Raw genomic sequence first — 57,671 nt, 5'->3', positions numbered from 1 at the left:
GATGTTGCAATTCTGTTTGTAACTTAAAATTATCAGCCTCTTTTCGTTCTGCTTCGGTCTTTACCCATCTTTTAGTTGATTTTATAGCTATCGATAATAAAACAGGTGCCGCATATGATAACATTTGCACATATATGAACAATTTAAACGGTGGTCCTTCCCTATTTGCATTTGGGGGTCTATTATTAATTAGTTCGCTAAAATAATTGTCTTCAATAAACTCTTTCAATAAAATAAAGAAACCGATTAAGACTAAATTGACGATGATAAAAATCAGTGTTTTCTTAGAGAAAAGAAACCTGTCTATGAGTACAAAAAAGTTTAAATAAAATATTACGGCATAGAACAACATTGGTATTAAGAAATGTGCAATCAACCTATTTGTATCCAAATCTTGCCCGTAAGATAGAACGAAGGGCATGCTAAACAACACCAGCCAAATTATAAGATGCTGTGTAATTACTATTTTTTTATTCTTGTACATAATTATTTATTCATAACGTAAAGCTGTAATCGGGTCTAAAGCAGAAGCTTTTCTTGCAGGATACCATCCAAAGAAAATACCTGTAACCGCACAAACAGCAAACGAAATTATTATAGAATACATCGCCACGCTTGTAGGCCAATGTAAGAACTTTTCAATAAAAACAGTAGCACCAAGCCCCAATAATACACCAAGTACACCGCCAGTAATACTTATTAAAATTGCCTCGATTAAAAATTGTAACAATATATCTGATCCTTTACCACCTACCGCCATACGAAGCCCTATTTCTTTAGTACGCTCCTTTACTGATACGTACATGATATTCATAATGCCAATACCACCAATAAGCAATGAAATACTGGCAACAGCAACTAAAAGTACAGTTAGCATTTCACTAGTAGAACTAAACGTCGATATTAATTCTTCCATAGACCGTACGGTAAAATCATCTTCTTCATTATCCATGAGCTTATGTTCTTCACGTAGAATATCGGTGACCTCTAAAACAGCATCGGGAGCGTCATCTTCGCTAACGGCCGAGGCCATTATTTGATTCAAATAATCAATAGCTAAAATTCGTTTTTGAACCGTAGTGTATGGTGCAATTACAACATCATCTTGATCTTGACCAAAGGTGTTTTCTCCTTTTTCTTCTAAAACACCGATTACCTTGAACGGAATATTGTCAAAGCGTATCATTTGTCCAACAGGTTCTTGCCCGTCAGGAAATACATTATCAACTACCGTTTGCCCAAGAATGACCACTTTAGAAGCAGATTTTACTTCAGCATCGGTGAACATGCTACCGCTTTGAAGACCAACAACTTTAATTTCTAGATAATCAGGATTTACACCATAAATCGTACTAGGCCAATTATTTGCTCCGCTAATTACTTGACCACCGCCATTTACAACTGGTGTAACATAACTTAACAAAGTAGCTTTCTCTTTAATGACCTCAAAACTTTTAAGTGTCAACGTTTGCACATCACCACCACTACCTCTAGCCGGTCCTCTATCATCGGTACCAGGTCTAATTGTAATCATATTAGATCCCATACTAGAAATGGTATTCCTTATGCTTTCTTTAGAACCTTCACCAATGGCAAGCATTGCAATTACAGATGCTACACCTATAATAATACCAAGCATGGTCAGTAATGTTCTCATTTTGTTGAGAACAATAGCCTTGAATGCAATTTTAAGTAGATTTAATATTCTCATAATCAATGATTTTCTTGTGGCAATTTTGCTAATTCTTCTGCTGCAGATTGTACTTTATGATTCTTATAATCTTGCATAATACTACCATCTTTTAATACGATTGTTCTACTACTAAATGTTGCTATATCTGGCTCATGAGTAACGAATGTGATGGTAATTCCCTTTTTGTTCAAATCTTGAAATAGTGACATAATTTCATAAGATGTTCTCGTGTCAAGATTTCCTGTCGCTTCATCAGCCAATATCATTACTGGGTTGTTTACTAAAGATCTGGCAATGGCCACACGCTGTTGCTGACCACCAGAAAGTTGAGAAGGAGTATGATGTAATCTATCTCCTAAACCAACCATTTCAAGAGCTTTTATCGCACGTTCTCTGCGTTCGTCTGTAGACACCTTGCTATTATATAATAGCGGTAACTCGACATTCTCAATGGCTGAAGTTCTAGCTAAAAGATTATATGATTGAAATATGAATCCGATTTTTTCATTTCTGATTGTCGCCAATTCATTTCTACTTAAATCTTTCATACTAACACCATCAATTTCATAGGTACCCGATGTGGGTTGGTCCAAACATCCTAAAATATTAAGCATCGTACTTTTACCAGATCCACTAGAACCCATGATGGTTACAAATTCACCTTCTTTGATAGTAAATGATATTCCACGTAAAGCATGAACCGTTTCGGTACCCATCGTAAACTCACGCTTTAAGTCTTCAATTTTTATGATTTCTTTACTCATGGTTATTTCTTTTTACCTCCTGGGCGTTGTGGCATAAACGGACTCTCTTCCGTACCGCCTGCAGGTGCACCAGATTGAGTAGTTTCTGATTTTAAACTATAAACCAGTTTGTCCCCTTCATTAATACCGCTTAAAATTTGAACGTTTACTCCATCACTAGCTCCTAAAGTCACCTTTTTTGGAGAAATGGCACCATTAGATTCGAGAACCCAAACCCTTGTACTATCATCATTTTCATCAGGTTTTGGTCCGCCGCCTTTTGGAGGTTCAACAGTCAATTGTTCTTGTTCATTATATGCCATCATTTCAGGGGGAGTCGGTTTAAAATTTATAGCCTTCGCTTCTACAGATAGCACATCTTTTAATTCTAAGGTGTAGATTGAAATGGTAGCCGTAAGTCCTGGTTTTAATCTTAAATCAGGGTTGTCAGCTTTAATTACCACTGTATAGGTAACTACGTTCGATGTAATCGTTGGGTCCAATCTAACTTGTGTTACCTCACCTTCAAATTCTTGACCTTGGTAAGCATCAACGGTAAAGCTTACACGTTGCCCCTCTTTTACTACACCTATATCTGCCTCATCAACGTCAGCTTCCACTTGCATTTCTTTTAAATCTTGGGCAATGGTAAATAGTGTTGGTGTACTGTAACTAGCCGCAACGGTTTGTCCTTCATCAATATCTCTTGAAAGAACCACCCCGTCTATAGGAGAGTAGATATTGGCATAGCCTAAGTTTGTTCTTGCCTGCTGTAAATCAGATAAACGTTGTGTAACCGTACCTTTTGCAGTCTCATAATTAAAAAAGGCATCGTCAAAATCAGATTTGCTAATGACTTGATTGTCATATAAGGACTTTTGTCTGTCGTAAATAGTTTGTAAATAATTACGATTGCTTACCGCGTTATCATATGAGGCTTGTGCCTGCGTCATAGCCGCTCTAAGATTGGTTTTATCTAATTCAGCAATCAATTGTCCTTCTGTAACTACACTGTTATAATCCACATAAATCTTCTCTACAACACCTGAAACTTGCGTACCTACATCAACTTGATTTATAGGTTCAATAGTTCCTGTTGCTGTTACCATTGTAGTTACATCACCTTTTTTGGCAGCTACTGTTTTGGCTTCAATAGCAACAGTATCATCACCCTTAAAAAAGCTATATGCAACAAAAGCCAAGATGACCAAAATGACACCGCCTATTATGATATTTTTTTTATTTTTCATTTTGATTAAAGTTTAATTTCGTTTCCTTGATAGAATTGTAATAATTGATGGTATAAAATATTTAGGTATTTAGATTGTAAATAATTCTGTTGGGCATTTGTAAACGTATTTTGACTTACTACAAGGTCTGTAGTACTTAAATCACCCAACTCATATTTCTTTTGAGCTAGATTATACGACTGTTCTGCGGCATCTTGGGATGCTTCTGCAGCAACTAGCTGCTCTTGCGATGATAATGCGTTTTGGTACGCTGTTTCTACTTTTTTAATCACCTCTTTTTCTACTGTTTGTTTTTGTATTTCGGCTTTTTCTATATTAAAAGATGCAATTTGTACCGCGGACTTGGTTTGGTTTCTATTGAAGATTGGTATACTAAGACTTAAGCCCAATCTTTGATTGAAATTGACATCTAATTGATCGGTGAAATTGTTGTCGCTAATACTTGTATAACCAGACCCAACACTACCGGTCATTGACAACGTTGGTAAATAACCGCCTTTTGCTATATCTAATTCTTTTTCATTAATTAGTATAGTGGTGGCACTAGCTTCTACTTCCGGTAAGTATGAAAGGGCATTGGTATAAATAGCCTCTCTATTTAGCTCAAGGTGTATTAAATCTTCATTTTCATCCACGGTTTCAATCTGTAAATCTTCTAATGGAGATAATTCTAATAACTGCTTTAGCGTGATGATGTTTAGTTCATAGTCGTTTTTAGCTGCAATGACATTGTATTTATTAGTTGCGGCTTGACTTTGCGCCTCTGTATAATCGCTCAAAGCAATAGTACCGGCTTCTAATCTAGATTTTGCCCGAATTACCTCTTTTTCAGAGGCATTAAGATTGTTTTCGGCAATTGTAATTCCTTCTTTACTGTATAATGTTTGTAGATACGATTCTAATATGCTGATAACAATATTGTTTTTGGTCTCTTGTGCCAATAAACTATTTTGTTCAATTAAAAGTTTGTTCTGCTTAACCTGATTAGTTAACTGATTTCCCTGAAAGAGTGTAACAGAATTATTAATTCCAAGATTGGTACTAAGTATTTGGTCGGAAACATAATCACTGGTTATGGGATCAATAGAAGTACCGCTTGAAAAATTTTGAGAAGCACTACCAAAAAGATTCGGTAGTTTGGCAGATTTGGACTGATTGTAATCTACTTCAGAAATACTAGTATTTAAATCGGCATCTTTTAAAGTGATGTTATGCTCAATGGCATAAGAAATACAATCTTCTAGCGACCATATTTTTAAAGTCGTATTGGTTTCTACATCTTGACCAAATGTAAATTGGGTAAGTAGAATGACAGCTATGAATATATAATGTTTCATTTAAGCGTGTTTATAATTAACACTCCAAATGTGAAACTTTATACTTCCTTATTAAAAGGGAATAGAAGTCTAGCCTATATTTTTATACAGAAAGTGGAATTTTATCGATGAGAATTTTTGGGCAATTGTTATATCAACTGCAATTGCCCATTTTTAGTTTAGTTCAATTCCACTTGATTTTTTATGGTATTAAACTGTAATTGAAGCTCTTTTAAACGCTCTACTTCTTCATTGCCAGGTATTTTATCGGCACCACCAACAATGTAAGACAAATAAGCAATTTGAGGCACTAGCATTTGCTGCGGATAAGCCCCTTCATCATTCTTGATTTCTTTTAATGTTTTCTCTAAAGAAGCTTTTTTGTCTCCTGTTGTTTTCTTGATTTCTTTCTCTAATTGCGATTGAAATTTTCTAGCCTCGGTCAGTAGCGCTAACACTTTGTTTTCAAATACTAGATGATCTTTTATAATTGTTTCATCAATGCCTTCTTCAGCTAATCTTGGATCAACTAGAATTTCAAATGGTTGATCAAATATTTCTTTACCTACTGTAAGTTTTGCCGTGTAAGTTCCTGGTAATACTATTGGTCCATTTTTGTAGCTTCTAGATTCTTTGTCGCTCCATGCTCCTTTTTGGCGCATATCCCATTGAAATCTATTAATACCTTTTTTAGTTTCCAATTTATTATCAAAGTAACTAAAAGCCATACTAAGCCCCATATTCTCTACTTCTTCTTTACTGGATTTCACTTTTGTAGAGTCACTTATGATAGTTGCTATAGATTGATTGTTAGCATCTAAAATTTCTAATTGCACTTCGCTTTTAAGTTCCTTTGGTAGGTAGTAATCAATTAGAACTCCCGTTGAAGGATAGTCAGGAAATCCTTTTGCTCTTCTTGGCGTACGATATCTAAAGGTATTATCTGGTTTAAACAATACAGGAGTATCATCTAAAGCAGCAATAGCAGAATCTCTTAAAGAGGTAATGTTATCCAATACCCAAAAACCACGCCCCATAGTACTTAAAACTAAATCGCCTCTTTTGATAATGATATCGGTAATTGGTGTTACTGGTAAATTTTGCTGAAAAGATTTCCAATCTTGTCCATCGTTTAACGAAACGAACATGCCGTATTCAGTACCTGCATATAAGATTCCCGCTGTTTCAGGGTCTTCACGCAATACTTTAGCGGTATAGTCAGACGGAATTCCGTTTGTAGCAGTACTCAATAACTCCCAAGTTTTACCATAATCTGCCGTTTTATAGAGATATGGAGTAGTATCACCTAATAAATGTCTATCTACAGATATATATGCAGTGGCAGGATTAAATTGCGAAGGTTCAATAGACTCAACTCTACCACCTTTAGGCATTTTCTTAGGCGTTACGGCCGTCCAAGTTTGTCCGCCATCTTGAGTCAAAGAAACCACACCATCATTAGATCCTGTCCAGATCAAGTCTTTTTTGATTTTTGATTCTCTTATGGAATATATAGTACTGTAGTATTCCTCACCGGTAATGTCTCTGGTAATCGGACTACCGGAAATCACTTGCTTATCTGCTTCAAAAGCTGTTAAATCCGGAGAAATCGTTTCCCAAATAACACCGTCGTTCCTTGTTTTATGTACAAACTGTGAGCCCATGTAAACTACATCTGGATCATGTGGCGAAACATGAACAGGAGCTACACGTTGAAAACGATATTTTAAATCTTTAGGATTATGACCATAAATATTAGAAGCACCAATAGAATATTCCCTACCTACTCCGGTAATTTTGTTATAAACGCTAAAACGACCTTTACAGTTGTTATAAACGATATTATGATTGCCCGGTTTTGGTATTGACGGACCAGTTTCACAACCACCTACCTCAATCATAACTTGAGTACCCTGAGTAGAAGTACCACTAGGTGCTGAGCTTGGTATCGCTATAGTGGTATTATCTTGTTGAGCTCCATAGATCCAATAAGGATATTGGTCATCTACTGCTACTTGATATATTTCTGCTGTTGGTTGATTGAATTGCGATGACCATGTTTTACCACCATTATGAGAAACATTGGCACCACCATCGTTACATTGAATTAATAAATCTGGATTATTAGGGTTTAACCATATATCATGATTATCGCCGTGTGGTACCGACATCATTGTCCAATTTTTTCCGCCATCGGTAGATTTTAATAATGGATTAGCATTTGAATACACTATGTCAGGATTGGTAGGGTCTAATTCTATATTAATATAATAGAAAGGTCTATTGACCAACCCTTTATGATTAGATGTCTGTACAAAGGTCTTACCTTGATCTACAGATTTGTATACACCGCCTTCATCACCTGGTGCTTCAATTACAGCATAAAGAATACTTGAATCTACTGCTGAAACTGCTAAATCTATTTTACCGATTAGTCCTTTTGGTAATCCTGTTTCTAGTTTGACCCAATCTTTACCTCCGTTCACAGATTTATAGATTCCGCCTTCTTTGTTTTCTCCTCCAGAAATGATAGTCCAAGGTGTACGTTGTGCTTTCCAAGCAGCAGCATAAACAATATTTGGGTTTCCAGGTAATAGCTCTAAATCTGCAAATCCGGTTGTGTTAGATATGTGAAGCATCTTTTCCCAAGTTGCGCCACCATCAATCGTTTTATAGATCCCACGTTCTTCATTCGCTTTAAATGCATCGCCAATTGCTGCAACCCAAACTATATTACTATTGGTAGGGTCAATTTCTACAGCTCCAATTTGTCCTGCTTTTGCTAGTCCGATATGATCCCAAGTTTCTCCGGCATCAATAGATTTATAAATTCCTTTACCACTAATGATGTTACTACGAAGTCCATCAGAACCAGTACCAACATAAACTATATTAGGATCATTGACAGCAACTTCAATAGCTCCAATAGAGGGCGTATCAAAAAATCCGTCAGAAATATTATTCCAAGATGTACCATAATCATCGGTTTTCCATACTCCAGCACCAGAAGCACCTAGGTAAAAAGTACCAGGTAAAACAGGTGTGCCGGTAACCGTGGTAACACGACCACCTCTTGACGGACCAATAGTACGATACTCCAATGCTGAAAAATCTTGAGAAAAAAGGGATGAAGAAATGCATACAAACGATGCAACGGCTAGGTAACGAAAGAACGATTTCATTTAGGTTTGAATAATAGTTTGGTTAAGACCTAAAGTTACTTAAACCATTACGCAAAACATACGTTCAAGATGATTTTTGCGATTTTCTTAATATGACAATTACATATTGAGATTTGACGTAATCTCGTTGCAGAAATTTATGTAATATACTGTTATGATAGTGTATTATCTACTTGTCAGTATCTTTAAGCTTATCATTTTCCCAAATACCACTTATAACAGAGCCTTCTTTCTTGTGAAAAATACCTTTGCCATTTCGTTTGTCGTTTTTCCACTGTCCTTTATACTTTTCACCGTTAGGCCAAAAATATGTTCCCTCACCATTTCGCATATCATCTTTGTAGCTGCCAATGTAATATTCACCATCAGGCCAATAAAAAGTACCGTTGCCTTCTCGTAGATTGTCTTTCCATTCACCTTCATATCTGCTACCGGTTTCAAGAACAGCAATACCTACACCATTAGCCTTATTGTTTTTCACTTGACCTACATAATGTAGACCAGTTCCTTTTTTACTAGTAAAACTCAGATATTCACCGAATGATTTATTGTTCAGTTGCTTACGCATATTGTTTAACTGAACTCGTGCTTTTTCTAGGGCGAAATTAAGAGAATCAATACTTCTTATTTCACTTTGAGATACCGGAGCTATAGCAATTGAATCCACAGAGATTTTTTCAGTTCCCTTTTCAGAAGTATTTACCGTATTATTTTGCATTAATTTTTGAGCAAGGGCAATCCGTAAAGGAATAACACTGTTCAGCTCTTCATGATTTTGAAGTGTGGTATTATAAGATTCGATTGCTTTATTATAATCACCTTCCATTAATACAGAATCAATTGCCACTAATTCTTTGTTACCGGTTACAAGTACATCCAATTCCTCTTTTGCCTTGCTACTCTCCCCTATCTCATTTTCTAGAGTACTGGATTTGATGCCAAAATATATAGCTAATGCAGATATAATGGCTAACAGACCGTACAATGTTACATCTCTTTTTTTCATAGTGTTTGTTTGCTCTATGTTATTAATCTGTTAAGTGAATTTCTGGAAGTTTATTTTTTACTTTTCTGAAATCTGGAGAATAGTAAACATGAAATCTCATTGCCCAACTTTGCTTATAATATCCTCCGTTAGCTAAATCTTGCCCTTGGGAATACATTGCTCCTGCCGCAACGGTTAATCTTGGTGTTAGAATATAACCTAGCGTAGTGGTTAATCGTAAATCTTCCATTGGGCTTGCAACAACCGCTTTTCCACTTTGCATAATTAATTCTGCTTCTGGTGCAACGTAAAAGGTTTTCGGTTTTAACTTGTGGTTGTTTAAAGGTATTTTCATTCTAAACATATACCTCCAACGGTTTCTAAATATGTAATCGCTATTCTCTACGAAACTCTGTGTCCAACGGTGCTCAATACGAATACGATGATAAATCATCATACTGGCAAGTGATTGTGCAAACTGATATTGATGCCAAATACGCCATTCTGGTACTAAATTACGATCTGTAGAAGCTTCATCAGTATTGAAATTTAAACGTAAAACTCCACCTAATCGAACATTAAAATATTTAGAGTGAATGTACCCAATGGCATGTCTATTATATACCTGGGCTACCTGACCAAAAAATGGTGTAGCTTCTGTTTCCTCTAATCTTAGGTGGGTTTGCGCATCCCAAAATAAGCGCTTGCCAATTCTAATATTACCATAAGTATTGATCCAGGTCTTTGTACCTAAATCTTTATATTTTGAATACTCAGGCAATTCTACAGCCTCTTTCTCTTGTGAAAATCCTTGAAATACTAGAAAGAATAAGAATATAAGCTTTATGCTATATGTACGAAACGTTTTCATAGGCTATTGCTTTGCAGTGTTTTGTACATTCAACATTTCTAATATAGTAATAGGGTCTTTTTGCCTCTTTAACTTGCGTTCAAGCTTTTTGGTGTCTTGGTCTTTTAATTCTAGAATCTTGGTATATGTAGCATTGATAGTGCTGTTTAATTCTTTAGTAGTATCGCAAGACAAGTGTTGGTCTATCTCATTTAAGAAATAAGGTTCTAGCGTTTTTGAATAAGCTGATGTTATTCGTTTTTTAATATCCTCATCCATCAAAGTTGCCATAAACGGATTCCAAATTCTATCGGTATAGCTTTCTTTAATTGTAGTTTGATATATTGGCATTTCTGAAACCGTCTTAGATAACTCGTTTAAATTATTTAGACATTCAACAGTTGTTCTAGCAGCAGATAATCTGTTTTCTGCAGATTTCACTTTAGAATAGTCATTTATAGTTTTGCTAGTAAAAGACTTCAGTTGTTTTAAGGCTGTCGCGTATTTTAAAGGAATATTTGAACTGGTAGAATCAATAAAAACCATCATTGAATCATTTCTAATAATGATCTCTTCTTCTAAGCTAGCCAATTCGTTTTGACGTTTTTCTTGAGCAAGTGTTTCTTTTACTTCATTTGCAATAGATAATATACCGTCATAGCCCATTTCAGCAACAGTTTCAATTTTTTCTATGTTAGGAGTATCAGCAGTTATTGAAACGCTTGAAGGAATTGTATAAGATTTAGAAGATACAACACTATCTATTTGTATCTCAATATCCATTTGAGGTTTTGGAAGTCCGTTAGCAAACACGTGATTGATTAACTGTTCTTGAGAAGTGTATTCCAATATGCCCAATGAATCATAACTTACAATTTCTTGAATAGGATTTAAGAAAATCTCCTTCAATTGAAGTACCGTATTATATTGATAAGCAGTATTGTTATCGGATAATTTTAAGATGTTCAATTGTGAATTATGCAAGATAGATTCACTTAACTCATATGCTTTTTTATAATAAGATACAATACTATCAACTTTAGTAACCTCTAATGAATCAAGCGGGTAATAAGGGACCTTAACTTTTAACTCTGGTAGAAATTTTGATTTACCCAATTCAGATAATATTTCATCAACTTCTTGATAACGTGCTGCATTTTGCTTTAAAAGTTCTGGTAGACTATTATGATGAAGAATATCAACATCTACTTGCGAAAGCTGAATTTCTAAAGCTTTAATATAACCCGCATTTAGATTGATGATTTTAGTTTTACCGTTATACCCTTGGTAAGCCTTTATAGTTTTATGATCACTTTCGTCATCTACTCTAATAGACTGTAATAGACCATCTTTAAAATACCAACTTTCAGATTGGTCCATGCCATTTGAAGGAAACAACGACCACTCATCATGCGCCAAACCATCACGCAGAAATCTACCTACAAGTGTATAGTTTTCATTATTGATACTAAAGTTTTGCTGTGGTACACCGTTATCGAAAGAAATAACACTTTTAAACAAGGTCTTAGATATTTCGGAATTTTCAATTTCTTCTTCTACGATCGTCCATTTACCATTAGGCTTGCCCATTTTAATTTTACCGATAGCAGATTTTTGAATTCCACTAACTAGAACACGGTATTGATAATCAATAACTTCAGACTGGCTTTTTGAATTGAATTCTCCGAATTGAAATTTCCAAGGACCATCCGCAGTACCGTCCACGAAAGCTCCCTTAAATTGAAATGAGTAATCTTGTTTCTCTAAGAGTTCTTGAAGATTGGAACGTAGTACTGTAAAATCGCCATCAAGAACGGTGTCGTTCTCAACAAGTTTATAAGAATACGTTGCTTTACCGTTATACTTACCTATTTGTAAAGGTCCGTTATACGTTTGCGTTTCTTGAGCACTCATAGGAATTGATATTCCGATGATGATGAATACAAGAAATTGTAGTAATACTTTGATAGTTAGCCTAATCATGCCGCAAAAAAACGAAAATAGATTCAGACTAGTAAATTAGAACGGTAAGAGTTTTAACTTTTTATTAAATGTTTCTAAACAATTTAGAATGCAGCAATAAAAACAACATTTTTTAAGAATAATGCAACTACCAATCTATTGGAAAATAGTCTTTTAGGAATTTACCACACCAATGTTTTCCGGTATTAATACCATCAAATAATGGGTCCATAACCCTAGCTGCACCATCAACGATATCCAAAGGCGGTTGAAAATCGTGTACTTCTTGTTTCTTCTTAGCCAATTCTGCAGGATCTTCATCAGTTACCCAACCCGTATCAACAGCATTCATGAAGATTCCGTCTTTTGCCAGTTCACCAGCAGCAGTATGCGTTAACATGTTCAATGCAGCCTTCGCCATATTGGTATGTGGATGACGAGATTCCTTGAAGAAACGGTGGAATTTACCCTCCATCGCCGTTACATTAATAATATGTTTCTGACCAGTGTTCTCTTTCTTCATCAACTCTGCCAAGCGATTACATAACACAAAAGGTGCTACAGAATTCACCAACTGAACCTCAATCATTTCAGTGGTTTCTATTTCGCCTAACTTTAAACGCCAGCTGTTCGTTTTTCGTAAATCTACCTGTTGTAAATCGGCATCTAATTCCCCCGTAGGGAATACTTCTTGCGCAACTAAAGCATTATCAAAACTATACGGAATTTGAGATAGTTTCGCAGAAGCTCGTAAACCAATACCAGGTTCTGGTCCGTGCCAAGTAACCGGCATGTTTTGATTTGGAGAAGCTTTAGAACTGAATGATTTTAATTCATCTAAACAACTTTCATGGTCGCTTAAAACCATTTGAGCAAACTTAGGTAATGAAGAGAATTCTTTTTCTTCATTTTCCATTAAATGATGGTAGAAACCTGCAGGTCTACGTACCGTTTGTGCAGCGTTATTAATAAGAATATCTAGTTTATCATATTCCTGCTCAATGAAATTGCAGAATATTTCAACACTTGGTATATGACGTAAATCTAGACCGTGAATTTTAAGTCTATGCCCCCACTCCATAAAATCTTCCTCTTTAGAAAAACGAAGTGCAGAATCTACAGGAAAACGTGTGGTAGCTATAACGGTAGCTCCGCCACGAAGTAACATTAACGTAATATGATAACCAATTTTTAAACGAGATCCGGTAATAACCGCAACTTGACCTTTTACATTGGCATTTTGGAATCTTTTCGCATAATTAAAATCACCGCAATCGCTACACATGGTGTCGTAAAAATGATGCAGTTTAGTAAACTCAGCCTTACAAACGTAACAATTACGAGGTGTTGTTAGTTCTGGTAAATCTTTACTGGCTAATTCTGCAGCAGGTAGTAATTTTGGAGCAACAAATACATGAGCTTCACGTGCACTTCTTATACCTGTTTCTTTACGAGCATGCTTATCGCGAACTGCTTGTTTTCTTTTTTCGTTACGTTTGGCATCTTTTACCCTTTTAGCAAACTCTTGCTTGTTTGGTCGAGATAATTGACCAGCAACTTTAATTAAGGCAATTCTTCTATCTTCAGGAATTTCAAATATCTGATTGGTATCTGTTACCAAACGATTTAAAATTTCAATACAACTTTCAATCTCGGTTAAATCGATTTCAGTTTCGTTCTCGTGTTGTTTATCCTTCATCATACTACCTTAAAAAGGGCAAAAATACTAACTATGATTAAAGTACGGTAATACGCACTTTTTTCTTTTTTAATCTGGAGTTGTTTAACTCGTTTACAAGTTTATCTGATTTGCTTTTAGGTACTGCTACAAAAGCGCAATCTTGCTTAAGTTCAATGTCTCCTAATTCTTCTCTGTTCAAACCACCTTGTTTGAAGAAAAGTCCCGCAATATCACCTTTAGATATTTTATCTTTTCTGCCACCAGAAATAAATAACGTTTCCCAAAATGGGTCCCCTAACCTATTGGTTTTACCGATGCTAATTGGCTTTGAATTTGAGATGAACCCAGGTAACGATTCTTGATCCCATTTTATAACATAGGCAGTCCCTGTTGCATTTACACGAGCAGTTCTACCATTACGATGCGTAAACTCTTCTATACGTTGTGGTAATTCGTAATGAATGATAAAATTTAATTCGGGAATATCAATACCTCTACCAGCTAAATCAGTTGCAACTAAAATACGACTGCTACCATTTCTAAATTTAATTAAAGCACGTTCGCGGTCTTTCTGTTCCATACCACCAGAAAAGCACTCATGTAGAATGTGTTTCTGACTTAGAAACGAACTAACAGTTTCAATACTATCCTTTAAATTACAAAAGATAATACCTGGTTCTTCTCCAATATATTTTAAAAGTTGAACTAATGTTTTCAACTTATCTTTTTCTTCAGAGATAACTGTACTAATGGTAAGTTTTGAAGGTGTATCTTTCTTAAGATAATTGATTCTTCTAGGGTTTTCCATTCCCACAAACTTGGGAATTTTAACGGCCTCCGTTGCAGAAGTAAGAATACGTTTTTTAAGATTTGGTAATTCGGCAAGAATTTCAGTCATATCCTCTTCAAATCCGACTTCTAAAGACTTATCGAATTCGTCAAGAATTAAAGTTTTAATATGCTCTTTAGTAAAACGATCTGCCATAAAATGGTCAAGAATTCTACCAGGCGTTCCAACTAAAATTGCAGGAGTATGTTTTAGCTCTATCTTATCTTTAGACATAGCTCTACCACCATAAATGGCATTCACTTTAAAACCAGTACCCATATTACGAATAACCTGTTCTATCTGAATAGCCAATTCGCGAGAAGGAACTAAAATCAATACCTGAACTTCAGGATCGTTATGGTCCATAAAATCTAAAACCGGTAAAAGAAAAGCCAAAGTTTTTCCTGTACCGGTCGGAGAAAGTAAAATGGTATTATTCGATGATGAAATAGTATCTAACGCACTCTCTTGCATGCGATTTAACGCATCAATATTCAATTTTGATAAAATCTCTTTTTGATTTTTCATGCGTTTTTGATAACCATTAATTTATATACGATTATGCCTCTTGAAGGTCACGTTTCGATTTTCTGTATAAATAATTCGGGAAAATTGTTCTTTTCGCGAATCTGTTCAACTTGTTAGAATTGATCATTTTCTGAAAAATAGGCTTCGTTACACCGAAGTACTCATACGTAGCACCATCAACGAAAGTAACTTCTAAAACTAAACCATTATGCTGAAAATCAGCAACACCAGAGTTAATAGACTCGTTGTATACTTCTTTATTAGCTTCTTTGGTTTCAGGAGCGATACTTACTAAAAAGTGGTATCCGTCAATAATACGACGACTTTGAACTTCAGCTTCTTCTCTTTTTTCATCACCTTCTTGAAACTTGTCTGGGTGCCATTCTTTAACTAAACCTCTATAAGTGGACTTAAGTGCTTTAAGTTCAATCTCTTTTTCAACCCCGAAGAGTTTCTTGTATTCATTAATGCGCTTCATAATACAGCTTTTTTGCGGCTGCAAAACTACATCTTTATTTTGACGTGAAAGCTTGAAATTCAGTAATAAAAGAAAAAAATAACCTCTCGTTGATAGCTACTCGTTATTCAGACCTTTTTCAAGAACCGATTTGATACCCGCTAAATTTTCTGAAAATTCCATCATTTGAGAAAGTACTTGCGCCATTTCATTAGCATTACCAAATCCTTTTAGCTTATTATTTTTTACAAATTGTTCTTTAATAACACTCCAGCGTGTATCTTCTTCTGTTGAAAGATTTCCTATTAACTCATTGTATTTTAGTAAATTAGCTTCAGCAGATCCGGTCAAAGTTTGTGCTTCGTTTTCATAATGAGAACGTAACATGGTGTTTAGTTCTTTTTCGTTCATGATTGGCACTATTTGAGCCACCAATTTATTCATGTCTCTATAAGAACCTTGAAGTTTAAAAGAGGGCTCTGTACGATATTCGTCTTGCATGGCTGCACTTTTAATGTATGTTGCATTTACTTTCAACAATACATCTCTCACTCTTAACACCTTCTCCAATACTTTTTTATATTCTTCAACTTCTTGGCTAGAATGGTTTCCTATAAGCTGACCTTCGTCAGATTTAGACTCAATTTGTTCTACCAATGTATACACATCGTCAAATTCCTTACTTGCCAATTGCTGTAAAATAGGATTTGCTGTAAGTGAATTTTCAATTAAACTTAGTCTGAACAAGTGTTCTGTTTCGCCAATAATATCACCAAGGTTATAAATATCGGCACGGTTGGCTAACATATCTGGAATCTGAAATTTCTCTCCGCTTTCCGTATATGGATTACCTGCCATTATTACGCAGAATTTTTTCCCACGTAAATCGTATGTTTTAGGCTGTCCTTCGTATACACCTTCTATTTTACGAGTACCATCTGATAAGGAAATGAACTTTTGTAAAAATTCCGGATTACAATGCTGAATATCATCAATATATAGCATTACATTGTTTCCCATTTCAAAAGCAAGATTCAACTTTTTAAGTTCTTCACGAGCAGCACTGTTCTTTGCAGAAGCAGGGTCTACATTGGTAACCTCATGACCAATTGCCGGTCCATTTATTTTAACGAAAATTAAACCAAGTCGGTTTGCTATATATTCCATCAAGGTGGTTTTACCATAACCTGGTGGCGATATCAAAAGCAACATACCCATTCTATCGGTACGTTTGTTTGCACCTACCGTACCTAGTTGTTTCGCTAAATTGTTACCGAAAATTGGAAGATATACTTCATCAATTAATTTATTACGTACGAAAGACGTAAGCACTCTTGGCTTAAATTCCTCTAACTTTAAATCAATTTTTAGTTTTTCGGTTATTTCGTGTTTTGTCTTTTTAAACTTTAGAAATGCCGGAACTTCATCTGACACAAATAAATTCATTCTAGAAATAAAATCATGATAATTGAATGAATAAACTCCTTCAACAATAGTTTCATGAGAACCTCTCAACTCTTTTAAACTTTCATTTGGCGAAACAGCCTTGATTTTAGAAGCAGATTCATCTCTAAATAAAATGGCACCAACAATCTCATTTTCATATCTGTTTAAATTAAGATTAGTATCGACATCTTTTTTAGATTTTAAAAATGCACCTACCCATTGTTTCACCAAACGAACTTTCGATGAAAATTTTGGAGCTTCTTCAACACTTTTCTTAAACTTTAAATCTGCATTTTGAGATTTAAGTAATTTTAAAAATTCATCTTTTAATTGAATAGCAAAGCCACTATATACAAATTCAGAATCTGATTTTAGTTCTTCAAACAGATAATCAGCAATATCTTCGCTTAATAGGGCGTCAAATAGCTTAGTTTCTTCAGAAAAGACTTCTATTTTCTTTTTCAATCCCTCAATGATAGAAGCGTATTCTTTAGATTTAGGAAAATATTGTAAAACCTCTCCTGCAGCTTTTAAGCCTTTATCCAATTCAGCCATAACATCTTTGTCTAAATCGTTCCAGAAAAATTGTGCATAACCACGAATTTCTGGTCGGTAAGTAAGCAAATCTAATTCATGGTGTTTATGTACTAAAAGCTTTAGGATTCTTGATGCATCTACATCATGAACACCTTTAATATAACCTTCGGAATAATCGTTTCTACTTTGTTCTTGCACCACTTTTAAAAGTTCTTCTTCACTTAGAGGAAGCAACTCAATTTCAGTAAACTTAGAAAATATTTTGTAGGCTAAATATGCAGCACGATAAATATCATCGGTTTCCGATACATATTCTTGATCCCATAAATGTCGATTTTTAACGAACGCTTCATTGTTCAGTTCTTTATAAAAATCGGTTCCTGTCAAATGATAGTTCAGTTCATTATTATGAAAAACAATGGTAAGGTCTAACTGTTGTTTGTTGACTCCGAATTTGTGTTTACCCAATCTTATAACACTATCGCCATCTTCATAAAGATCTAGCTTATCCTTTAACTTTCTAAGGGCATCTTCCCTAGCCGTTTTCAATTGGGTTTCAATCTCTTCAGCTTTACCACTATCATCAAGCTCTTGCAACTGAGAAATAATATCACGCAGCTTATTGATCATTAAATCTGATGCAAAGTATCCATTAATCTCTACGGCAGATTTAAAACTCTGTGCCTTTTTCTGTACCCCTTTTAATATTCTAGCAGATGCATTGGCTAATGCGCTAGATTTCTTGTTTCGCTTTTCAATTAAGGAGTTCTTTCTCGCATCAAAAGCAGCATAAACCTCTTCTCTTTTTTCAATGATAGTTTCGATAAACTCTTCAAAATCGGTGAATTTACCTTCTAGTTCTTCTAATTGAATAGATGTTTTGGTTTGATATTCATCACACTTTTCTGGTGTAGATGCCATATCTAGGTAATTGATGATACTCTGATCGATCAATTTTAATTGTGCGGCAAATTCTGCCTTGGCTTCAGATATACCAAGAGAATTCCTCTTGTTTTTTAAAGCAGCTTTAAGCTCATTTATAGTAGAGAAAATCAATGAAATATCATCGATTATCTTAGTGGAATGGGCTGTATCTTCAATTTCTAGGTTAGAAACAATATCAATCAGCATTTCTAGCTGGGTACTGATCTCATTAATTTCTTCTTCCTTCTCTTTAGCTACAATTACCTTTTCAACAGTAGCTATAAATTCTTTTTTATCTTTTAAAGCGTCATGGTATGGTTGTAATGCATTCGGGTTTAAAAGAAACTGAACACAACGTTCTGATATCTTTTTGGTCTGCTCCCCTATTTGTTCTTCTAGAACCTCTATATATTCTAAATCAATATATCGTACTTCTTTAAGCGAAATAGCTTCACCTCTTAAAGATCGCAACCTGGTAAGTAACGCAACAAACTCATCAATACTTTTAAATGAGGTACTTTTGATTTTATTAAATAACTCCTCAGAATTCTGTTGAATTAGTTTAGATTGATTTTGAGCATTTTTACGCAGTTGTACTACCTTTTCAAACTCATCAATAGCAGCGTTAGATGCTTTGTTGATTTCTTCAATGGGCTCGTTTAATTGATGTGTTTCTGGTTCTGGTAACCAATAATACGCATCTAATATATCTTTCGAGAACTTTGCAATATCACTATATAGTCCGGCGTAGTTGTCGTTTTTATTCAACAATGTAATTAAGCCATTGACTTCTGCCATAGCCTTTACAATATCTTTGTTTCCTATTTTATAAAGAAGAGTATCTTCATGCTGAGAAGGCACGTAATCACCTTTTAAATAAGGTGTTTGCCATATTTGAACTACATGATGTTTGGTTTGTTCTTGTTCAGTTTTGAAATAACAAAGTTCACCATTTTCTAAAATTGTAAATCCATTACAGATGATAGGCGTTTTAATAACCTGGCTTATGATATTATAAGACATAAGGTTATATAACCCTTCGGCAGCAGAATAGAAAACATACAGAAAATCTTCTCCGTTAGGAGAAACAATACGTTCTTGAAACTTTACATTAGGGATAGCATTATCAAAAATATGATACTCTCCTGTTTGTAAATAATAACCCGTTGGAAAGATGATACCTTGATCATCTGGCAATAAAATACAGGCATTTTTAACCGATTCAATTTTTTGAACCTCTTTCATTTTGTCGTTGTAAACAAAGTAGCGAGGCGATTCTTGAAACGGTTTTATTTCTAGTATTAAAAGATTACCCAAATCGCCAAAGCGATATTGCCCATCATCAAGAGTTTGGTCAACGTATTCTACAGGTTCATCTAAAATACCTTTGCCTTCAGCAGTGTTATCTTCTATTTTTATGGTAAGATCGCCATCAATAGTTTCTACAAACACACGGTCTTTAATAGACACGTGAGGATGCACACCATAACGTTGCATGTCTCTTGTAGCCTCTTGCCATTTAAACTCTTGTTGAACAGGAAATTTATATTCATGTTCGCTACGGTTATCAATATACTTTAAAGCATTATCAACCAAAAGCCATTTAAATGTTTTAATATCAGTAGGACTATCGCTCAACTGAAAAACCATATGAAGATAATTTCCTATTACCGCAAAATTGGAAAATATTGTATTTCTATAGTATTTATATAAATTGGTAAAGTCAGATCTAAAAGTTTCGTCATCTAAAATATCAAGAGTAGAAGCTTTAAAACTATTTTCTTTAAACTTATAAGCGCTAAAAACGTCTTTAATAGTTATCTCGGTTCTAAGACCAAAATGAACATTATACCCGAACAGACAAGTGTCGCCAAAAGAAACAATATCTCTTGCTATACAATTATTCTCTGTATTGATTCTGTCATTAGCAATAAGCTTTGTTTCTAATGATCCAAAAACGGTTTTTCGATTATCATTTAGATTAATTAGCTTACTCTGTAACAATTCCTTCTGCTTTTGCAGTCGGTTTTTAATTACATCATAAGTACCGCCATCTAAAATATGTTCTTCCGTTTTGTCTGTTCGGGATTCTTCTGCCATAAAAGTAACTAGGCTTTAGTATTACATTAATAATTCACTTAAAAACTCTTAGCGCACTTGGTTATTTCAGCTTTTTATCTCCCATACCTAATCCCTTTGCAAGGTTAAATAGGTTGCTAAATAACGTTTGTTCGTCGCTATCGTTTGATTTTGACTTTAAGTCCATCAGTAAATTAGCAATAGTCACATTCTTAAGGTCTTCAGATGAAATTCCATATTTATCAGCGAATTCTTTTACCTTTTCTAAAAGATTTCCCTTGACATCATCGCTGCCTAAAATAGCATCTTTTACATCTTGTATATTGGTACTGTTTTCAACCAATCTATCATACCCTTTGGCTCTAGTAATTTGTCCGATAATTTGATCAAAGAACATCGTTTCACCACCAACAATATCAATTTTGGCAGCTTTTAAAGCATCACCAATAACCTGTGCCTGAGCATCTGCTATATCTTTTTGAATATTTATGTGAGCAAGATCAACTTGTAATTCTTTATCTAAACGCAATTTAAATTCTTCATGCTCTTTACCAACACCATCTAGTTTCTTCATTGCATTAGCTTTCTCTTCAATACCAGCGGCATCTGCTAGCGCCTTTTCTTTGATAACATCAGCCTCAGCTAACCCGTCTTTACGTTTCGCTTCTGCCTTAGCTTCAATACCAGTTGCTTCAGCTTTCGCTTTTTTCTCAATGATAATTGCTTGAACAATTCCCTCACGCTCGTAAGCATCGGCTTTAGCATGCATCACTTGGGCTTCAGACATACCAACAGTTGCTTCTTCTTTAGCTGTTGCTTCAGCTAAAATTTTACGTGCTTCAGCCTCTTTCTCACTCGCTTCTTTATGAGCTAAAGCTTCAATATTAATTTCTTCGGCTTTTTGCTTTGCAGCTTCTTTTTGTGCTTCTGCAGCCTTAATTGTTTTAATTAAGTCTTCTTGAGCATTCGCTTCGGCAATAGTAATTTTTACTTGCTTATCTCTATCGGCAGTTTTAAAAGCTTGAATATCTTTCATGTTTTCTTGCTCTTCCACTACTCCCTTTTCAAGGGTAACACGATCACGAATAACATCTTGAATGTTCTTCTTCTCAACTTCAACTACTTTCTCTTTTTCAATCTGGGCGAGGGTAACTACTCTCTCTCTTTCTGTAGCCTCTAAAAGTCTGTCTTTTTCAACTCTCTCAGTTTCTACGGCATCTGTACGTTGCTTATTCTTTAAAGCCACAATGATTTGACGCTCCATGTTTTCTTCGGCAACCTTCACTTTTTCACGAGTAGCAATACGGGCGGTTTCTGACTTTAATAACTCTTCTTCAGACACCTTTAAAATTTCAGCCTCTTCGCGAGATTTTATATTTGCAATTTCTCTTTTTTGCTGTTCTTCTTTTTCAGCCAATTGCTTATCAAGCTCTAGAATAGCTTCTCTTGCTTCAACATCTTGTTTACGGATTGTTTTCTCCTCATCACGCTTAATAAGATTTGACTTCACATTTTGGGCAGCAGTTAAATCGTTGATTTTCTTAATACCTTCTGCATCAAGAATGTTATCAGCCTTTAAATGTGCAACAGCCGTTTGTTCTAGGTAGTCAATAGCACAATCTTCTAAAGTATATCCATTAAGGTCTGTACCAATAATATCTACAATTTCATCTCTGAACTCTCTACGTGCTTCGTATAATTGAATAAAATCGAACTTTTTACCAACTGTTTTTAGTGCTTCAGAAAACTTAGCTTCAAATAACTCTTCTAAGGTTTCTTGGCGAGATGCTCTTTGTACACCAATAGTTTGGGCTACTTTTTTAATGAAATTAACTTCATTATTTACTCTAACGAAGAATGCCACTTTAATATCGGCACGCATGTTATCCTTACAAATTAAACCTTCAGTAGCTAGTCTTTCAATTTGAATTTTCTTTACTGAAATGTCCATTACTTCTACCCTGTGAAATACTGGTACCACATACAGACCTTTGTCTGTTGCTACTTTAGTTCCTCCAAATCCAGTTCTAACCAAGGCTTGACCTTGATGAACTTTTTTGTAGAACATTGCAATGATTGCAAAATAAACAATGATAAGGAAGAGGATGACCCCCAGACCTATACCGATAATTGAAAAGATGGATTCCATAAATGATTTAAGTTTTATTGGTTATAAGATTGAACTAAAAAATATGTGTGATCCGCAGACCTTTTGATAATTAAGACCGAACTACCGTAGGTTAACGGTTTACGGTCCAGAGATTTTACATAGATAGAATGACTATTACCATCTGCTTTTACTACTGCGTTACCCATTTTGTCTTCAGTAATGTTTGATAATAATGTTGCTTGCCTGCCTAAAAAATCTACAGGTGCATCACCATCTTTATTCAATTGCTTGAAGAAACCTTTAAACGGAGTGGTAAATAATTTATTGACAAACAACGCTGGAAAAAGAGCAGCAATCATTATAATGAAACCTATAAAGTTATCATAGGTAAACGTCAATGTGGTCATTAGTGTTGTAATCAACCACCAAACAAATATCCAGCAGGTAAACGTAAACATGAAAGGTAAGCCTACAAAGTTGAAGTAGATAAGAAAGATTTGCCACCATTTAAGTGGTCTGCGTCTTTTGCCTATGACATCATCTTGATTGACTTCGGTATTCGAGATATCTTCAAAATCAAGATTACCACCTTCTATACCAGAGTCAAGATCTATATCGGCATCAACATCTATATCGACATCAATATCTAGGTCGAAATCAAGACCACCTATCATGGTAATGATCCAATACACCAGAAGGAGTATCAATAATAAGGTTAACGTGATATTTACCTCAGAAAATAATATGTCTATTAGTTGATTCAAATTTTTATTTTTTGGATTTGTTAAACCCTAGTTGTTCTTTTAATTTTTGAAGTTCATCATCTGCAGCAGCCTCAGTAGTATCAGCAGCTTTGTCTAACTCTTCATCAATAGATTTACTAGAATTTGCAATATCGCCATAAGCTTCAGCCAAGGCTTCTTCTTGAGCAATTTTCTCTTTCATTCTTTCAAGCATTGACACCGTACCAGTACTATCTAATTCAGCCATTTGCTTGTTTAAATTTTTAGTAGCATTACTTACCTTAACACGAGCTTTAAGCGTTTTTAGCTCATTTTCCCAATTACCAATGTTAGCTTTTAAAGCTTCAACATTACCTTGCATTTGACTAACATTGACTTCGAATTTATCAGTTTCTGTCTTGGTAGCTTCTAATTGCTTTTCGTTGTTTTCTTTTTGGACTAAAGCCTCTTTAGCAAGTCTATCTGCTTCGGCAGCATCCATTTCTTTATTGTTAGCCTTCTTTAAAATAATAATGGCTTTGTCTTGATACTCCTTTACTTTGTTCTTGTAAACATCTTGATCATTCTTAGAACGTATGGCAAGTGCTTTTACTTGTGCAAGCGCTTCTAAACTTTTTTCTAAGTCTATTTTCATATCCCTAATGCCCTGTTCTGTCATTTTTATAGGATCTTCCATTTTGTCAATTGCCGAATTGGTTTCAGCCTCTCCTATTTTAAATAGTCTTTTAAATATATTCATGATTTTTTATTTTTAGTATTTAGAAAATTCAATTATTTGATCTGAGTATTCACTCATTAGTAAGCTTAAAGAATTGAGACTTGCCTCAAACTCGTTTAGATCCATATTCTCAATTTGTAATGTATCTCTGAATATGACCCGGTTTGCTGTTTCATCTAAAACAAAAGCCCCATGAATGATATCTCTATTTTTCTGAAGTAAATTTTTAAAGATTTTTTCAGATTGATTATGAACAGAAAATATAAATTGTTCCATAATCAAGATTGGTGGTGACACCCCTAAAATCAGATTTTTTATCCCAGAATCTTCTTTCTCTACAACCAAAATTCCGTCTGCCCTATTCTCTTTAACGATATTAAAGTTTAATTGTAGAAGATAATCTCTGGTTATATTAAAATGGTTTTTCATATTGGTTAGTTTTTGTAGGTGGATTCTTAGATTCAATAATACAACATATTATTGGTGTGTTTTCTTAAATTCAGATTAAGAACGCTAAAATGTAAACAACGACGATGAACATAATATTGTGTTTTAATAATGGTTAATAAAAATAACAGCTCAAAATAATAGCAATTTGAATAATAATTGCTAATTTTGTTAGACAAATATAATAATATTTTTATTACTTGCAAATTATATTAGCAAAATATGTCATACTTCGGAAAGAATATTAGAAAGATAAGAAGTTTAAAAAGTCTCAGTCAACAGGCGTTTGCAGAGCTATTTGAGCTTAAAAGAGGGACTTTAGGTGCGTATGAAGAAGGGCGGAGTGAACCTAAATTAGAAACGTTAATTAAAATTGCTAATTATTTTAGCATTCCAATAGATGACCTATTAACAACAGAATTAACAGTAAATAATTTATTAAAGTTTAAAGGGAATTTAACTGTTGAACAAGATTTAGGTGAGCAAGAATTTTTTATTAAAGTACCTTGTATTACAACGCTAAATCAATCAGATTATATTAAGTATAATAATAAGGATTCTTACATTCAAGATTTACCATTTTTGTCTTTACCAATAAATCCTGATAAGAAATTTAGGGCTTACACGGTACAGAATTTAGAAATGAGTAAAAATGAATTGGGCATGTTTCCAAAAGATATCGCCATAGGCGAATGGATTCCTCCATCGGTTTATTCAAAATTGAATAATGGAACACTTGTTTTTGTAGTTACGGATAAAAGTATTATTCTAAGGCGGTTATTTATTACCAATGATACTTATGTTTTACGTGCCGAGCACAAAAATGTAGATGATGTAGAATTACAACCTAAAGAAATAAAAGAGATGTGGCGTGTTAGATACGTGTTCTATCACAGATTACCAGAGACCAACTTTAATCTAGAAGAGAAGTTATTTCAATTAGAAAAAGATTTCGATAGACTTAAAAATGAGCGGTAATAAAAAAAGCTCTTCATTTCTGAAGAGCTTTTTATTAAACTTGAAAGTATATATGTCTTAGATAACTTTAACGTTCACTGCGTTTAATCCTTTGTTTCCTTCTTTAAGTTCGAATTCAACTTCATCGCCTTCACGAATTTCGTCGATTAAACCTGAAATGTGTACAAAGTGGTCTTTTTCAACTCCTTCTTCAGTGATAAAACCGAATCCTTTTGTGTCATTGAAAAATTTTACTGTTCCTTTACTCATTGTAATGTAATTTAATTTATAATACTTATTAAGCTGCAAAGATGGCGCCAATAGTTGACAAACAGCGTTTAAACTTATTTTAAATCGATATTTTGTGAATACTTTAAGAGTTTTTGCTTGTTTTGAGTATAATTAAGGCAATTCTTACTTTTTTTGAGCAGCTAACCACTCCATAATAGTCACATTTTCACTCTCCAATACGACTAGTTCTCCATTAAAATCGAAATTGGCATGGTTAGCGTGGCTATAAATTCTATGATAATCAAGTTAATATTTGATATTTTAGTAGAAACAACAAATCAACTAACTCAAATTTCCTAAAATGACAAAAATAATCAGTGTACATAAAATAATATCAGGCTTAATATGTGTCCTACTTTTTAATATGGGGATAAATGCCCAAAAAGCAGCATTCGATATGGAAAAAGATTTATTGCTAGTGCAGTTGGACTGTAAAACCGATATCGACGATTTACATACCGCAGCAGGTTTTGCTACGCTACTAAATCACCCAGATTATATGAATCTAAATTATCTTGCTGTTGCAGGTACTTATGGTATTCAAGAAGGTTTGTATGTACCTCCAAACGAAATCATGCCAATGGTTTTCCTTGAAAATTGGTTAGATGCAGATAAAGAATGGAAAACTTCGGTAGATAAAGTGGTAACTCAGGCATTGAAAATCATTGAAAATGGAGGTTCTATTTGGGTAGTAGAAGCGGGACAGTCAGATTTTACTTCAGAATGGGTTAAGGAGTTGTCAAGAAAAGATCTTTCTATTAAAACAAGAGAAAGTGTTCATGTGGTTCAGCATAGCGATTGGAACGAATCTGCTGCCAAACCTGTTAAACTTATGTATACAAAAACGGTTACGGATTATCATAAAATAGCAGATGGTAATGAAGTGGGCAATGGTACACCAGGTTTTAAGTCTGATGGTAAGGTAGATTGGGAATCCAAATTAAATGATGAACACTTAACCAAGGTTTGGAATACTGCTATTCGTTTAGGAAACCAGTATAACGGAATAGATGGTAGATATTTAAATGAAAGTGTTGCTGAAGGCGGACTTGATTTTTCTGATTTAAGTGAAGTATGCTACATTTTAAATCTTATGGATATTAAAGATGCAGATGAATTTTTTACTTATTTCAAAGTAGTCTAGAATCTTATTTAAGTTTTAAAAAGGCCTCTTGTAATCTTTGTGTTACGGGGCCTTTTTCATTTCCAGTATAAAGTATATGTTTATCAATTTTTTGAATTGCAGCAACCTGTGTACTTGTGCCTGTTAAGAATGCTTCATCAACAGTATTCAATTCTGATAATGAAACAGGAGTTTCTCTAATTTCTATACCTAAAGAGTGACAAAGCTCAATTACTACAATTCTAGTAATACCATTAAGAATATATTCATCTGCCGGATGAGTATATACTACTCCATCTTTGATAAAAAACAGATTACTGTGAGATGCCTCAGTAAATACTCCGTCTCTATGTAATATAGTTTCGTAACATTCACGCTGCATGGCTTCTTCATTCAACATCACATTACCTAAAAGAGAAGTCATTTTAATATCGCAACGAGACCATCTAAAATCTTTTCTGGTAATTACATGGGCATTTACAGTATTTATTTCAGGCAAAACCTTTGGTACGGCATACATCATAATTGTAGGTTTTATATCTGCAGGAAATGAATGTTGTCTTGGTGCTACTCCCCTAGTAATTTGAATATAAAGCATACAATCTTTATCGGTTAGCCCTACTGACTTTAATAAAGTGGCAATTTCATTTGAGAGCACACTAACATCAAATTCTATATTGATTTTTTGGAGTCCCGATTGTAAGCGTTCTAGGTGTTCCTTTTCATAAAAGAATCTGCCATTTATCTGAACCATTACTTCGTATAAACCATCACCAAAAATAAATCCCCGATCAAAAACCGATACTTTAGCATCCGTAGAATTTACAATACTTCCATTTAGATATACTTTATCAGGATAACTCATAAAACTTATAAATAACGTTGTAGATGTTTTTTGAAATAAGTAGCGCTATCGCTAATACTGTGCATAGAGGTCTTAGCAAAATTACCGCCTTGTTCTATATAGTAATATTGTAAATCATCTTTGTTGATAGATGATAACATACTTTTGTAATCAATAGATCCATTACCCATTTCAGAATAATCTCGAGTTACTTTGTCCATATCTTTTATATGCCACATAACATAGCGACCAGGGTTTTCAGCAATTAATTTAGCCGGACTCTTATCTGCGGAATGCTCAACCCAATACATATCCATTTGTAGTTTTACCAAATTTGCATCTGTGCCAGATAAAATTATATCATAGCCTTGCTCACCATTATGGTCTGTAAATTCAAAATCGTGATTATGATAAGCGAACTGTAATCCGGCATTGGTTACCTGTTCTCCTATTACATTTAATTTATCCTTCAGAATTTTAAAATTTTCAATTGTTCGATATTCTGGTGCCAACCATGGCCATGTAATGTATTTACTATTAAGGTTGATAGCACCTTCTATGCATTGGTCTACATAACGCTCAAGCTTTTCTATTGGCTCATTAAAAAGACTAGAAAAATCGTAGTGTCCGCTAGATATGGTAAAATCTAAATCATCTATCTGTTTTTTGAATTCCTTAGATTTTATACCGTAATACGTATCATTGTCAGCATCATAGCCATAAATCTCCCCGTCAACATATCCTAATTCACGTGCGTATTTAATACTCTCGATAGGGTCTTTGGCCATTGAATCGCGAATGGTAAATAACTGTAAACCCATTTTATATTTATTATCCATAGGTAATACAGATAAGGGTAGCATGGAACTTACTGAAAGTACACCGGTCTGTTTTAAAAATGTTCTGCGAGAATTTGAGTCGTTCATGATGATATGTTCTAATGAAATAAATAAGTAGTATAAATATAAGGGTTGCGAAAAGAACTTAAACATTTTGTAACGAAAAAAGCAGCCCAAAAAGGCTGCTTTTTTAAATCTAAGAAGTTATACTTATTAGTTACTCGCTACCGCTGTATTGCTGTATGAAAGTCTATAAATTGCATCACCGTAATCATCAGAGATAAGCATAGAACCATCTTCTAACACCAATAAATCAACTGGTCTTCCGGTAGCTTTTTGAGCTACTTCATCTAACCAACCATCAATAAAAGTTTCGCTATTTACAACTTCGCCATCTTCAATATCAACCATCATAATTCGATAGCCTACTTTCTTACTTCTGTTCCAAGAACCGTGTTCTGCGATGAAAGCTTTACCCTTATATTCCGCAGGAAACATATTACCGGTATAAAACTTAATACCAAGTGGAGCAACGTGAGCATCTAACTGTAAAGCAGGGTCAACAAAATCTGAACAAGGTCGTAAATCTCCAAATTCTGGATCTTTAACAATGCCACCATGGCAAAAAGGGTATCCAAAATGTTGACCAGCTTCGGTTACGGTGTTTAGTTCACAAGGCGGAATATCATCACCTAACATGTCGCGACCGTTGTCTGTAAACCACATTTGTTTTGTGTCAGGATGCCAAGTGAACCCGACGGAGTTTCTAACTCCTTTAGCATAAATCTCACGATTACTACCGTCAGGATCCATTCTTGAGATAGTTGCAAATCGCTCATCTTCATCCGTCTTATTACAAATATTGCAAGGTGCCCCTACAGGAACATAAAGCTTGTCATCCGGTCCGAAGGCTATATATTTCCATCCGTGATGAAATTCCGTTGGAAAATCATTATAAATTAATTCCTTTTCTAGCTCACCACCAATCTGATCTTCAATATTTGGATATTTCCACAAACTACCCACTTGAGCAACATACAAATCTCCGTTTCTCATGGCAATACCATTTGGTACTTCCATCGTATCAAGGACTATAATATTATCAGCTTTAAAATCGACATTAGTATCTTGAATAGCGTACACATTGTTTTCTGTACGAGTACCCACAAATAAGGTTCCATTATCACCCATAGCCATAGAACGCGCACCATCTACTCCCCTAGCGTAAACCTCAATTTTAAAACCTTCAGGTAAGTTTAAGTCTAGCAAAGCCAAATCGGTGCTATCAAGTTCTACTTGGGTTGCGGCACTGTCATTGTTTTCTTTTTTATTCTCTTTACAAGAATTTAGCGCTATTACTACGGCGAGCGCCATAGTTATCTTTAAAAATGAACTTTTCATATTTTAGGTTGTTTAGTTTAGTACGAAGATACATAACATGGTTAAGTATAAATACTTTAAATAGTAATGGTGAAATTTTATTGAACTTAAAAAAGTCAATACTATGAGTATTGACTTTTATTTCTTGTTTAGAGACTATTCTTTAGTTGTTTATTAAGCATCCATAGCTTTCCCGATTAAGGTTTCGCCCTGTATTATTTCAAAAGTTGAATTTATAGCGGCATCATCATGTAGCGACCTTACTAAGGTTTGTGCAACATCATCTCTGGTAATAGAACCTTGCTTATTTAATTTAGATTTTAATTCAATTTTACCAGTACCAGCATCATTTGTTAGAGAACCAGGTCTTACAATGGTATGCATTATATTCGCAGATTTTAGATATTCGTCTGCATTGTGTTTTGCTTTCAAATATTCTTTTAAGTCACTGGCTTCTTCAGGGTTATCTGCCCCCATCGAACTTAACATTACAAACTTTTTAATATTTACTTTTTTAGAAGCATCGATTAGATTTTTGGCACCCTCTTGGTCCACTTCAACTACTTTTTTACCACCGGATCCAGCTGCAAAAATTACTTTATCTATATTAACTACTGTATGTGATAAATCTTTTTCTAAATCACCTAATACTGTTTTTATATTTTCTTTTTCAAACTGTTCTCTTTGCTCTTCTTTACGCACCATTGCAATAGGTTCAAAATATTGAGAACTTTTTAAAAGGTGTACTATTTTTTTTCCTGTGGTACCATTGGCACCAGCTACTAATACATTTTCCATCTTCAAATTATTTATTTGCAAGTTGGCTAAATACTGCCGTTAACCTTAATGCTTTACCTATTTTTCTTAACACGATTACATTTTTCTATTGACATGAAGATATGCAACTCAGGTTTTCTTAAAAGAGCATAAATTTTATTTGAAAGCGATAAGGATAAAGATGTAGTACTTATACCTTGTGCTGATAATACTTAAAAAAATAATTATGAAAAGTGAAAATAATAAAGCGGAATATAATTCTGATGTTACAGAACAAGATTTAGCTGCATTAGGAGAAAAGACTAAAAATACAAGAACAGATGGTGGCGATGATGTTCAATTAATCAATCGAAAAAATGATGTTGATTTTGCAGGAAATGATTTAGATGTACCTGGACGTAGTTTACCAAAAAATCAAATGAACCTAAAGGATGAGGAGAATCAACTATATAGTCAAGGTGGATCCGAAAATGAAAATTTAGAACAAGACACCGATACAATTAGATAGTAGGAAAAATAAAAGCAGCCATTTGGTTGCTTTTATTTTTTAATTAATTTTTAAAAAAGTTTTAGTTTGCTTCACTGTATTCAGGGTAATCTATATATCCTTCTTTACCAGGAGTATAGAAAGTGTCTGTATCCCAATCTGCAAGCGGGTAATTATGCTCGAAACGCTCAACTAAGTCAGGATTAGAAATAAACGGCTTACCAAATGCAACTAAATCTGCATTACCTTCTTCAATAACTTTATTACCAGATTCTTGATCAAAACCAGCGTTGATCATTAAAGTTCCATTATAAAGAGGTCTAAAATGTTTCGCAATATGTTCTACAGCGAATGGTACATTAGAAACGTCATTAAATGGTTCGGATAAATGAACGTAAGCCAAATCATAATCATTCAGTTTCTTGATAATATATTCGAAAATTGGTATTGTTTCTTCATCAAAAGTGATACCGAACATATCGTTCAACGACGGATTAAATCGTACTCCTATTTTTTCTTGTGGAATTACGGCTTTCATAGCATCTAAAACTTCAAAAAAGAAGCGTGTTCTATTTTCTATATTTCCTCCATATTCATCTGTTCTGATATTAGAAGTGCTAGTAAAAAATTGATGAAATAAATAGCCGTTAGAAGAATGAATTTCCACTCCGTCAAATCCTGCTTCAATGGCGTTGATAGAAGCGTTTTTAAAATCTTCAACTGTTTGTTTAATGTTTGCTGTAGTCATTGCTTTTGGTGTCACGGTATCTTTAAATCCTTCAGGTGTGAATGATTTCGCATTAGGATTCAATGCTGACGGAGCCAATGGCAATTCGCCATCGTGAAAATCTGGGTGAGATATACGCCCAACGTGCCACAATTGAATAAATATTTTTCCGCCTTTATCATGAACAGCTTTTGTTACTTTTTTCCAGCCTTCTACTTGTTCTTTAGAATATATTCCAGCAGTGTTTATATAACCTACGGCGTCTTTAGAAACTTGCGAACCTTCGGTAATAATTAATCCTGCAGATGCTCTTTGAGCGTAGTAAGGAACATGTAAATCTTCGGTAGGTATATTTCCTTCATTTGCTGCCCTACTTCTAGTCATAGGTGCCATGACTACTCTGTTTTTTAAATCTAAATTCTTATGAAACGGGGTTAATAATACTTGATTGCTCATATATATGCTTGTAAAATTTTTTATTTATGTTACAAAGATCTTACTATTAAATGGGGCTTTTTGACTCTTACCGTTAAAACAATGTTATAAACCGTAAAAAATAAAGATTAGTAACCATATCCTTTAGATTTGCCGTTGTGTAATAATCTTTAAAACCATTGATATTTTTTGTCGTAAGTATTGCTGAAAACAAACCTTATCTAAATTATACTTTATGAATTACAGCTGTAATAGGGCATTAAAACTTTTAATATTTACTTTTTTATTTATTGCATCAGTTAATGTAGAAGCACAGAACCTTAAAGCAGCAGTAACAGATAAAGAAGGCATCGCTTTAGAGAATGTGGGTATATTCAATCAAACGTCGGGTCAACATAGCCATACTAATTTGTCGGGCGCTTTTTCACTACCATTAACATCGGTAAATGATTCTGTTTATTTCTCCAATTTGGGTTTTAAAACCTTTGTTTTGGTTGTAACTCAAAATCATTTTGATGAAGGGATTAATATAATTTTAGAGGAATCAAGTATTAATTTAGATCAAGTCGTCGTAGTTTCAAAAGTAGATGCCATGACTAGGTTTGTAAATATAGACGTGCAGAACGATCCTGTAAAATCATCTCAAGAAATACTAAGAAAAGTACCCGGTCTATTAATTGGTCAGCATGCAGGAGGCGGTAAAGCAGAACAGATTTTTTTAAGAGGATTTGATATTGATCACGGTACAGATGTAGCCATTAGCGTTGATGGTATGCCAGTGAATATGGTATCTCATGCTCATGGTCAAGGGTATGCGGATTTGCACTTTGTAATTCCAGAAACTATAGATAATATTAACTTCGGAAAAGGACCATATTACGCAGATAAAGGAGATTTCAATACTGCCGGCTATGTAGATTTAAGTCTTAAGAAAAGTGTAGACAAAAGCATGGTTTCTTACGAGTCGGGTCAGTTTAACACCAATCGATTTGTTGGTCTTTTTAATATTCTTGAAAGTAGTAAAAGTGATGCGTATTTAGCCTCAGAAATTTATTTGACCGACGGACCTTTTGATTCGCCGCAAAATTTTAATCGTGTAAATATTTTGGGTCGCTACCATTATAAAGATATCGGAAAAGAAGAACTTACATTAACCGCTTCTCATTTTCAAAGCAAGTGGGATGCCTCTGGTCAAATTCCGCAACGCGCTATTGATCAAAATATAATAGGTCGTTTTGGAGCTATTGATGACACGGAAGGCGGACAAACTAGCAGAACGAACTTAATGTTGAATCATACCAAATTCTTAGGTGAGGATCAATTTTTAAAGACAAGAGCTTTTGTGAGCAAGTATGATTTTGAGTTGTTTTCAAACTTCACTTTCTTTTTAGAAGATCCTATTAATGGTGACCAAATACGACAGTATGAAGACAGAACGATTATGGGTGCTGAAACTGTTTTCGAACAGATTGATATAGCGGTAGGATCCGATGATAGATTCAAATATTCTACTGGTATCGGATTCAGAAATGATAATGTAGATGATGTTACTTTAGAACATACCTTAAACAGAAAAACATCTTTAGAGCAGTATGCATTTGGTGATGTAGACGAAACCAATATCTATGGGTTTGTGAATGGAGAATACAAAACAGGAAACTGGACCTTTAATCCTTCAGTACGATTAGATTATTTCAATTTCGAATATGAAAACAAGCTAAGCGAGTTGTATGATAACAAAAGCGAAAGCAAGGCAATAGTGAGTCCGAAATTAAACACCTTATATTCCGTGAATAGAAATTGGCAATTATTCTTAAAAACCGGTTTAGGATTTCATTCAAACGATGCTCGAGTAGTAACGGCAAATGAAGGTAGAGATGTGCTGCCAAAAGCATATGGTGTAGATTTCGGAACTATCATTAAGCCAATAGATAAACTAGTGCTTAATGCAACTTTATGGGGATTGTTCTTGGATCAAGAATTTGTTTATGTAGGTGATGCCGGTATTGTTGAGCCAAGTGGTAAAACCAGAAGAGTTGGTGTTGAAGTTGGTGGTCGTTACCAAATGTTAGATTGGTTATATCTATATAGTGATGTAAACTATACCTATGCACGAAGTACAGAAGAAGTAGATGGCGAAGATTATATTCCGTTAGCGCCAGATTTTACTGCTGTAGGCGGATTGTCTTTTAGTGATATTGGTAATTTTTCAGGTAACTTAAACTATAGATATTTAGGTGATAGAGCTGCAAATGAGGATAATAGTATTGTTGCAGAGGGTTATTTTGTAACAGATTTAAACCTAAACTACCATATCAAAAACTGGACAGTTGGTGTAATTGTTGAAAATTTATTTGATACCGAATGGAACGAAACTCAGTTTGCTACAGAAAGTAGACTGTTCAACGAAACCGCATCAGTAGAAGAAATTCATTTTACTCCTGGTACTCCGTTTTATTTAAGAGGAAAGGTTTCTGTGCGGTTTTAAAAAGTTTGTTGTTTAAAGAATTTTAAAAGGTTGATTTGTTACTCATGTAATGAATCAACCTTTTTTTAGACCAAGTTTTCATGCAAGAAGTTTTTAAAGATTTTAGTACTGGTGGATTACTTAAAATTGGTAATGAGTTATTGCTAGAATCATATAGAAAACCAAAGCAAGCAGGAATTTATATTTTTATTAGAACCACTACTCAAAAAGCTTCTATAGAAGTAGATGGTGTTCCGTATACAATTTCTGAACATAGTTTGTTGGCACTAACACCTATCCAGTTTTTTCGATATACAGAAGGCAGCGACTTAATTGTATATCAATTTAATAGAGAGTTTTATTGTATTAAAGACCATGATCAAGAGGTAAGCTGTGCCGGATTGTTATTTTTTGGAAATGCCCATATTCCTGTCATCGATTTAGGCGAAAAAGATCAACGAAAGTTTGACACTTTACATGAGGTATTCGTAGATGAATTAGAAACTGAAGACACTATACAAGCAGAAATGCTTCGTATGCTCATGGCTCGCTTTATGATAATGAGCACAAGATTACTAAAAGCTAAAGAAGGTTTCAGTGAAGCTGCCAACGATGTGAAAGTTGATTTGCTAAGAGGGTTCAATTTATTGGTTGAAGAGTATTATAAGTCAGAACATTCAGTTTCGTTCTATGCAGATAAATTATATAAATCTCCAAAAACTTTATCCAATACCTTTTCTAAATTTAATACCACTCCCCTGCAAATTATTCATGAGCGTATAATTCTTGAAGCAAAGCGATTACTTATTTATACCGATAAGACAGCAAAAGAAATAGCCTATGAAATTGGTTTCGATGATGCCTCGCACCTAAGTCGTCTTTTTAAAAACCAAACACAACAATCTCCGTCTGATTTTAAGAAACAACTCAAAAAATCATTTTAGGGAAATATCGACAACACCTAGGGTAATATTGCCCGTTTTAAGATTCATAATAACTAGATCTTTGTAGTGTAGAAATAAAACAACAAAGACATGAATTTAAAACAAAAATCAATCTTCAATTTAATAGAAATATTTACGTCTAAAAAGGCGGTGGTGACTAATGCTATCAATGTAGAAAAACATTGTCATCGAAACCATTTATCAGATTACTACTGTGATTCTGATAGCTCTTCTAGATTAACTAAAGTATTCAATACATTTCTATAAAGGAAAAATTGACATGTAGAAAGGAGGTATTTACATGATAAGTACTTTATAGCGAACATACCTTTGTACAAGATAAATCAAAGAATAAATCAATAAAATTAAAACAAAATATATGAGCAGATTTAACGTACCAACAAGAGAAGAAGTAAGCGAAAACAATCAAGCAATTTTCGATAATTTAGAAAAAGCTTTAGGCTTTGTTCCTAATTTATATGCCACCTATGCAAATAGTGAAACGGCATTAGAAAATTACTTGAATTTTGCCAACGCAAAAACATCTTTGTCAGCTAAAGAGAAAGAAGTTGTCAACTTAGCGGTTAGTGAAGTAAATAACTGTATCTATTGTTTATCTGCACATACGGCAATAGGTAAAATGAACGGATTTAATGATGAGCAAATTCTTGAACTAAGAGCAGGTAAGGCATCATTTGATTCTAAATTAGACGCTTTAGCAAAATTGGCTAAGAATATTACTGAAAACAGAGGTAGAACAAACGAAAAAGTTTTAGAAAACTATTTTGCAGCAGGATATACAAAAGCGAATTTAATTGACACCATTTCATTAGTAGGTGACAAAACAATTTCAAATTACGTACATAGTACTACACAGGTGCCAGTTGATTTTCCTGTAGCAGTTTCTTTATAAATATAATTTTACAAACAATTAGTAATAATCTATCCATTAGAGCAAATGCTCATTAAATTTTAAACACATGAAAAAAGTATTATCAATTTTAGTTATCGTATTAGCTTTCACATTTAATTCAAACGCACAAGACAAAATGATGAAAGGTGGTTCAAAAGAAATGAAAATGAATGATGGTGTAAAGAAAATTACACTAGAACAAACTGCGGGTGAGTTTACTCAAAAATCTATCACAGTAAGTGAAGGTACTTATGTCTTTGATGTTGCAAATAACAATGTAGGTAAAGATGTTGGTTTAGTATTGGTAAAAAAAGGTAAAGATGCCTCTAAACCAGAAAACCATATTCAAACAGCATATGTAACTGCTGCAGTAAAGAATAATACTGTAGGTCATTCAAAAGAAACTAAACTGGAAAAAGGAGAATATGTATATTTCTGTCCTTTAAATCCAACACCACAGTACAGTCTTATTGTTGAGTAAGCATCAATTAGGTATAAATAAAAAGGGCTGTTCATTTTTGAACAGCCCTTTTTTATGTTATAAAATTCTTTAAAGAAATAGAAAATTTCAATTCAAATTAATCTTCTGGCGGATGCCCGTGTATATCTTCAAAAACCGTATCAAAATTTTCTCTTAAATACGCATTCAGTTTCTTTTGGTAATCATCTTTTAACCAGCTTAAGAAATTGTAGGTACTCTTGCTAATACATTTTCCGTATACATGAATACGATTATCAATATCTTCTTTTAGTAACTTAGCTAAAGCCAATGCATCATAAACATCTTCGCTATTTTCTATACACATATATGCATGGTGAGCAATAGAACGTTCTAGAACAACTTTAGAAGATTCCCCTGCAAACGTTGCCGTTTCGTAGGTTTGTTTGATATCGAAATAAGTTTCCTTAGAGTTTTTAAATTCTTCTTTAACTTCATCAGAAAGCTCAAGTTTGAAATCACTTTCAATATCCTCATCGTCTTTAATCCGATCCATGTAGAAATTCGGAGACTTAAATATAGCTCCCCAATCTAAATCTGCACCCCATGGTCCAAAACGATAAAGGTTGTTACCTAAATCGATAACTGTAAATTTCGATTTGTTATTCAAAACCCTAGAACCCCTACCAATCATTTGGTAGTAAAGTGTTAATGATTTTGTTGCTCTGTTTAAAATAATAGTATCAATAGTAGGTTCATCAAAACCTGTGGTTAAAATACTAACCGATGTTAGAATAGCATCAGGTGTTTCTTTAAACCATTTTAATATTTGTTTACGCTGCTTTTTGGTAGCAGTATTATCTAGGTGCCTAATATTTAAACCTGCAGCTTCGAAAGTATGATATACTTGAATAGATGTTTCAATACCGTTATTGAAAATTAATGTCTTCTTTCCTTTAGAATGTTTGGTGTAAGCTTCTAAAAGCTTGCCAAGCATTGCCGGACTCGTATATAAATCAGCAGATGATTTAACGGTATAATCGCCATTAGACCCAATTTCTAAAGATGTAAGTCCCATGTCATACTGAAATACCTCTGCCCTAGCCAAGAAATCGTTAGCTATTAAGTTTTCAATGGTTTCACCTGGTATAAGCTCATCATAGTTTTTATTCATAGGCAAGTCCTTATTAGAACTTAACGGCGTTGCCGTAACACCTAAAACAAAAGAATTCTCAAAAAACTTAAAAAGTTTGGTAAAAGAATTATAGTGAGCTTCATCAATAATAACAAGACCAACGTCGGAAATGTCTAATTGATCATCATTCAACCTATTGTTTAAGGTCTCAACCATGGCTACATAACAGCTGTAACGTTCGTGGTCATCAAGATTTGCTTTACTATTGACTACTTTATTAACGACGCCAAAGCTAGTAAGCATTGATGAAGTCTGATTACAAAGTTCAATACGGTGCGTCATTACCAAAACTTTCTTGTTGTGGTTTTTTAAATACTGACGTACCATTTCAGAAAAAATCACTGTTTTACCACCACCGGTCGGTAATTGGTATAGAAGATGGTAATCATCTTTTTCTGAATCGAACTTGTCAAAAATTTGTTGAATTGCTCCTTGTTGATAGCTATAAAGTTCCTTATCGGTCTTTCTATCTTGTAATTCAAAAACTGTCTCTTGCATAAAATCTTCTCTGGAGCTTACAAAGGTAACATTCTCTATAGTAGATTACTAATTCATGCGTTAAAAAGGGTATCTTTTGCGACCATATGTCATCAAAATAAATAGTAAGCGGTTAAATTAATGCAACACAGTCATTTTAAAATCTATAAACCCTTCGCAATGTTGAGTCAGATGTCATCAGGAGAAGATCGACAACTACGCAAAAAACGATTTTTAAGTGAGCTTTATCATTTTCCGGATGGGATAATGCCAATTGGACGGTTAGATGAAAAATCAGAAGGATTACTATTAATGACCACGGATGGGAAGTTGAGCGACACCATAAACAGCTCAGGGATAGAAAAGGAATACTTGGCCCAATTGGATGGCTTAATCACTCCTGATGCAATTCAAAAAATAGCGGAAGGAGTAACTATCGGAATATTCGGAAAGAAATACAAGACCAAGCCTTGTGAAATAAAGGTTTTAGAGGATTTGCCATCACTACCCGATGCAGATCAAGCATTACGAATTGGTAGGCACAGACCAACTTCATGGGTAAGCATTATCATTAAAGAAGGAAAATTTCGTCAAGTTCGTAAAATGACTGCATACGTAGGTTTTCCAACAGTTCGGTTGGTTCGTGTACGAATTGGTGATATTCAATTAGAGAATATGACACCAAGAGAAGTAGCTACTATTAAAATTACTCTACCGGATTTTTAGGAATACGTTTTCCTGAAAATCTTGAGAATATTGTTAAGCTCTTTTTGCTATTAATGAAATATACACCCGTTAATAATACAACAGATGCTATTGCTGATTGTGCGGTAATATCTTCGTTTAAAAAATACCAGCCGAGAATCATAGCAATTATTGGGTTTACATAAGTAGAAGTCGCTACTTTTTCTGGAGATACAATACGTAGTAAATAATTGAAGGCGGTAAAGGTTACAATGCTACCGAAAATAATCAACAACGACATAGACCAAAGAACGGGAGTACTCCAAGTGTTTGGAGACGACCATTGCTCGCTAAATATGGCACTAATAATTAATAACGATATACCGCTAGTGAACATTTGATAACCCGTGTTTACAAAGAAGTTTTTTGGTAAATCGGCTCTGCCAACAAATAAACTACCATAAGACCAGCTAAGCATGCAGAAAAAAATTAATACCATGCCCAATATCGCTCGGTCTTGTGCAATAATGTCTTTCTGTCCGACTAAAAGAAAAATACCCATAACTCCGAGAACTACACCCACTATTGACATTGGTTGTATTTTTTTTCCTTGAAATAAGCGCATCATTATTAAAACCACTAAAGGTTGCGCTGATACTTCGAGAGCCGCAAAGCTGCTATCTACAAATTTAAGAGCCCAAACAACAACCCCATTTCCAAAAGTCAGAAATAGAAAGCCTGCAAGAATAGTGTTCTTAAATTGTTCTTTGGTAATTTTAAGAGAGAAGCCTAATATTTTAGAAATAATAAAAATAAGACTACCAGCTATTACAAAACGGATACCTGCCAACATAAAGGCTGGCAATTCCGTTACTGCAATTTTATTCCATAAATAGGTAGAACCCCAAATGAAATAAATGGCGAAAAATGACAATACTACCAGAACGGTGTTACGTTGCATTTTCGCCATTAAAAATCTTTAAAACTAAATTTTCTTTACACGAACGGCGTTCATACCTTTCATGCCTTTTTCTAACTCGTAAGAAACTTTATCGTTTTCCATAATTTCATCGATAAGACCACTAACGTGAACAAAGTATTTTTCGTTGTTCTCAGCGTCTATAATGAAACCAAATCCTTTTGTTGTATCGAAGAAAGAAACTTTACCGTTTCTTACTGGATCGAATTCTTCAACATCACCTTCTTCTTTTTTAGGAATACCTAAAACGATATCTTCTGCCTCAATTTCGACTTTCATTGCTGGATCTGGCGGAGTATCTACCAAGTTTCCGTTGAAATCTACATAAGCAAGTGGAATACCAGAAGTACCACTTTCTTTTGCAGCTGCTTTACGAGCAAGCATTTTTTTCTTCTTTTCTTCACGCTTTTTTAAGCGCTTTTTTTCTTTTTCAGTTTTATTAAATGTTTGTTGCGATTTTGCCATTCGTAATTTTAATGATAATAATAGATTTTGCAATAAAGGAATTGAAATACGTGGTGACGTGTAAAACAAACGGTAAGTTTTTTGAGTAAACCTAATTATCCTATTTGTTGTAAGGTCATTGCAAGAATCATCTGCATCCCTTTAAAGTTCTGCAAAGATATGATTTGTATTTCAATTATTTAGCATTAGTTGGCTTCAAACTAGCAAACTTTTAAGAGACTTTATGATAATTTTTAATTCATATCATATTATATATGCTTTTATATTTGTTTTTAGCCCTTTCTCCTACCCTTAAAATGAAATTATATTAATGGATTTCGAAAATAATGTTAAAATTACAAAATCTTCGAATTAATTTAACTTACTGTAAATCAGTATGTAAATAAAATAATTAAATAGTTTTTTGTTAAAAATAGTACCTTTTTATGCATAGTACTGTAACAAATTTCAAATACCCTCGTCTTGTAAGTATAAGAAAATTATTAATCATCAATATAAAATCAAACATCATGAGAACTTTTATCAGAAACACACCGACAGAAACAAGAAAGAATTCATTCTTTTCAAGTTTTAAGAACAGTAAAAGAGTACAATGGGCATCATCAAGAAATCATACTCATTAAAATAGTTATAATAAATATTCATCATTCACTCGGCTAATCACCGAAACTAAAAACAAACATCATGAGAACTTTTATCAGAAATACACCGACGGAAACAAGAAGAAATTCATTCTTTTCAAGTTTTAAGAACAGTAAAAGAGTACAATGGGCATCATCAAGAAATCACACCCATTAAATAGTTACAACAAACATTCATCAATCACTCGGCTAATCACCGAACTTAAAAACAAACATCATGAGAACTTTTATCAGAAACACACCAACGGAAACAAGAAGAAATTCATTCTTTTCAACTTTTAAAAATAGTAAAAGAGTACAATGGGCATCATCAAGAAATCATACTCATTAAAATAGTTACAATAAACATTCATCAATCACTCGGCTAATCACCGAACTTAAAAACAAACATCATGAGAACTTTTATTAGAAATACCCCAACAGAAACAAGAAGAAATTCATTTTTTTCAAGTTTTAAAAATAGTAAAAGAGTACAATGGGCATCATCAAGAAATCATACCCATTAAATAGTTACAACAAACATTCATCAATCACTAGGCTAATCACCGAATCTAAAAACGAATAACATGAAAAATTTTCAAAGAGTATTACCTATAACTTCTATTAAGTATAATTTATTAAATGCTATAAAAGACAAGCAGAGAAAACTATTATTTATTGAAAGACATTTAGCATACTAATAGTAAAAGAGATATGAATTCATCACTCATATCTTTTTTTACGTGCATATTTTTTTAGGTAATTCAGGCACTAAATTCTCTGTAATACGGTTATAATCGTATACGATATATTATATTTGATGTATGCTGGTTAAAATAAATTTAAGAGATCAAGTGCGCGATTACCTGTTGTTAGAGATGATTACGGGTAATTTGAAAACTGGTAAAACCATCAACTTAGCTGCACTTGCACGACATTTGAATGTTAGCGTAACTCCAATACGAGAGGCGTTAACACAATTGCAACAGGCACATATTATTAAGGCTATACCCAATAGAGGGTTCATAATCTCTGAACTTGATGTTGAAGAAGCGGAAGACTTATATGAACTAGTAGCGAACTTAGAAGTGATGGCTATTGAAAATACGGAGTTTAGTCAAGAAGATATCGTTAATTTAAAAAATCAACAAGAGGTTTTTGAAAATGCAACAAATGCTATCGATAGAATTCAGGCTGATTTAGAATTTCATAGATTATTGACCCAAGGTTATAAAAACAAATTGGCGCTTAAAATTCTACATGATTTAAAGACACGCATCTTCTTTTATGAACGTGCCTTTACTAATGATGATTCTTTCTACAACAAATCTGACAATCAGCATGATTCTATTATTTCTGCAATTGCAGATGATAATGTACCAACAGCTTCCCTCCTACTAAAAATGAATTGGATGTTGATTTTAAATTACGTGCAAAAAAAACTTACTGAATAGAGAATTTACTCTAATTCTTGTATCAACTCTTGGGCAGATTGGGTTACTTTAACGTAGCCTTTATATGCCCATCTACAAAAAAACACCATTACTATTAATGTTATAGTAAATACTACGTATTGCTCAGTTTTTAAGTTAGTTAAGAATACGTTCTTATTCGAAATAATTTTAGAAGTTACAGGTACTATAAATAAGAGGCCTACAAATCCAACGCCTATACCAATTTGTTGTAACCTTAAAAGTCTATTCTTTGTCTTCAAGTAAAACTTTAAATTTTCTTTATAAGACCCTTTTAAAATATCTATGTTTTTTATCTTTTTTAAAGTTGTAAGTACCATTACAGGTAACACAATTAGAAATGAGAGGGTGAGCACTCCGCAAATTTGCAAATACCAAGTATCTAATTTGCCAAAGTTTATCAGCACAAAGAGTGCTATAGCAAAACAGACTACGGCACCTATAGTTTCATATTTGGTAATGGTTGTAAATTTATTTTGATATTTCTGCTTTGTCATATCTAATATTATTTGGTTTGTTAATTTTTTTTGATGATTTAGTTCATCACTCATTTGTGTCCATGCAGACTGTAGTTCTTCTAATTCCATGATATATTACTTTGCCATGTTAGTTTTTAATTTCTTCTTTATTCGAGATATCTTCGTACCTACATTGCTATCGTTCAGCCCTGTAATTTGTGCTATTTCTTTATAGCTTTTGCCTTCAAGTAAAAGAAAAATAAGACCTTTTTCTAAGGTGTTTAGATGTTTTAAATGTTGATATAGTAATCGTAATCGCTCGTCGTACGCATCATCATTAGTATCTGATTGCTTTAAAAAAGCATCTGCAATGGGAACAGAATCAGGTCTTCTCTTTTTTTTCTTAATAAATGTGATTGAAGTATTCATTGCTACACGATACATCCAAGTTGTTATTTTTGAATCGTTGCGAAACGAGTCAAAATATTTCCAAAGTTGATAGACTATTTCTTGAAACAGGTCTTCTTGGTCCTCTTTATTATCGGTGTAAATTGAAGTAACCTTATATAACAGCGCCTGATGCTCTCGTATTAAATCAGTAAAGACCGTTTCTTTTTGCATTTATAAAAACCTATTTACCCATTAGTATAAGATTTATGTGGTTTGTCACACTTCAATTTAAATTCTTTTTTAAATTAGAGTAAAATAATCCTAACTCATACAACATGAGGTGTATATGTACGTTTTATTAAAAAAATATTCTGATATGCAGTTTTTAAATCCGGAAATAGAAGCTTTGACAAAAAGAAAAAATACCCCAGCACTAGCTAAAAAGCAAGTATCATGTGGTATTTTTCAAGATGTTAAAGATATCCCCGTTAAAGCAGAAACGGTAGTACTTAAAAAAGTATAATCTACTTTTCAAATAATGATGTATCTAAACCAGGAATAAGGTTCAGGGCATTTTTATAGTATAATTTTCTTAACACATCGTCAGGTAGGTTCAAGCCGTACATTGACCAAAAGGCATGATATTTTTTGTAGTAAGGAAAATATTCATCGTTGCTTTCCAATACCCTGAAATAAGTAGGAAACTCTTCTGGTTTCCAGCTATCCTTTCCAAATAATACTCTGTCTTGATATTTAATAAAGAATGCTCTGGCATTCTGAGGTTGTCTACCAAGTTCTGCAATTACTGCAGATATACCCACATTCATATTTGGCATTTCATCTAATAGTTCCCCTAATTTATCCAGGTTATTAGCATGCCAACCCATGTGAGCATTTATGAATTTGGTATTCGGATGTTTTTTAAACACGTTATGTTGTTCTTGAATAATTTGCTCGAAAGGCGCAGGGTCTGTAGCTGTACGTTTTCTTCTAGGGTGCGTTTTTAATTCTAACCAACGTTCGTTATCAGCATCCATATCATCCCAGAAAGACTTTGGATCCGCAGCATGAATTAATACCGGTACTCCCATTTCAGCACATTTAGCCCATATAGGATCTAAACGAGGATCATCTATTGCCAAACGATTACCATCTACATCTTTATTACGCAATCCTAAGCTTTTAAAAATCTTTAACCCTTTAGCTCCGTTCTTAATATCTTGCTCTAATTGGGCTGCAGCCTGTTTTCCCCATTCCATGTCTTTTGCTCCTTCAAAATCTACATTGGCAAAAACTACAAACCTATTAGGGTAACTTTTATTAATATTATCAATTTTCTCTTTGAGACTTTCTCCAGACCTTCCACTCAAGTTCACCATTATGGCTTCGTTCATAGCATCCATATGAGAAATTAATCCGTTTAAAGCCTCAACTGACATATCTCGTTGATGGCTATGAACGTCTATAAAAGGAAATTTTGCTTTGGTGATTTCACCACCGGGCACTACCAAAGTAGATGTAGGATTATATTCTTCAAAACCCATTTCTTGGGCTAGTAATGGCGAAGATAGTAAGGACGTTAGCACTATAAGAACTATATATTTTAATTTGATCATGTTACGTATTAAGTGTGTTATTGGTTCGGTTTAATAGATTCTGATACTCTAGGTTTGTGTCTATATCAATAATTTGATTTGCTGCATCTAATGAAATAATTACATTGCTTTTATCGTTTAAAATTTCTTTAGCACCGAAATCTCCTTTTAATGTACACAACTTTTCAAACAGCAATTTAGGAAACAATGCGGGTACACCTACTTTTTTATCATAGTTTGTTGCAATGATTTTTGATGGATGCTTTATGAACTCTTCAATTAATGAATTCAAGTATTCAAAACTTAATAATGGCTGGTCTGCAAGGCAAATTAAAACACCGTCCAAGCCAGGTGTTTGCTTAAGTAACACTTTAACCCCGTGGGCAATACTATCACCCAATCCGTTTTCCCAATTTGAATTAACGATGACATCTATATCTTTTTCTTTTAAACTACACTCAGCACTAATAAATTCAGCGTTTGAACCTAGTACGACATGAATTGATGTTGAATTGGTCTGTTGAACAGTTTTTATGGTTTCCATTAAGAAATTAGAATCTTTCCATGGCATTAACTGCTTGATTCCGTCCATTCTGCTAGAAGCACCAGCTGCCATAATAAGAACCGCTATATGTACATCTTTCTTCAATGAACAGATTTCAATTTGTCTTTCAACATTACAGGTTGTGTTTTTCTAATTACGGTCAATATTTCTGCAAGAATAGATATTGCTATTTCTTGCGGCGTTTCAGCTCCAATATTTAATCCTGCAGGACCATGAATGTTTTCAATAAAGTCTAAATCAATATCCATATCATGTTCCAATAATTCAGATAGCAATTTCTCCCTTCTTTTAATTGGTCCTAAAATTCCTAAATATGTAGGTTTACTATTTTTTAATCTCATTAAATATTTCAAGTCTTTTACATAACTATGTGTCATTAAAAGAATAGCGGTATTCCTATCTATTGTTTCAACAGGAAATTCTTCTGGTTTAAAGTCCAATAATCTATCAATACCATGAAAATCAGCAATAGTTTTATTCTCTTTTGGTGTTACGGCAACGTTCACTTCCCATCCCATACCCAATCCAAAATGTGCTAACTGAACAGTATCATGCTCACTACCAATTAATAAAAGTCGTTGACAAGGTTGCATTGTTTGGCTAAATACTAAAGCTTGTGATTGCGCTATGGTATATTTATTAAAAGTATAGGACTTAGAATTTAGCGCTATGAAGCTACCGTATCCATCTAAAATGCCATATTCTTTTTGATATGATGTATGAAGCTCAAAAGGTTTTCGATTTTCAATGACTGAGTTGAAATCATTTATAAGCGCTTCGCTTGGTGAAAAGGATTCCAATAAGATATAAAGTAAACCTTCACAACCTAATCTGAATCTACCATCATAGGTCATTAGTTTTGTAATTCCATTCTCAAATACTGATTGTGCTTGAAACAAAACTTCTTTCTCTACACAACCACCACTAACTGCACCTATCATTACATCATCTTCACGAATAAGCATACGAACTCCAGGCTTGCGATATGACGATCCGTCTAAATCTACGACAGTTGCAAGCACACACTTCAAATTTGCCAATTTAGCAATGCAGTACTCCTTAATAATTTTCTTGAATTCGTGAGTCATTAACCATAGATTTTACACCTTCTAAAATACTAAAATACTAAAATTAATGCATATATTCCTAAAGCCTATTCGTCTTAAAGACAAAGAAATAAAGGTGTTTACATAATTTCAAATACCTAATTTCTTCGGCTTTAACAATCTTTAACATTTATTTTTTCATTCATCATAATTTAAATAAACTTTGTCCGTTCTGCTAGTTGAACCTATAATTAATTAATATGAAAAATTTCTTGAAGTCCTTTAGTGTATTGTTTATGATAGCACTATTTGTTTCTTGTGGTAATGCAGATGATGATGTTAGTTTGAACTTAAATACAGGAGACGGACTAGGAGAAGGCACCGTAGTAGATGATTGTTTAGGACTAGAAGAAGGTGAACTTGTGCTATCTATACAAGATCAATACACTACCCTACCTGGTAAAGTATCTGTATTTTTTAGAGTATCCGATACTGGCGGAAATCCGGTTCCTGGCTTAACGGCAGATCAATTTACAATTTATGAGCAAGGTAGAAATGACGATTGTTTTAATACGATATCTACTTCAGAATCATCGGCACGTATATCACCAAACTCGCAAATTTTCTCAAATAACACCTTACTTATTTTAGATTTAAGCAATAGTGTTTTGAGCAGTAGCTTAGATGAATTAAAATTGGCTTCCACTAGTTTCATTGAGGCTATAATGCCAGAAACAGCCACCGAATCTGTAAAAATGGCAATCTATTGGTTTGACGGTGAAGATGAGTTGCACTTATTAAATGAATTGACATCTTCAAGAGTTGAACTTACAGAAGCAGTTGACGGAATTACAGATGATATCAGTAATGACCCTTCTACAGATTTGTACGGTGCAGTTATAAAGTCAACAGATATTGCATCTGATTTAATTGAAGTATCTACTGAGGGTGGTAAAATTGGTGCAGCATCAGTAGTTATATTTACAGATGGTACGGATCAAGCTTCTCGTTATACAGAAGAAGCAGCGTTGAAAAAAGTAGATGAAGCGAATGCTAACATATCATTCTTTAGTATTGGTCTTGGAGCAGAAATTGATACTGAAGTTTTGACCGCTGTAGGTAAAACAGCAAGTGTTTTTGCTACTAACAAAGATGAATTGGAAAACACATTTAGAGACATTTCTGAAAAGGTTTCTGAAAGAGCAAATAGCTTTTACTTATTTGAGTACTGTAGCCCTAAAAGAGATGGTAGTGGTGAAAATAATTTAGCTATTGAAATTAATACCGGTTCTAGACAAGGAGCAGTACAAACCAAGTTTAGCGCAAACGGATTTACAGGAGGTTGCGAATAAGTAATTCTCAGACGAAATATAAGAAGAAGCATGAAAATGCTTCTTTTTTTTGCTCTAATATGAAATAAACAACCTATTGATAATCATTTTGTTGAGCTATATATTACCAATCAGATAAACATAGCTTCTGTATTTAAACATCCGTTTATCGATTTGTGCCGTATATAAAACCGATTAGACTAATATTAATTAAAAAGAACAAAATGAAAAGATTATCCTTAGTTACTATAGTATCGGTAGCACTTTTATCGTCTTGTGTTTCTAAAAAGAAATATGTTGCTTTAGAAGATAACTTATCTCAAACTCAAAGTACATTACAAAAGACACAAGTTGAGAAAGAAGAGCTACAAGCTCAAATGACAAAAATTGAAGCTCGTGTAGAAGAGTACAATTCAAAAATCAACTCATTGAAAGATATGAACGATAGCCAGTTCACTAGCGTTGATGATGTTGCTGTTATGAGTAACAATACAAAAGCTAAGATGAGAAATACATTGAAAAATGTTGATCCTGCAAAATTAGCTGGTGCACAAACATTACAAGATTCAATGAACTTGGCTGTTTCTTACAAATTGAAGCAATCAATTTCTGAAGAAGGCGAAGATATCGATGTTAGTATTGATAAGACTGTAGTAATGATCAATATCTCTGATGAGTTATTATTCAACACAGCTAGTTATAATGTGAGCAGCAAAGCAAACAAGATTTTACAAAAATTGGCTGACGTAATCAAGTCAGAGCCAAGTATGGAAGTTATGGTTGAAGGTCATACAGATTCTAGAACAATCAACACTCCGATGGTTTCTGATAACTGGGATTTAAGTGTAAAACGTGCGACTTCAATTGTACGTAAATTACAGAAAGAATACGATGTTGATCCTTCTCAATTAATCGCTTCTGGTAGAAGTAGCTACTTGCCTTTAGTAGAAAATGATTCTAAAGATCACATGGCAATGAACAGAAGAACAAAAATCATAATCTTACCTAACTTAGATAAATTCTTTGCACTTTTAGATGCAGACGATAATATGTAAGAACTATGGTATTATAAAAATAAAAAGGGAAGCATTAGCTTCCCTTTTTTTATGCTTAAAAATTAAATTCGTTACCTAAAGATCATTGCGTTTGGTACTTGAATGTGAGGTTTATTAAGGTCTACTAAGAATCCGTTAATTACCGCATATGCTATAACTCCGTCTTTTTCTAAAAAGAAAGTCGGGTTAATTCCCGGCATTAAATTCAATTCTGGAACTGTATATTTTTCTCCAATTAAATGAACAGGATAAGGTGAGTTAATATTTTTAGCAGGGAATGATGATAAACGTAAATAACCATATCCTTGTTTTAATACATCAGTATAATTTAATCCTTGTACATCACTAAAGTTATTTAAAGTCTTCGGGTACACTTTTGCTTGTTTGATTGTATAACCAGTAGCATCTAACGTTTCATAGCCATAATATGTTGAAAGATCTCCTTGGTCTAAAATTCTACTACTATACCAGAAGGAGTTGTGATCGGGGTAATCTACCTCAATCTGATTCATACCGATATCTATTTTATAGGTATTACCCATAAGTTCATAGCTAGCGCCAACAATTTTTAAATCGAAAAGCTTTCTATCGTTCTCCGGTATTTTCTCGTATTCATCAAAATCAATAGCTTCATAAGACTTTTGAGCGATAGTATAAATGGCAGATAAAATAGAGGTGTAATTCAGTTTTCTGATTTCTTGCTTTTCAACATCCTCGTGAAATCCGCCAGATTCAATTAGAATAGTACTCGTCCCCCATTTTTGAATATTATCTCCAAAAGCTCTTGGCTCAAAATCATCATTATATCTACCTACTTGCCCGGGAGCATATTTTTGAAGAATATCATTCATAAAAACAATAATCTTCATGGCATTACCACGAGTTTCATTAATATCTTTCTCATAATTATAAGCAGGAGCTAAATATGAAATTGTAGCTGGCTTTTCTGTGCGTTCAGCATTATAATACGTGCTTTGATCATGAAGATTGAATCCGAAATCAGCATCAAGACTATCTCTAACTCTTTTCAAGGTTTGAGATTCTGGGGACTGTAAACGCAGCGCATCCCTATTAATATCTATCCCTAACAAATTTCTACGTTGGTAAAGTTCGGCTCCATCAGGATTCAGCATTGGTAAAAAATGTACCGTTAAATTGGCAAGAATAGCTTCTTTTTCTTTTTTAAAATCAGGACTATCAAAGAAATTAAGAATATCAAAAATGGCTTGTGTAGCCGTTGGTTCATCGCCATGCATTTGAGACCAAAGAAAAACATCGGTTTCACCTTTGCCAATGCTTATCAAGCTTAAATCTTTGCCACCAATAGATTTACCGACCGTATGTACTTTAAACTTGCTATTAGCAGAAAGGTTATCAATAAGCGGTTGAATATCTGTTCTTTTAATACGTCGTTTACCAATAGAACCTTCTTTGTAATTCTCATAAGTGTCGTACAACTGAGTGGTAATATTATCTGATTGCCCAATTGCAGATAATGTGCATAAGCTTAGTATGGAGAGTAATAATTTTTTCATTTATAGTTCTTCTATTATATTGCTATTTTGTTTTTGGTAACTCTTTAAAATTTAATTTCTTAACCGCATTCCTGACCTTACCCATGAACTCGGTTCCCGGATCGGTTTTCACAGTTCTATAACCTTCATCTATTTCTAACCAAAGTGGGTGATTTTCAAAAAGGGTGTATTCATAATGCCCGATTAAATAATCGATATCATACTTATCTTTCAAATACTTTACCAGCCAAATATTAGAATTCAACTGTGCTTTTGTCAAAGGTAGCTCTTCAGTACCACCAACATTCTCCACTCCAATGGCACAATGGTTGAGACCAATGACATGGCGCGCCATGGTAGTTTCTGGTAGCAACTGATATATAGTACCATCTCTATCTACCATAAATTGAGAAGATACATTTAAGCCGCTTACATTTTTAATATCTGGTCTCCAATTAGGTAAGGTTACCGGGTCAAAGGCTTCAAATGATTTTTCGAAAGTGGGAATGACCGTCCAATGTAAAACAATCATTTTAGGTTCAATTTCCGGAGAATCTTGCTCCAAACCATATCTATTTTGTAGATATTCTAAGGTCAATATTTTACGCTCCTCATTAAACGTAATGGGATGCTCCACAATAGTTTTGGAGGAAGAACAAGCAGTTAAAATACAAATGAATAAAAGGTAAATAATATGATGTTTCATTCTTCAATAATTTCTAAGCTATCCTTAGGAACAGCGTATGATATGGTAATTTTACGTCTACCCCATTCCTTGGCTTTCTTTACATCTTCTCCCATGTAAATATCAATACGGTTGCGCCAACGAGAATGCATTTTATCTTTTACCAAAAATATACCATCAAAGGTATCTATCTTCACCATGGTATTATAGCTTAATCCTTTCTTTAATAAATCTCTAGAAACAGCAATCCATTTTTGACCAGGTTTAATAGAATCTCCCCATGCAGTAATAGCAGGGTGTTCATAAGACGTTTGATATGGCAGGGAGTTATATGCAGTTGCGGTAACATTAATAGGAACCCAATTATACTTATCATCCATAGGTTTCTCTGAACAGCTTAAAGCTATTATCAAGATTATTATAATAGATGATCTTTTTATCATACCTACTAATGTAGCTTATTTTCTAAAATTAAAAGATCCGTCTTACTTTCTTTCCAAGCTTTTTCTAAATATTCTGGTACAGGCGTAAAAGAAAAAGTAAGTGAACTTAAAACGATATCTTCATCACCATCAGCATCAATATCGGCAGCATCCATTAAGAACCACCTCCCCATTTTTATATCGTTAAAGTACTGCTGCTTAAATTCGTATTGTTCACTGTTTATATTCTCTAAATACACGAAATTATATTCAGGATGGTTCTTATAATCAGGAAAAGTAGCTAAAAGAGCAAAATCTAAATCACCATCTTGATCAAAATCGTTTGCTATTAATCGTGTTGCGCCATTTAAAGGATGAAAATAGGTTTCTGTAAAATTATTTTCGCCGTCGTTTATATGAATACGCATACCGTGGTAAGGTTTGTTTACAAAGGACTTATCGGCATTATCACCGTTTACGGTAATGATATCATCATATCCGTCACCATTATAATCTACTAATTCAAACCAACTTGAACCGTAAACCGGACTAAAACGTATTACTTTCTCTGTTGTAAATTCTAAGTTATCTTCTTGATATAAAATGTAAATAGCCTCATCACCTTGCGACAACATGACCACTAAATCATCTTTGCCATCTTTATTCATATCCTTAGGTATTACCCTTAATGCACCTGGTAAATCTAAAAGCGTTCTTTCTTTATAAAAACCGAAACTATCTTTTTGTAGTAAGGTCAGTTTGCCTTTTAGGTCTCCAAACTCACTAATGACAATTTCTTCATTTCCGTCATTGTTCAAATCAGAATAGATGGTATGTACAGGTCTGTGTAATGAATCTTGAAGAACAGCGGTAGCGTTACCATGCCTTAATACAGATTGCCCTCTAGGAATTTCATTAGGGTCCATCTTCCCCATATTTGTTACATAAATACTATCCTTCAGTATTCTAGCATCAATAATGGCAGAATTAAAATCTCCTAATAATTTAGAGGTTTTTGTATTAAGGTTAAACTCGTTTAACTGTCCGTTACGAGTACCTGTAATTATATTTTTTGAATCGTCTTCTATTTTTATATACGTAATTAAGCTGCCTCCTATACTATCAAGACTAATTGGTAAGGGGTTAAATTGAGATAGCGGTGTACTTTCTGTAATGGCATTGTCATTATTTAAACTATCTGGTGCAAGCTGAATAATATACTTTTGTAATAAATCCCAGTTCTCTAATGGTATCAATGGTTTTGAAGGATATACACCTGTTTTTATTACAGCAATCTGTTCATGAAATGGTAATTTGTAGTAGGGATGTTTTTCTGGAGTAATAATACCCATTCTAGCTCCCATTTCTGGTAAAACATAATCTTGCCAAATATTTTTAGGCAAAGATTGAATATCTGGAGCCACATGGCAGTTAGCGCAATAGCTATTGTAAAGAACAACTTCTCTAGAAGGCTTTTCTGTATTACACGAAAAAAACAAACACAATAAAATGCAGTAAAAGCAAGATTTAAAATCCATTAGAATTAGATAGCGTTATTAAATTTGGAATTAAAGAATGGAAGATACCTATACCCCTATAATCTTGCAAGCGATAAATGCAGGCTTTTCTTTAAATTTGTACTGCTATGAAAAAAGACAAAAAACCAGATAATGTAGTTTTCAATGAAGATACCCAAGAGTATCACGGAAAACTATCCCCTTTTGCAACCGGAGTATCAGCACCAAAAATTACTCCGCCAGACGTAACCTCTTGGAAGAATACGCATATTGTAAGTGCTAATAATCAGTTTAAGGCAGAATATGAAGCACTACAAGCATCGTATAAGAAACTGATGGATAATTTTGAATACAACAATCTTGTATACAGTGCTAAATTCAGTTTTGAGCCCATTGTAGGTAAAGAATACCATTTATATAAAGCAAAAGATGAAAGCATATTTCTATCATTGATTTTACCTCAAGAATGTAACTTTAATTATGTTGGCAGTTTTAAGCTTACATCAGATAAAACATGGGAGAAATTGAAGTAATTCGGGTAATATAAGCGGTATATATCAACATAGAATTTCAACACATTTTAATTTTATAATAACACAATAAGAATGAAGAAAACAAAACTACTTTTAGGCATTGTCTTAGTTGGTATTATTGCCGCTGCATATTTCAACTACCCAAAACTAAATCTAATTTCTGGCTATGCTTCTAAAAACATGGCTTCTAGTGTTTTTATTGCTGACAGAGGTGTTGATTACATTACTCTAAACGATAATAATATGCCTTTAATTAAATTGGCAGATTGTGAAGTTTCGGCAGACGATAAATCTGCCACTGCCAAGGTATACGGGCTAATGCCAAGAACAGCGGTGTATAAAGAAGGACTAGGAGCTGTACTAACTAACAAAGAGTTTTCTAAACATAATTTCGACATTGTCCCCAATAGATTTCAAGTGCAAGATTCACTGTCTTTCCCCTATGGAAATAACGGTGTAATCGATACTATATTAGAAAATGTAGCCTATGATAAATTAGAAGTAGCCTTTGAAAATGCTTTTAAGGATCCAGAACAAAAAACAAGATCTCTTTTAATTGTTCATAAAAATCAAATTATTGGAGAGCGTTACATTCGCGGATTTTCTAAAGACACAAAAATTCTTGGATGGTCAATGACCAAAAGTATATTGGCTACCCTTTATGGTATTTTGGAGTATCAAGATGAAATCGATATGGAATTTAAGCCATTTGCAAAGGAAATGAGCATGAAGAACCACAAGCCCGATATTACCCTTAATCACCTATTACGTATGCAAAGCGGATTGGAATGGGACGAGAACTATTTTAAAATATCTGATGTAACAAAGATGCTTTTTTTAGATAGTGATATGACTTTGGCGCAGCGGTATAAAAAAGTGGTCGCCGAACCAACAGAAGTGTGGAACTATTCTTCTGGCACTACTAACTTACTTTCTGGTATTCTAAGAGAGCAGTTTGCTACACATCAAGAATATTTAGATTTTCCCTATAAAGAACTGATTGATAAAATTGGAATGAACTCTATGCTCTTAGAGACCGATTTATCTGGTAACTATATTTTGTCTTCATACGGATGGGCAACTACCAGAGATTGGGCTAAATTCGGATTGTTATACTTGAATAAGGGAGATTGGAATGGAAATCGCATCTTTTCAGAATCTTGGTCAGACTATGTAGCCAAACCTACAATCAATTCTAATGGAACCTACGGTGCACACTTTTGGTTGAATGCCGAAGGAAAATATGAAGACATTCCTCGTGACTTATATTCGGTAAACGGATTTCAAGGACAACGCATTTTTATTATACCGTCTAAAGATCTTGTGGTAGTCAGAACCGGACTAAAAGAACAGACCGACGAGCAATTCAACACATTGTTGAAAGAAATAATAGCTTCTATTCGATAAAAAGGGCAAAACTTTAACCTTTTAAATGCAATACCACATTTTTTAAGCAATTCACAACAATATTCTCTTGTGTGGCAACAATAGTTTCAAAGAACTCTAAATGATATATACATTTACAGTGTTATTAAAAACGAATTAAAATTTTTCATTTTCATATAGTGTTCTCGTAAAAGAGTCTGATCTTCACTGATCGGACTCTTTTTAGTTTAGGGTGTTTCCAGTTTCCAGTTTCCAGTTTCCAGTTTCCAGTTTCCAAAGACTAAAAAAGTTCATTTTTTCTAAATAAAAAATGAACTTTTTTAAGGTCACCATCAACGGACAACCATCAACGGACAACCATCAACGGACAACCATCAACGAATAACGAACCTACGGTAGCCAATTATCCTTTCCAAAATTAGGTTTACGCTTTTCTAGAAATGCATTTCTACCTTCTTTAGCTTCTTCTGTCATGTATGCTAGTCTGGTTGCTTCACCTGCAAATACTTGCTGACCTACCATTCCGTCATCAGTTAGGTTCATAGAGAACTTTAGCATTTTTATTGATATAGGAGATTTCTCTAAAACTTCTTGTGCCCATTGAAAAGCAGTGTCCTCTAACTCATCATGAGGTATTACGGCATTTACCATACCCATATCAAAAGCATCCTGTGCAGAATAGTTTCTGCCTAAAAAGAATATTTCACGTGCTTTTTTCTGCCCCACCATTTTTGCTAAATAAGCAGATCCATATCCACCGTCAAAGCTGGTTACATCAGCATCGGTTTGTTTAAAAATAGCATGTTCTTTACTAGCTAAAGTCATATCGCAGACCACATGCAGACTATGTCCGCCACCAACAGCCCATCCCGGTACTACGCAGATGACTACTTTCGGCATAAAACGAATCATACGTTGCACTTCAAGTATATTCAAACGGTGTTGACCATCTTGACCAACATACCCCTTTTCTCCCCTAGCCTTTTGATCACCACCAGAACAAAAAGACCATATTCCATCTTTTGTAGAAGGTCCTTCCGCAGAAAGCAAAACTACTCCAATAGAAGTGTCTTCTTGAGCATCGTAAAAAGCTTTGATTAACTCACTTGTAGTATGTGGTCTAAAAGCATTTCGCACATTAGGACGGTTAAATGCAATACGCGCTACGCCGTCACATTTTTTATACGTAATATCATCAAATTCTATAGCCGTTTTCCAGTTGGGTAATTTCATAATTTCTAACAATTCTATTATCGTATAAAGATAAGGGTTCAAAGTATACCTGTCCAAATTTGAAGATGATGTTAAAGAACCTATCATATAGTAATTAACTCAATCGAGTTAGTTATCGATTTCTTTGAAACAGTAGATGTGTCCAATTACTACTATGTTTACGGCACAAACAATAGAACATTTCATGAAACAAACCCTTTTTACTTTTATAAAATCGCTTCGTGAATTTTTAGCGAATAAATTAAACCAATACAACACAACATTACCCTACGTAATTACTGTAATTATTGCTTTGGTCATCGTTGTTGGCGGAATTAATTTATTTGTAGAATTGACAGAAACCTTAAAGACAGAAACACTTGCCACTTATGACACTGCAATTACAGATTATGTAATTTCTTATCGTACACCCGGTTTAACCTCGTACTTTAAATTTATGACCAATGTTGGTGATGTGTACGGATATTTAATAGTACTAGTGGTTTTTCTCTTAATCTCGCTTCTAGTCTTTAAACGGTGGAAATACGTGGTACAGGCAACATTGATATTAGCTTTGGCTACCATTTCTAATATGGTATTAAAAAGATTTATTGACCGTGCACGACCCGGAATTGAACATTTGGTTTCTGTAGAGACGTTGAGTTATCCTAGCGGTCATGCAATGAGCGCGATGGCATTCTACGGATTTCTAATTTTTCTGGTCACCAAGTTCAATATTCAGAAAGTAATAAAATATGTATTGATCATCACGTTAATAACAATTATTATAAGCATTGGAATAAGTAGGGTTTATTTGGGAGTCCATTTTCCTTCGGATATAGCAGGCGGCTTCATTGCCGGATTCATTTGGGTAGTCTTCTGCGCATTATTATTTGACCTAATAGAGCTGTTTAAACGTGATTCTACAACATAAAAGCATCATCTTTTAATATATAAATAACTTTAC

52 protein-coding genes (1 of these 52 running past the window's edge) are annotated in these 57,671 nt (G+C 34.0%); 15 read left to right on the top strand and 37 right to left on the bottom strand.

Annotation, left to right across the window (positions count from 1 at the left end):
• From Q0871_RS01250 to Q0871_RS01170, 17 genes are all read right to left on the bottom strand, one after another.
• Positions 1-484, bottom strand: partial view of a sensor histidine kinase gene (locus tag Q0871_RS01250; protein WP_299317145.1) — the 5' portion only. 551 nt of this gene lie to the left of the window's left edge; the window shows 484 of its 1,035 coding nt (coding positions 1-484); it begins with the start codon at positions 482-484; the stop codon falls past the left edge of the window.
• Between the two features lie 6 nt (positions 485-490).
• Positions 491-1,711, bottom strand: coding sequence for an ABC transporter permease (locus tag Q0871_RS01245; RefSeq protein WP_299317144.1), 1,221 nt, complete (start codon positions 1,709-1,711; stop codon positions 491-493).
• A 2-nt stretch (positions 1,712-1,713) separates the two neighbouring features.
• Complete coding sequence (locus tag Q0871_RS01240) at positions 1,714-2,457, bottom strand: ABC transporter ATP-binding protein (RefSeq protein WP_299317143.1); 744 nt, start codon at positions 2,455-2,457, stop codon at positions 1,714-1,716.
• 2 nt (positions 2,458-2,459) lie between these two features.
• Positions 2,460-3,686 carry an efflux RND transporter periplasmic adaptor subunit gene (locus Q0871_RS01235; RefSeq protein WP_299317142.1) on the bottom strand — a complete coding sequence of 409 codons (1,227 nt, stop codon included), beginning with the start codon at positions 3,684-3,686 and terminating at the stop codon, positions 2,460-2,462.
• 5 nt (positions 3,687-3,691) lie between these two features.
• The gene (locus Q0871_RS01230; protein WP_299317141.1) at positions 3,692-5,023 is read right to left on the bottom strand and encodes a TolC family protein; all 1,332 of its coding nucleotides are present in this window, start codon (positions 5,021-5,023) and stop codon (positions 3,692-3,694) included.
• A 158-nt stretch (positions 5,024-5,181) separates the two neighbouring features.
• Complete coding sequence (locus tag Q0871_RS01225; protein WP_299317140.1) at positions 5,182-8,184, bottom strand: hypothetical protein; 3,003 nt, start codon at positions 8,182-8,184, stop codon at positions 5,182-5,184.
• A gap of 169 nt (positions 8,185-8,353) precedes the next feature.
• Complete coding sequence (locus tag Q0871_RS01220) at positions 8,354-9,190, bottom strand: hypothetical protein (RefSeq protein ID WP_299317139.1); 837 nt, start codon at positions 9,188-9,190, stop codon at positions 8,354-8,356.
• Positions 9,191-9,212: 22 nt separating this feature from the next.
• Complete coding sequence (locus tag Q0871_RS01215) at positions 9,213-10,040, bottom strand: DUF2490 domain-containing protein (protein WP_299317138.1); 828 nt, start codon at positions 10,038-10,040, stop codon at positions 9,213-9,215.
• A 3-nt stretch (positions 10,041-10,043) separates the two neighbouring features.
• On the bottom strand, positions 10,044-11,933 hold the full coding sequence (locus Q0871_RS01210) for a hypothetical protein (RefSeq protein WP_299317137.1): 1,890 nt from the start codon (positions 11,931-11,933) through the stop codon (positions 10,044-10,046).
• Between the two features lie 196 nt (positions 11,934-12,129).
• On the bottom strand, positions 12,130-13,680 hold the full coding sequence (locus Q0871_RS01205; RefSeq protein WP_299317136.1) for an SDR family oxidoreductase: 1,551 nt from the start codon (positions 13,678-13,680) through the stop codon (positions 12,130-12,132).
• Positions 13,681-13,717: 37 nt separating this feature from the next.
• Positions 13,718-15,019, bottom strand: coding sequence for a DEAD/DEAH box helicase (locus Q0871_RS01200; RefSeq protein WP_299317135.1), 1,302 nt, complete (start codon positions 15,017-15,019; stop codon positions 13,718-13,720).
• A 31-nt stretch (positions 15,020-15,050) separates the two neighbouring features.
• Positions 15,051-15,497, bottom strand: coding sequence for a KTSC domain-containing protein (locus Q0871_RS01195; protein WP_073244317.1), 447 nt, complete (start codon positions 15,495-15,497; stop codon positions 15,051-15,053).
• 96 nt (positions 15,498-15,593) lie between these two features.
• Positions 15,594-20,483: a DNA repair ATPase gene (locus tag Q0871_RS01190; RefSeq protein WP_299317134.1), complete on the bottom strand. Its 4,890-nt coding sequence runs from the start codon at positions 20,481-20,483 to the stop codon at positions 15,594-15,596.
• Between the two features lie 61 nt (positions 20,484-20,544).
• Positions 20,545-22,611, bottom strand: a complete 2,067-nt coding sequence (locus Q0871_RS01185) for an SPFH domain-containing protein (protein WP_299317133.1) — start codon at positions 22,609-22,611, stop codon at positions 20,545-20,547.
• Between the two features lie 14 nt (positions 22,612-22,625).
• Complete coding sequence (locus tag Q0871_RS01180) at positions 22,626-23,336, bottom strand: OB-fold-containig protein (protein WP_299317132.1); 711 nt, start codon at positions 23,334-23,336, stop codon at positions 22,626-22,628.
• A gap of 4 nt (positions 23,337-23,340) precedes the next feature.
• Positions 23,341-24,054, bottom strand: a complete 714-nt coding sequence (locus Q0871_RS01175) for a PspA/IM30 family protein (RefSeq protein ID WP_299317131.1) — start codon at positions 24,052-24,054, stop codon at positions 23,341-23,343.
• 12 nt (positions 24,055-24,066) lie between these two features.
• Complete coding sequence (locus tag Q0871_RS01170) at positions 24,067-24,462, bottom strand: molecular chaperone Tir (RefSeq protein WP_299317130.1); 396 nt, start codon at positions 24,460-24,462, stop codon at positions 24,067-24,069.
• A 240-nt stretch (positions 24,463-24,702) separates the two neighbouring features.
• On the opposite strand from Q0871_RS01170, the gene Q0871_RS01165 reads away from it, so the two are divergent.
• Positions 24,703-25,458, top strand: coding sequence for a helix-turn-helix transcriptional regulator (locus tag Q0871_RS01165; protein WP_299317129.1), 756 nt, complete (start codon positions 24,703-24,705; stop codon positions 25,456-25,458).
• 57 nt (positions 25,459-25,515) lie between these two features.
• Here the strand turns inward: Q0871_RS01165 and Q0871_RS01160 are convergent, their stop codons facing one another.
• On the bottom strand, positions 25,516-25,707 hold the full coding sequence (locus Q0871_RS01160; RefSeq protein WP_027067037.1) for a cold-shock protein: 192 nt from the start codon (positions 25,705-25,707) through the stop codon (positions 25,516-25,518).
• Positions 25,708-26,029: 322 nt separating this feature from the next.
• On the opposite strand from Q0871_RS01160, the gene Q0871_RS01155 reads away from it, so the two are divergent.
• Positions 26,030-26,872 carry a hypothetical protein gene (locus tag Q0871_RS01155; RefSeq protein ID WP_299317128.1) on the top strand — a complete coding sequence of 281 codons (843 nt, stop codon included), beginning with the start codon at positions 26,030-26,032 and terminating at the stop codon, positions 26,870-26,872.
• Positions 26,873-26,876: 4 nt separating this feature from the next.
• Here the strand turns inward: Q0871_RS01155 and Q0871_RS01150 are convergent, their stop codons facing one another.
• The 4 genes from Q0871_RS01150 to Q0871_RS01135 all read right to left on the bottom strand — a co-directional run bounded on the left by Q0871_RS01150 (position 26,877) and on the right by Q0871_RS01135 (position 30,712).
• Positions 26,877-27,716, bottom strand: a complete 840-nt coding sequence (locus Q0871_RS01150) for an aminotransferase class IV (protein ID WP_299317127.1) — start codon at positions 27,714-27,716, stop codon at positions 26,877-26,879.
• Positions 27,717-27,721: 5 nt separating this feature from the next.
• Positions 27,722-28,621 carry a TIM barrel protein gene (locus Q0871_RS01145; RefSeq protein ID WP_299317126.1) on the bottom strand — a complete coding sequence of 300 codons (900 nt, stop codon included), beginning with the start codon at positions 28,619-28,621 and terminating at the stop codon, positions 27,722-27,724.
• Between the two features lie 126 nt (positions 28,622-28,747).
• A complete protein-coding gene (locus Q0871_RS01140) occupies positions 28,748-29,935 on the bottom strand; it encodes a sorbosone dehydrogenase family protein (protein WP_299317125.1) in 1,188 nt (395 codons plus the stop codon).
• A 153-nt stretch (positions 29,936-30,088) separates the two neighbouring features.
• Positions 30,089-30,712: an SDR family oxidoreductase gene (locus tag Q0871_RS01135; RefSeq protein WP_299317124.1), complete on the bottom strand. Its 624-nt coding sequence runs from the start codon at positions 30,710-30,712 to the stop codon at positions 30,089-30,091.
• A gap of 205 nt (positions 30,713-30,917) precedes the next feature.
• On the opposite strand from Q0871_RS01135, the gene Q0871_RS01130 reads away from it, so the two are divergent.
• Entirely contained in the window at positions 30,918-31,199 is a 282-nt protein-coding gene (locus Q0871_RS01130; RefSeq protein ID WP_299317123.1) for a hypothetical protein, read from the top strand.
• A gap of 61 nt (positions 31,200-31,260) precedes the next feature.
• Here the strand turns inward: Q0871_RS01130 and Q0871_RS01125 are convergent, their stop codons facing one another.
• Positions 31,261-32,361, bottom strand: a complete 1,101-nt coding sequence (locus Q0871_RS01125) for an alkene reductase (protein ID WP_299317122.1) — start codon at positions 32,359-32,361, stop codon at positions 31,261-31,263.
• Positions 32,362-32,575: 214 nt separating this feature from the next.
• Here Q0871_RS01125 and Q0871_RS01120 point away from each other — a divergent pair, with 214 nt between their 5' ends.
• The 4 genes from Q0871_RS01120 to Q0871_RS01105 all read left to right on the top strand — a co-directional run bounded on the left by Q0871_RS01120 (position 32,576) and on the right by Q0871_RS01105 (position 37,145).
• Positions 32,576-34,828: a TonB-dependent receptor plug domain-containing protein gene (locus Q0871_RS01120; protein WP_299317121.1), complete on the top strand. Its 2,253-nt coding sequence runs from the start codon at positions 32,576-32,578 to the stop codon at positions 34,826-34,828.
• A gap of 80 nt (positions 34,829-34,908) precedes the next feature.
• A complete protein-coding gene (locus Q0871_RS01115; RefSeq protein WP_299317120.1) occupies positions 34,909-35,751 on the top strand; it encodes an AraC family transcriptional regulator in 843 nt (280 codons plus the stop codon).
• A gap of 379 nt (positions 35,752-36,130) precedes the next feature.
• Positions 36,131-36,664: a carboxymuconolactone decarboxylase family protein gene (locus Q0871_RS01110; RefSeq protein WP_299317119.1), complete on the top strand. Its 534-nt coding sequence runs from the start codon at positions 36,131-36,133 to the stop codon at positions 36,662-36,664.
• Positions 36,665-36,731: 67 nt separating this feature from the next.
• Positions 36,732-37,145 carry a hypothetical protein gene (locus tag Q0871_RS01105; protein WP_299317118.1) on the top strand — a complete coding sequence of 138 codons (414 nt, stop codon included), beginning with the start codon at positions 36,732-36,734 and terminating at the stop codon, positions 37,143-37,145.
• Between the two features lie 97 nt (positions 37,146-37,242).
• Here Q0871_RS01105 and Q0871_RS01100 read toward each other — a convergent pair whose 3' ends face one another.
• Positions 37,243-38,796: a DEAD/DEAH box helicase family protein gene (locus Q0871_RS01100; protein WP_299317117.1), complete on the bottom strand. Its 1,554-nt coding sequence runs from the start codon at positions 38,794-38,796 to the stop codon at positions 37,243-37,245.
• A 120-nt stretch (positions 38,797-38,916) separates the two neighbouring features.
• Between Q0871_RS01100 and Q0871_RS01095 the strand changes: the two genes are divergently transcribed.
• Positions 38,917-39,501 carry a pseudouridine synthase gene (locus Q0871_RS01095; RefSeq protein ID WP_299317116.1) on the top strand — a complete coding sequence of 195 codons (585 nt, stop codon included), beginning with the start codon at positions 38,917-38,919 and terminating at the stop codon, positions 39,499-39,501.
• Here the strand turns inward: Q0871_RS01095 and Q0871_RS01090 are convergent.
• Positions 39,482-40,429: an EamA family transporter gene (locus Q0871_RS01090; RefSeq protein WP_299317115.1), complete on the bottom strand. Its 948-nt coding sequence runs from the start codon at positions 40,427-40,429 to the stop codon at positions 39,482-39,484. The genes Q0871_RS01095 and Q0871_RS01090 overlap by 20 nt on opposite strands.
• 15 nt (positions 40,430-40,444) lie before the next feature.
• Positions 40,445-40,903, bottom strand: a complete 459-nt coding sequence (locus tag Q0871_RS01085; RefSeq protein ID WP_027067021.1) for a cold-shock protein — start codon at positions 40,901-40,903, stop codon at positions 40,445-40,447.
• A 1,444-nt stretch (positions 40,904-42,347) separates the two neighbouring features.
• Here Q0871_RS01085 and Q0871_RS01080 point away from each other — a divergent pair.
• Positions 42,348-42,977 carry a GntR family transcriptional regulator gene (locus tag Q0871_RS01080; protein ID WP_299317114.1) on the top strand — a complete coding sequence of 210 codons (630 nt, stop codon included), beginning with the start codon at positions 42,348-42,350 and terminating at the stop codon, positions 42,975-42,977.
• 5 nt (positions 42,978-42,982) lie between these two features.
• On the opposite strand, the gene Q0871_RS01075 is transcribed toward Q0871_RS01080, so the two are convergent.
• Both Q0871_RS01075 and Q0871_RS01070 read right to left on the bottom strand, forming a co-directional pair.
• Positions 42,983-43,582: a hypothetical protein gene (locus Q0871_RS01075; RefSeq protein ID WP_299317113.1), complete on the bottom strand. Its 600-nt coding sequence runs from the start codon at positions 43,580-43,582 to the stop codon at positions 42,983-42,985.
• A 6-nt stretch (positions 43,583-43,588) separates the two neighbouring features.
• Entirely contained in the window at positions 43,589-44,074 is a 486-nt protein-coding gene (locus tag Q0871_RS01070) for a sigma-70 family RNA polymerase sigma factor (protein ID WP_299317112.1), read from the bottom strand.
• A gap of 115 nt (positions 44,075-44,189) precedes the next feature.
• Between Q0871_RS01070 and Q0871_RS01065 the strand changes: the two genes are divergently transcribed.
• On the top strand, positions 44,190-44,366 hold the full coding sequence (locus Q0871_RS01065) for a hypothetical protein (RefSeq protein ID WP_299317111.1): 177 nt from the start codon (positions 44,190-44,192) through the stop codon (positions 44,364-44,366).
• Position 44,367: 1 nt separating this feature from the next.
• Here Q0871_RS01065 and Q0871_RS01060 read toward each other — a convergent pair whose 3' ends face one another.
• From Q0871_RS01060 to Q0871_RS01050, 3 genes are read right to left on the bottom strand one after another with little or no spacing between them, the layout of a single operon-like run.
• On the bottom strand, positions 44,368-45,459 hold the full coding sequence (locus Q0871_RS01060) for an amidohydrolase family protein (protein ID WP_299317110.1): 1,092 nt from the start codon (positions 45,457-45,459) through the stop codon (positions 44,368-44,370).
• 1 nt (position 45,460) lies between these two features.
• A complete protein-coding gene (locus Q0871_RS01055; protein ID WP_299317109.1) occupies positions 45,461-46,087 on the bottom strand; it encodes a nucleotidyltransferase family protein in 627 nt (208 codons plus the stop codon).
• Positions 46,084-47,091, bottom strand: coding sequence for an XdhC family protein (locus Q0871_RS01050; RefSeq protein ID WP_299317108.1), 1,008 nt, complete (start codon positions 47,089-47,091; stop codon positions 46,084-46,086). The genes Q0871_RS01055 and Q0871_RS01050 overlap by 4 nt, the downstream gene beginning before the upstream one ends.
• Before the next feature lie 218 nt (positions 47,092-47,309).
• Between Q0871_RS01050 and Q0871_RS01045 the strand changes: the two genes are divergently transcribed.
• Positions 47,310-48,401, top strand: a complete 1,092-nt coding sequence (locus Q0871_RS01045) for a VWA domain-containing protein (protein WP_299317107.1) — start codon at positions 47,310-47,312, stop codon at positions 48,399-48,401.
• Positions 48,402-48,604: 203 nt separating this feature from the next.
• On the top strand, positions 48,605-49,435 hold the full coding sequence (locus Q0871_RS01040) for an OmpA family protein (RefSeq protein ID WP_299317106.1): 831 nt from the start codon (positions 48,605-48,607) through the stop codon (positions 49,433-49,435).
• A gap of 71 nt (positions 49,436-49,506) precedes the next feature.
• On the opposite strand, the gene Q0871_RS01035 is transcribed toward Q0871_RS01040, so the two are convergent.
• From Q0871_RS01035 to Q0871_RS01020, 4 genes are read right to left on the bottom strand one after another with little or no spacing between them, the layout of a single operon-like run.
• A complete protein-coding gene (locus tag Q0871_RS01035; protein WP_299317105.1) occupies positions 49,507-50,970 on the bottom strand; it encodes a M14 metallopeptidase family protein in 1,464 nt (487 codons plus the stop codon).
• Positions 50,971-50,992: 22 nt separating this feature from the next.
• Positions 50,993-51,655, bottom strand: coding sequence for an N-acetylmuramoyl-L-alanine amidase (locus tag Q0871_RS01030; protein ID WP_299317104.1), 663 nt, complete (start codon positions 51,653-51,655; stop codon positions 50,993-50,995).
• On the bottom strand, positions 51,652-52,077 hold the full coding sequence (locus tag Q0871_RS01025) for a hypothetical protein (RefSeq protein WP_299317103.1): 426 nt from the start codon (positions 52,075-52,077) through the stop codon (positions 51,652-51,654). The genes Q0871_RS01030 and Q0871_RS01025 overlap by 4 nt, the downstream gene beginning before the upstream one ends.
• Positions 52,078-52,082: 5 nt before the next feature.
• The gene (locus Q0871_RS01020) at positions 52,083-53,555 is read right to left on the bottom strand and encodes a VCBS repeat-containing protein (RefSeq protein ID WP_299317102.1); all 1,473 of its coding nucleotides are present in this window, start codon (positions 53,553-53,555) and stop codon (positions 52,083-52,085) included.
• A gap of 146 nt (positions 53,556-53,701) precedes the next feature.
• On the opposite strand from Q0871_RS01020, the gene Q0871_RS01015 reads away from it, so the two are divergent.
• A complete protein-coding gene (locus Q0871_RS01015; RefSeq protein WP_299317101.1) occupies positions 53,702-54,106 on the top strand; it encodes a DUF2452 domain-containing protein in 405 nt (134 codons plus the stop codon).
• Between the two features lie 72 nt (positions 54,107-54,178).
• Positions 54,179-55,513: a serine hydrolase gene (locus Q0871_RS01010; RefSeq protein ID WP_299317100.1), complete on the top strand. Its 1,335-nt coding sequence runs from the start codon at positions 54,179-54,181 to the stop codon at positions 55,511-55,513.
• 369 nt (positions 55,514-55,882) lie between these two features.
• Here the strand turns inward: Q0871_RS01010 and Q0871_RS01005 are convergent, their stop codons facing one another.
• Entirely contained in the window at positions 55,883-56,725 is an 843-nt protein-coding gene (locus Q0871_RS01005) for a 1,4-dihydroxy-2-naphthoyl-CoA synthase (protein WP_299317099.1), read from the bottom strand.
• A gap of 399 nt (positions 56,726-57,124) precedes the next feature.
• Complete coding sequence (locus Q0871_RS18705; protein ID WP_367275109.1) at positions 57,125-57,289, bottom strand: hypothetical protein; 165 nt, start codon at positions 57,287-57,289, stop codon at positions 57,125-57,127.
• Between Q0871_RS18705 and Q0871_RS18700 the strand changes: the two genes are divergently transcribed.
• Positions 57,252-57,638: a phosphatase PAP2 family protein gene (locus tag Q0871_RS18700; protein WP_367275108.1), complete on the top strand. Its 387-nt coding sequence runs from the start codon at positions 57,252-57,254 to the stop codon at positions 57,636-57,638. The two genes, Q0871_RS18705 and Q0871_RS18700, sit on opposite strands and share 38 nt — an antisense overlap.
• The last annotated feature ends 33 nt before the right edge of the window (positions 57,639-57,671 follow it).

The sequence above is a fragment of the uncultured Maribacter sp. genome (assembly GCF_947500985.1).
In the GTDB taxonomy this organism is placed as follows: Bacteria; Bacteroidota; Bacteroidia; order Flavobacteriales; family Flavobacteriaceae; genus Maribacter.
This window is presented reverse-complemented; position numbering and strand designations above follow the sequence as displayed.

Coding starts and splice junctions, on each gene's coding strand:
- Q0871_RS01030 (WP_299317104.1), bottom strand. CDS start 51,655: ATGAAACATCATATTATTTACCTTTTATTCATTTGTATTTTAACTGCT.
- Q0871_RS01125 (WP_299317122.1), bottom strand. CDS start 32,361: ATGAGCAATCAAGTATTATTAACCCCGTTTCATAAGAATTTAGATTTA.
- Q0871_RS01060 (WP_299317110.1), bottom strand. CDS start 45,459: ATGATCAAATTAAAATATATAGTTCTTATAGTGCTAACGTCCTTACTA.
- Q0871_RS01045 (WP_299317107.1), top strand. CDS start 47,310: ATGAAAAATTTCTTGAAGTCCTTTAGTGTATTGTTTATGATAGCACTA.
- Q0871_RS01175 (WP_299317131.1), bottom strand. CDS start 24,054: ATGAATATATTTAAAAGACTATTTAAAATAGGAGAGGCTGAAACCAAT.
- Q0871_RS01015 (WP_299317101.1), top strand. CDS start 53,702: ATGAAAAAAGACAAAAAACCAGATAATGTAGTTTTCAATGAAGATACC.
- Q0871_RS01200 (WP_299317135.1), bottom strand. CDS start 15,019: ATGAAAAATCAAAAAGAGATTTTATCAAAATTGAATATTGATGCGTTA.
- Q0871_RS01140 (WP_299317125.1), bottom strand. CDS start 29,935: ATGAAAAGTTCATTTTTAAAGATAACTATGGCGCTCGCCGTAGTAATA.
- Q0871_RS01220 (WP_299317139.1), bottom strand. CDS start 9,190: ATGAAAAAAAGAGATGTAACATTGTACGGTCTGTTAGCCATTATATCT.
- Q0871_RS18705 (WP_367275109.1), bottom strand. CDS start 57,289: ATGGTAGCCAAAGCTAATATCAATGTTGCCTGTACCACGTATTTCCAC.
- Q0871_RS01070 (WP_299317112.1), bottom strand. CDS start 44,074: ATGCAAAAAGAAACGGTCTTTACTGATTTAATACGAGAGCATCAGGCG.
- Q0871_RS01130 (WP_299317123.1), top strand. CDS start 30,918: ATGAAAAGTGAAAATAATAAAGCGGAATATAATTCTGATGTTACAGAA.
- Q0871_RS01010 (WP_299317100.1), top strand. CDS start 54,179: ATGAAGAAAACAAAACTACTTTTAGGCATTGTCTTAGTTGGTATTATT.
- Q0871_RS01065 (WP_299317111.1), top strand. CDS start 44,190: ATGTACGTTTTATTAAAAAAATATTCTGATATGCAGTTTTTAAATCCG.
- Q0871_RS01135 (WP_299317124.1), bottom strand. CDS start 30,712: ATGGAAAATGTATTAGTAGCTGGTGCCAATGGTACCACAGGAAAAAAA.
- Q0871_RS01145 (WP_299317126.1), bottom strand. CDS start 28,621: ATGAACGACTCAAATTCTCGCAGAACATTTTTAAAACAGACCGGTGTA.
- Q0871_RS01225 (WP_299317140.1), bottom strand. CDS start 8,184: ATGAAATCGTTCTTTCGTTACCTAGCCGTTGCATCGTTTGTATGCATT.
- Q0871_RS01120 (WP_299317121.1), top strand. CDS start 32,576: ATGAATTACAGCTGTAATAGGGCATTAAAACTTTTAATATTTACTTTT.
- Q0871_RS01165 (WP_299317129.1), top strand. CDS start 24,703: ATGTCATACTTCGGAAAGAATATTAGAAAGATAAGAAGTTTAAAAAGT.
- Q0871_RS01090 (WP_299317115.1), bottom strand. CDS start 40,429: ATGGCGAAAATGCAACGTAACACCGTTCTGGTAGTATTGTCATTTTTC.
- Q0871_RS01095 (WP_299317116.1), top strand. CDS start 38,917: ATGCAACACAGTCATTTTAAAATCTATAAACCCTTCGCAATGTTGAGT.
- Q0871_RS01040 (WP_299317106.1), top strand. CDS start 48,605: ATGAAAAGATTATCCTTAGTTACTATAGTATCGGTAGCACTTTTATCG.
- Q0871_RS01100 (WP_299317117.1), bottom strand. CDS start 38,796: ATGCAAGAGACAGTTTTTGAATTACAAGATAGAAAGACCGATAAGGAA.
- Q0871_RS01080 (WP_299317114.1), top strand. CDS start 42,348: ATGCTGGTTAAAATAAATTTAAGAGATCAAGTGCGCGATTACCTGTTG.
- Q0871_RS01035 (WP_299317105.1), bottom strand. CDS start 50,970: ATGAAAAAATTATTACTCTCCATACTAAGCTTATGCACATTATCTGCA.
- Q0871_RS01150 (WP_299317127.1), bottom strand. CDS start 27,716: ATGAGTTATCCTGATAAAGTATATCTAAATGGAAGTATTGTAAATTCT.
- Q0871_RS01205 (WP_299317136.1), bottom strand. CDS start 13,680: ATGAAGGATAAACAACACGAGAACGAAACTGAAATCGATTTAACCGAG.
- Q0871_RS01210 (WP_299317137.1), bottom strand. CDS start 11,933: ATGAGTGCTCAAGAAACGCAAACGTATAACGGACCTTTACAAATAGGT.
- Q0871_RS01240 (WP_299317143.1), bottom strand. CDS start 2,457: ATGAGTAAAGAAATCATAAAAATTGAAGACTTAAAGCGTGAGTTTACG.
- Q0871_RS01160 (WP_027067037.1), bottom strand. CDS start 25,707: ATGAGTAAAGGAACAGTAAAATTTTTCAATGACACAAAAGGATTCGGT.
- Q0871_RS01075 (WP_299317113.1), bottom strand. CDS start 43,582: ATGGAATTAGAAGAACTACAGTCTGCATGGACACAAATGAGTGATGAA.
- Q0871_RS01085 (WP_027067021.1), bottom strand. CDS start 40,903: ATGGCAAAATCGCAACAAACATTTAATAAAACTGAAAAAGAAAAAAAG.
- Q0871_RS01195 (WP_073244317.1), bottom strand. CDS start 15,497: ATGAAGCGCATTAATGAATACAAGAAACTCTTCGGGGTTGAAAAAGAG.
- Q0871_RS01050 (WP_299317108.1), bottom strand. CDS start 47,091: ATGACTCACGAATTCAAGAAAATTATTAAGGAGTACTGCATTGCTAAA.
- Q0871_RS01230 (WP_299317141.1), bottom strand. CDS start 5,023: ATGAAACATTATATATTCATAGCTGTCATTCTACTTACCCAATTTACA.
- Q0871_RS01005 (WP_299317099.1), bottom strand. CDS start 56,725: ATGAAATTACCCAACTGGAAAACGGCTATAGAATTTGATGATATTACG.
- Q0871_RS01235 (WP_299317142.1), bottom strand. CDS start 3,686: ATGAAAAATAAAAAAAATATCATAATAGGCGGTGTCATTTTGGTCATC.
- Q0871_RS01185 (WP_299317133.1), bottom strand. CDS start 22,611: ATGGAATCCATCTTTTCAATTATCGGTATAGGTCTGGGGGTCATCCTC.
- Q0871_RS01190 (WP_299317134.1), bottom strand. CDS start 20,483: ATGGCAGAAGAATCCCGAACAGACAAAACGGAAGAACATATTTTAGAT.
- Q0871_RS01110 (WP_299317119.1), top strand. CDS start 36,131: ATGAGCAGATTTAACGTACCAACAAGAGAAGAAGTAAGCGAAAACAAT.
- Q0871_RS01170 (WP_299317130.1), bottom strand. CDS start 24,462: ATGAAAAACCATTTTAATATAACCAGAGATTATCTTCTACAATTAAAC.
- Q0871_RS01155 (WP_299317128.1), top strand. CDS start 26,030: ATGACAAAAATAATCAGTGTACATAAAATAATATCAGGCTTAATATGT.
- Q0871_RS01105 (WP_299317118.1), top strand. CDS start 36,732: ATGAAAAAAGTATTATCAATTTTAGTTATCGTATTAGCTTTCACATTT.
- Q0871_RS01025 (WP_299317103.1), bottom strand. CDS start 52,077: ATGATAAAAAGATCATCTATTATAATAATCTTGATAATAGCTTTAAGC.
- Q0871_RS01115 (WP_299317120.1), top strand. CDS start 34,909: ATGCAAGAAGTTTTTAAAGATTTTAGTACTGGTGGATTACTTAAAATT.
- Q0871_RS01215 (WP_299317138.1), bottom strand. CDS start 10,040: ATGAAAACGTTTCGTACATATAGCATAAAGCTTATATTCTTATTCTTT.
- Q0871_RS01245 (WP_299317144.1), bottom strand. CDS start 1,711: ATGAGAATATTAAATCTACTTAAAATTGCATTCAAGGCTATTGTTCTC.